Origin of the sequence: Paenibacillus sanguinis 2301083 = DSM 16941 (assembly GCF_000374825.1) — a bacterium.
GTDB classification, from domain to species: Bacteria; Bacillota; Bacilli; order Paenibacillales; family Paenibacillaceae; genus Fontibacillus; species Fontibacillus sanguinis.
In genome coordinates this window covers 115,344-173,014 of sequence record NZ_KB895377.1, presented here as the reverse complement: position 1 = coordinate 173,014, position 57,671 = coordinate 115,344, and the positions used below count along the sequence as shown (strand labels likewise).

At 47.6% G+C, this 57,671-nt stretch carries 46 protein-coding genes (2 of these 46 cut by a window edge); 8 read left to right on the top strand and 38 right to left on the bottom strand.

Features of this window, described 5'->3' with window-relative positions; translation table 11 throughout:
- The 4 genes from C557_RS0104245 to C557_RS0104230 form a co-directional block, all read right to left on the bottom strand.
- On the bottom strand, positions 1-5,005 hold the 5' portion of the coding sequence (locus C557_RS0104245; RefSeq protein ID WP_018750585.1) for a chitobiase/beta-hexosaminidase C-terminal domain-containing protein. The gene continues 764 nt to the left of window position 1, outside the view; 5,005 of the gene's 5,769 nt are visible here — the first part of the coding sequence; its start codon is at positions 5,003-5,005; the stop codon falls past the left edge of the window.
- Positions 5,006-5,273: 268 nt separating this feature from the next.
- Entirely contained in the window at positions 5,274-6,554 is a 1,281-nt protein-coding gene (locus C557_RS0104240; protein WP_018750584.1) for a glycoside hydrolase family 27 protein, read from the bottom strand.
- Positions 6,555-6,559: 5 nt separating this feature from the next.
- On the bottom strand, positions 6,560-6,853 hold the full coding sequence (locus C557_RS0104235) for a DUF6171 family protein (protein ID WP_018750583.1): 294 nt from the start codon (positions 6,851-6,853) through the stop codon (positions 6,560-6,562).
- 6 nt (positions 6,854-6,859) lie between these two features.
- The gene (locus C557_RS0104230) at positions 6,860-8,359 is read right to left on the bottom strand and encodes an alpha-N-arabinofuranosidase (protein ID WP_018750582.1); all 1,500 of its coding nucleotides are present in this window, start codon (positions 8,357-8,359) and stop codon (positions 6,860-6,862) included.
- A gap of 232 nt (positions 8,360-8,591) precedes the next feature.
- Here C557_RS0104230 and C557_RS0104225 point away from each other — a divergent pair, with 232 nt between their 5' ends.
- Positions 8,592-9,500: an ArsR/SmtB family transcription factor gene (locus tag C557_RS0104225; RefSeq protein WP_018750581.1), complete on the top strand. Its 909-nt coding sequence runs from the start codon at positions 8,592-8,594 to the stop codon at positions 9,498-9,500.
- A gap of 165 nt (positions 9,501-9,665) precedes the next feature.
- A complete protein-coding gene (locus C557_RS0104220) occupies positions 9,666-11,906 on the top strand; it encodes a helix-turn-helix domain-containing protein (protein ID WP_018750580.1) in 2,241 nt (746 codons plus the stop codon).
- Positions 11,907-11,981: 75 nt separating this feature from the next.
- Here C557_RS0104220 and C557_RS0104215 read toward each other — a convergent pair whose 3' ends face one another.
- The 16 genes from C557_RS0104215 to C557_RS0104140 all read right to left on the bottom strand — a co-directional run bounded on the left by C557_RS0104215 (position 11,982) and on the right by C557_RS0104140 (position 28,331).
- Entirely contained in the window at positions 11,982-13,559 is a 1,578-nt protein-coding gene (locus C557_RS0104215; RefSeq protein WP_018750579.1) for an extracellular solute-binding protein, read from the bottom strand.
- A gap of 93 nt (positions 13,560-13,652) precedes the next feature.
- Positions 13,653-14,546, bottom strand: a complete 894-nt coding sequence (locus C557_RS0104210) for a carbohydrate ABC transporter permease (protein WP_018750578.1) — start codon at positions 14,544-14,546, stop codon at positions 13,653-13,655.
- Positions 14,547-14,564: 18 nt separating this feature from the next.
- On the bottom strand, positions 14,565-15,524 hold the full coding sequence (locus tag C557_RS0104205; protein ID WP_026263289.1) for an ABC transporter permease: 960 nt from the start codon (positions 15,522-15,524) through the stop codon (positions 14,565-14,567).
- 349 nt (positions 15,525-15,873) lie between these two features.
- Positions 15,874-16,044: a hypothetical protein gene (locus tag C557_RS24820; protein ID WP_018750576.1), complete on the bottom strand. Its 171-nt coding sequence runs from the start codon at positions 16,042-16,044 to the stop codon at positions 15,874-15,876.
- Between the two features lie 5 nt (positions 16,045-16,049).
- Positions 16,050-16,382 (bottom strand): PadR family transcriptional regulator, encoded by a 333-nt coding sequence (locus tag C557_RS0104195; RefSeq protein WP_018750575.1) that lies wholly within the window; start codon positions 16,380-16,382, stop codon positions 16,050-16,052.
- A 156-nt stretch (positions 16,383-16,538) separates the two neighbouring features.
- A complete protein-coding gene (locus C557_RS0104190; protein WP_085979047.1) occupies positions 16,539-17,882 on the bottom strand; it encodes a NosD domain-containing protein in 1,344 nt (447 codons plus the stop codon).
- A gap of 17 nt (positions 17,883-17,899) precedes the next feature.
- Positions 17,900-18,868, bottom strand: a complete 969-nt coding sequence (locus tag C557_RS0104185) for a LacI family DNA-binding transcriptional regulator (protein WP_018750573.1) — start codon at positions 18,866-18,868, stop codon at positions 17,900-17,902.
- Positions 18,869-18,899: 31 nt separating this feature from the next.
- Positions 18,900-20,339 carry a glycoside hydrolase family 32 protein gene (locus tag C557_RS22900; RefSeq protein ID WP_018750572.1) on the bottom strand — a complete coding sequence of 480 codons (1,440 nt, stop codon included), beginning with the start codon at positions 20,337-20,339 and terminating at the stop codon, positions 18,900-18,902.
- Positions 20,340-20,363: 24 nt separating this feature from the next.
- The gene (locus C557_RS0104175) at positions 20,364-21,218 is read right to left on the bottom strand and encodes a carbohydrate ABC transporter permease (protein ID WP_018750571.1); all 855 of its coding nucleotides are present in this window, start codon (positions 21,216-21,218) and stop codon (positions 20,364-20,366) included.
- 13 nt (positions 21,219-21,231) lie between these two features.
- The gene (locus tag C557_RS0104170) at positions 21,232-22,152 is read right to left on the bottom strand and encodes a carbohydrate ABC transporter permease (RefSeq protein ID WP_018750570.1); all 921 of its coding nucleotides are present in this window, start codon (positions 22,150-22,152) and stop codon (positions 21,232-21,234) included.
- 55 nt (positions 22,153-22,207) lie between these two features.
- The gene (locus C557_RS0104165; protein WP_018750569.1) at positions 22,208-23,554 is read right to left on the bottom strand and encodes an ABC transporter substrate-binding protein; all 1,347 of its coding nucleotides are present in this window, start codon (positions 23,552-23,554) and stop codon (positions 22,208-22,210) included.
- A 314-nt stretch (positions 23,555-23,868) separates the two neighbouring features.
- Entirely contained in the window at positions 23,869-24,888 is a 1,020-nt protein-coding gene (locus C557_RS22895; RefSeq protein ID WP_018750568.1) for a tyrosine-protein phosphatase, read from the bottom strand.
- A gap of 41 nt (positions 24,889-24,929) precedes the next feature.
- Positions 24,930-25,763 (bottom strand): phosphonate ABC transporter, permease protein PhnE, encoded by an 834-nt coding sequence (gene phnE, locus C557_RS0104155; RefSeq protein ID WP_018750567.1) that lies wholly within the window; start codon positions 25,761-25,763, stop codon positions 24,930-24,932.
- The gene (gene phnE, locus C557_RS0104150) at positions 25,764-26,561 is read right to left on the bottom strand and encodes a phosphonate ABC transporter, permease protein PhnE (RefSeq protein ID WP_018750566.1); all 798 of its coding nucleotides are present in this window, start codon (positions 26,559-26,561) and stop codon (positions 25,764-25,766) included. It lies immediately after the preceding gene.
- Entirely contained in the window at positions 26,558-27,358 is an 801-nt protein-coding gene (gene phnC, locus C557_RS22890; protein WP_018750565.1) for a phosphonate ABC transporter ATP-binding protein, read from the bottom strand. The genes phnE (C557_RS0104150) and phnC overlap by 4 nt, the downstream gene beginning before the upstream one ends.
- 46 nt (positions 27,359-27,404) lie before the next feature.
- Entirely contained in the window at positions 27,405-28,331 is a 927-nt protein-coding gene (locus C557_RS0104140; RefSeq protein WP_154656136.1) for a phosphate/phosphite/phosphonate ABC transporter substrate-binding protein, read from the bottom strand.
- 183 nt (positions 28,332-28,514) lie between these two features.
- Here C557_RS0104140 and C557_RS0104135 point away from each other — a divergent pair, with 183 nt between their 5' ends.
- Positions 28,515-29,162 carry a GntR family transcriptional regulator gene (locus C557_RS0104135; RefSeq protein ID WP_018750563.1) on the top strand — a complete coding sequence of 216 codons (648 nt, stop codon included), beginning with the start codon at positions 28,515-28,517 and terminating at the stop codon, positions 29,160-29,162.
- Between the two features lie 513 nt (positions 29,163-29,675).
- Entirely contained in the window at positions 29,676-32,300 is a 2,625-nt protein-coding gene (gene ppsA, locus C557_RS0104125; protein ID WP_018750561.1) for a phosphoenolpyruvate synthase, read from the top strand.
- Positions 32,301-32,596: 296 nt separating this feature from the next.
- Here the strand turns inward: ppsA and C557_RS0104120 are convergent, their stop codons facing one another.
- Genes C557_RS0104120 through C557_RS0104105 form a run of 4 tightly spaced genes read right to left on the bottom strand, consistent with a single transcriptional unit; the run spans position 32,597 to position 35,338 of the window.
- A complete protein-coding gene (locus tag C557_RS0104120) occupies positions 32,597-33,019 on the bottom strand; it encodes a macro domain-containing protein (protein WP_018750560.1) in 423 nt (140 codons plus the stop codon).
- A gap of 24 nt (positions 33,020-33,043) precedes the next feature.
- Positions 33,044-33,880, bottom strand: coding sequence for a TIGR02452 family protein (locus C557_RS0104115; RefSeq protein ID WP_018750559.1), 837 nt, complete (start codon positions 33,878-33,880; stop codon positions 33,044-33,046).
- 13 nt (positions 33,881-33,893) lie between these two features.
- Positions 33,894-34,445 carry an NADAR family protein gene (locus C557_RS0104110; RefSeq protein ID WP_018750558.1) on the bottom strand — a complete coding sequence of 184 codons (552 nt, stop codon included), beginning with the start codon at positions 34,443-34,445 and terminating at the stop codon, positions 33,894-33,896.
- Positions 34,445-35,338 carry an NUDIX hydrolase gene (locus tag C557_RS0104105; protein WP_018750557.1) on the bottom strand — a complete coding sequence of 298 codons (894 nt, stop codon included), beginning with the start codon at positions 35,336-35,338 and terminating at the stop codon, positions 34,445-34,447. The genes C557_RS0104110 and C557_RS0104105 overlap by 1 nt, the downstream gene beginning before the upstream one ends.
- Positions 35,339-35,616: 278 nt before the next feature.
- Here C557_RS0104105 and C557_RS0104100 point away from each other — a divergent pair, with 278 nt between their 5' ends.
- Positions 35,617-36,399: a glycosyltransferase gene (locus C557_RS0104100; protein WP_018750556.1), complete on the top strand. Its 783-nt coding sequence runs from the start codon at positions 35,617-35,619 to the stop codon at positions 36,397-36,399.
- Positions 36,400-36,492: 93 nt separating this feature from the next.
- Here the strand turns inward: C557_RS0104100 and C557_RS0104095 are convergent, their stop codons facing one another.
- The 5 genes from C557_RS0104095 to C557_RS0104075 form a co-directional block, all read right to left on the bottom strand.
- Positions 36,493-37,920: a hypothetical protein gene (locus C557_RS0104095; RefSeq protein WP_018750555.1), complete on the bottom strand. Its 1,428-nt coding sequence runs from the start codon at positions 37,918-37,920 to the stop codon at positions 36,493-36,495.
- Positions 37,921-38,131: 211 nt separating this feature from the next.
- Complete coding sequence (locus C557_RS0104090) at positions 38,132-39,121, bottom strand: ABC transporter permease (protein WP_018750554.1); 990 nt, start codon at positions 39,119-39,121, stop codon at positions 38,132-38,134.
- 8 nt (positions 39,122-39,129) lie between these two features.
- Positions 39,130-40,620, bottom strand: coding sequence for a sugar ABC transporter ATP-binding protein (locus C557_RS0104085; RefSeq protein ID WP_018750553.1), 1,491 nt, complete (start codon positions 40,618-40,620; stop codon positions 39,130-39,132).
- A gap of 86 nt (positions 40,621-40,706) precedes the next feature.
- Complete coding sequence (locus tag C557_RS0104080) at positions 40,707-41,693, bottom strand: sugar ABC transporter substrate-binding protein (protein WP_018750552.1); 987 nt, start codon at positions 41,691-41,693, stop codon at positions 40,707-40,709.
- A gap of 178 nt (positions 41,694-41,871) precedes the next feature.
- Entirely contained in the window at positions 41,872-43,887 is a 2,016-nt protein-coding gene (locus C557_RS0104075; RefSeq protein WP_240472914.1) for a LacI family DNA-binding transcriptional regulator, read from the bottom strand.
- 593 nt (positions 43,888-44,480) lie between these two features.
- Here C557_RS0104075 and C557_RS0104070 point away from each other — a divergent pair.
- Both C557_RS0104070 and C557_RS0104065 read left to right on the top strand, forming a co-directional pair.
- Complete coding sequence (locus C557_RS0104070; protein WP_018750550.1) at positions 44,481-45,992, top strand: hypothetical protein; 1,512 nt, start codon at positions 44,481-44,483, stop codon at positions 45,990-45,992.
- Between the two features lie 53 nt (positions 45,993-46,045).
- Positions 46,046-46,513 carry a DUF6985 domain-containing protein gene (locus tag C557_RS0104065; RefSeq protein ID WP_018750549.1) on the top strand — a complete coding sequence of 156 codons (468 nt, stop codon included), beginning with the start codon at positions 46,046-46,048 and terminating at the stop codon, positions 46,511-46,513.
- Between the two features lie 15 nt (positions 46,514-46,528).
- Here C557_RS0104065 and C557_RS0104060 read toward each other — a convergent pair whose 3' ends face one another.
- A complete protein-coding gene (locus tag C557_RS0104060; RefSeq protein ID WP_018750548.1) occupies positions 46,529-47,212 on the bottom strand; it encodes a Crp/Fnr family transcriptional regulator in 684 nt (227 codons plus the stop codon).
- Between the two features lie 112 nt (positions 47,213-47,324).
- Here C557_RS0104060 and C557_RS0104055 point away from each other — a divergent pair, with 112 nt between their 5' ends.
- A complete protein-coding gene (locus tag C557_RS0104055; RefSeq protein WP_018750547.1) occupies positions 47,325-48,002 on the top strand; it encodes a lactate utilization protein in 678 nt (225 codons plus the stop codon).
- A 784-nt stretch (positions 48,003-48,786) separates the two neighbouring features.
- On the opposite strand, the gene C557_RS0104050 is transcribed toward C557_RS0104055, so the two are convergent.
- The 8 genes from C557_RS0104050 to C557_RS0104015 form a co-directional block, all read right to left on the bottom strand.
- Positions 48,787-51,036: a hypothetical protein gene (locus C557_RS0104050; protein ID WP_018750546.1), complete on the bottom strand. Its 2,250-nt coding sequence runs from the start codon at positions 51,034-51,036 to the stop codon at positions 48,787-48,789.
- 151 nt (positions 51,037-51,187) lie between these two features.
- On the bottom strand, positions 51,188-51,799 hold the full coding sequence (locus tag C557_RS0104045; protein WP_018750545.1) for a sugar O-acetyltransferase: 612 nt from the start codon (positions 51,797-51,799) through the stop codon (positions 51,188-51,190).
- 265 nt (positions 51,800-52,064) lie between these two features.
- A complete protein-coding gene (locus C557_RS0104040) occupies positions 52,065-53,102 on the bottom strand; it encodes a Gfo/Idh/MocA family protein (RefSeq protein ID WP_018750544.1) in 1,038 nt (345 codons plus the stop codon).
- Between the two features lie 13 nt (positions 53,103-53,115).
- Positions 53,116-54,084, bottom strand: coding sequence for a sugar phosphate isomerase/epimerase family protein (locus C557_RS0104035; protein WP_018750543.1), 969 nt, complete (start codon positions 54,082-54,084; stop codon positions 53,116-53,118).
- Positions 54,085-54,099: 15 nt separating this feature from the next.
- Positions 54,100-54,810 carry a ThuA domain-containing protein gene (locus tag C557_RS0104030; protein ID WP_018750542.1) on the bottom strand — a complete coding sequence of 237 codons (711 nt, stop codon included), beginning with the start codon at positions 54,808-54,810 and terminating at the stop codon, positions 54,100-54,102.
- The gene (locus tag C557_RS0104025) at positions 54,807-55,556 is read right to left on the bottom strand and encodes a sugar phosphate isomerase/epimerase family protein (RefSeq protein WP_018750541.1); all 750 of its coding nucleotides are present in this window, start codon (positions 55,554-55,556) and stop codon (positions 54,807-54,809) included. The genes C557_RS0104030 and C557_RS0104025 overlap by 4 nt, the downstream gene beginning before the upstream one ends.
- Positions 55,557-55,569: 13 nt before the next feature.
- Entirely contained in the window at positions 55,570-56,643 is a 1,074-nt protein-coding gene (locus C557_RS0104020) for a Gfo/Idh/MocA family protein (RefSeq protein WP_018750540.1), read from the bottom strand.
- 222 nt (positions 56,644-56,865) lie between these two features.
- Positions 56,866-57,671, bottom strand: partial view of an AraC family transcriptional regulator gene (locus C557_RS0104015; protein WP_018750539.1) — the 3' portion only. It continues 61 nt past the right edge of the window; only the last 806 of its 867 coding nucleotides appear in the window; its start codon lies off the right edge, out of view — the gene reads right to left on this strand; it ends in the stop codon at positions 56,866-56,868.

Here is a 57,671-nt window from a genome sequence, read left to right as displayed (position 1 = left end):
CGAGTGTATATTCGTACGGGGCAGTCAATCCGCCAAAGAAATGGCTTGAATCGCCGGAGGTTCTCAGGTTGTAAGCAATACCGTCATTGGCGTTCTCAATCCCCTGTACCGAGTCATTTCCCGTGATATACGCAGGCTTGCCTTGGGAAACCAGCTCAATCGGCGGAACCTCTAGACTGCCAGTCGCCGCATCCAGCTTCCAACCCGGCGTATAGACGATCGAGGCGGTATGCTCTTCCGTATCAAACGTCATCGGCAACCATACATAACGAGAATCGGCAAGCTGACTGGACCGCCAGCGGTCCCCCATATACACATATGTTTTTTCCCCGGCCTCATTGGTCAATTTCATAATATTAGTCGGCTGGCTGTAGTATGTGCTGTTGTTTCCAAAGGCGTATTTCTCTATAATGAGGCCATCTTCTTTGATGGGCGTCCAGCCGTCCGGATCTCTCAAGTCGGCATTATAGCTAAGGGTGCCCTGATTCGGCAGCCAGCCCGATTGCCCGGAGGAAGCCATGTAGTACCCGTCATCCGCACGCACAATCGCCGGCGCTTCACGTCCGATGTCATCATAGAAGTTATAGGATTCAAAATCAGCCGACTTGAAGGCGGGCTCGCTATAAGCATAGGTTGTGAAATCTACATCCGTGTAGGCCTCATTCAGCCGATGCACTCTCATGGAATGTCCTTCTGCCGATATTAGATAGGCTGTTCCGTCATCATCGGCGAACACGGTGAAATCCCGGGAAGCATAGCCCATTTGTGCAACATCGCTTTGCACGCTTGACGGAACCTCCACACGAATACCACTGGATTTGTAATATTCCGAATCGAGGAAAAGCCCGCCATCGCTGCGCCAGTTTCGCAGCGTACCTCCCGGACGCCAGTGACCCAGGAAAGTGTATGGCCCGGTCACCTGATCTGCGGTGGCTACCGCGATTTGACTGCTTGCATAGCTGTTCGCTGTTTCCCAATGACCAAAGAGTACGTATTTGCCAGTCTTTTCATTATACAGAAGCTTTGGACGCTCCCATTTGCTGTCCAGCAGTCCATATTCCGCTCCTTCCACGGTAACTGAGAATGGGTCAAGAATGTCTCCTTCATAAGCCCAGTTCACCAAATCGCGGGAAGAATACAATGTCACGGCATGAAAGCTGGCCCGGTTATGAATTTTGTTCTCTCCTACCCAGTAATAAACGGGGTTGCCATCTTCAGCCGTTTGCTGCAGAAATCCGCCGCCATGCGCCTGAATCGGATTCCCTTCTGTGTCATACCAGGTTTCACCAACCGGTACGCCGGCGGAAGCATAATCCACTACGTTCCCTGGCTGAACGGTTAATGCCCATTTGAAGGCTTCTTCGATTTGCAAGACCGCCCGGTCCACATCCCATTGCATCGCCTCATGATCGTCCAGAATTGTTTGCGCATGCTCCAGAGCCTGCGTGATCTTCTTCCAGGTAGCGTTCGTAAAGTCGCCCTTCCCCGTATTTTTCTTCTCATCATATTGTGCCTGAAGCTCCGATTTGTCGATCAACGGTGTGCCAAATACCGCCAGCTCGATCACCCCGTCGGCCCAGACTGCGCTTTGTCCGTTATGCACGTTGATGATCTGGTTCACGGTCAAGCGGACATAGCGATAACGGCTGGCATCCGAAAGCGCATGGGTGACAAAACCAACAACATTGTTCTCTGAACCATCCGCCAGAATGCTCCAGTTTTCCTGATCCAAGCTGCCTTCCAGGGTGTAACGATAGGCAACATCGGAGCCCCCCACCAGCCTGGTGGTCAGATTGATTTCCGACAATTGGGCAGGCTGCTCCAGATCAATGACCAGGTCGTAAGGAAGAGTGCTGTGCGACACTCGCGCAGCTGTGGCCAAATCTGCACCATCTGTCACCGCCGTTGCATCTACACCTCCAGAAGCAACGGCTTTCTTTCCCAAAGAAAGAAATTGTCCCGCCTGTACCGGTATCATGCCGTATTCAGGATGTTTATCCAATTGATGAAACCATTCAGAGGTTGCAATCCCGTTATGAAAAACTGTGGGAAACAGTCTGGCATACGTCCCCATCGGATCTTTGTAGTTGTCAGCATATTGCGCCCCCCAATGGTAGCCGTTGGCGAGAAAAGTCTCCCGTCCGTTCGCTCCTGTATGCCTTGCGATTCCATTGGCCTGGGTAGCATAAGAAGCAGCGTTGCCGATTGGACGAAGCGGCGTCCATTCCCCGGCAATAGAAGCGGCGGAAGCATATTCCCCCTGACTCGGATACCAGCCGTTGGCCGTGGAACCAAAGAAATAATAGCGTCCATCATGTTTAATCAATGACGGAGATTCCTTTTTCTTACCCTCAAATATGGTGTTTACCAATGCTGCGGGCCTCTCCCAATTGGAGTCCAGCCTGACAATGGCTATATCGCTGTTGTTGCGGGTAGCGAAAAAAAGATACGCCGTGTGATCATCATCCACAAAAAGCGTCATATCCCGTGATTCCTTCTCAAACGGACGGCCTCTAAAAGTGACTGAGAAATCATTGCTGCCGGGCGTGACCGAGCCCAAAAACACACCTGCTCGCCCGTAGCCGCTGCTAGCTTCCTCATGCGCGCTGAATACGACCTTTCCACTCTGCGGATTGAGCCTGTAGCCCTCCATTTCAACCCGCATATCCTCGAAGGAGCCCAGCAAGCGGTCGTCACCGTACGACCTTCCATCAGTGCTGGTCTGCTCGTAGATGCTGGTAGTTACCAGCCCGGTGGCCGCATCTCTGACCCCGCTATAGAAATAGTGATACCAGGTATCGCCCGCTTTGATCCCGTAGGGTTCGCCTGCGGCCAACTGATCCTCACCCGTATAGTTATTTTTCTTTCGCGTAATCTCCGCCGGATCATAGGCGAACGTATGCACACGGTTTGTTGGTGCAGCCGCAATTTCTGCTCCGTCCTTGATCGCCTTCACGGTATACGTATAGTCCTGCCCCACATCAAGCCCATATTCATCGACAGTATCCCCGTACGTCCGGTTAATCAACTGATCCTGGCGATAAACCGCATAGTAATCCGCTCCTTCAAGCAACGGCCAAGTAAGCTTCACATTGTTAACCGTATCCTGACCATCCAGTCTGAAAGCAAGCGCGGTGGCTGACCAGGCATTGGAATAGTATTGAACGGTTACAATTTCGCTACGGCTCCCATTGGGAGCGATGGCCGCTGCTTTAACCGTAACTCCGTTCTGCACCTCAAACGGCCCTGTATATGGCGTGCTATTCAGGGTAGGCTCGGTTCCATCGGTCGTATAATAAATATATTTATCCCCTGCCGGATGAGATATCGTCACCGGACCGTAGATTTGACCGGCAGCCGGTTCAACAACTGGCGGAATATTCATTACACGGTATTCAACCAGCTCTGCTTCAGTAAGCGCTTTATTGAAAACCTGGAAATTGTCGATCATGCCTTCGTAATATTCACCTGAGCCCCAATTGCCTTTCCCGAGCTGGAAAATGCCTCCCGAGCTGGTCAAAATATCTGTTAAAGTATGACTGCTGGCGATGCTGGATACAAGCTGACCATCTATATACAGCTTGGTATCCGTGGCAGAAACGACCACGTCAACATGCTTCCACTCCGCTCCTGCGGGTGCCTTCGCGCTTTCCGGGCGCGCGCCGCTATTGTTATATCGTTCCACTGTCAAGGAATCCTGCTTATCCAGAATGCCAAGATAGCGTTCACTCAGATAAGTCTGTGTTGAGGTATCCGGTGCGGCAAAGAAGACCCAGCCGCTGCCTCCGCTTGTTTGGCTATCATAAGAAATCGTGATTTCATCAAGTCCGGCAAGAAGCGGGGTTGTACCATCATCTTGGGTTACATTCAGCCAGAAGCCGTTGTGGATCTTTGCCGCTTTTCCCTGTCCTGGCAAGGAATCCCCATAGCTGGCCAAGCCTTGCACTACAGCCTTCGCTCCACCCCCCTCAAGACCGCTCGAAGGGTCGTCGAAATTGAAATCGGCAATAAGGTGATCCCCTGCATCCATCGGAGGAACCAAAACCGTGTAATTCTGACTGTAGTCAAACCAATGCAAAGTCAGGGTAACTTGCTTGGCACTCGCGCCTTGGCCGGGCCGTATGACGCTTCCTGTGGCAGGATTAATGACACTCGTATCGCTTGAGGTCCAGACCACATTCGGATCCTGGAACAGTGAAAGTCTCCTGATCTTCATTCCATCGTTTAACGGCTTTAGCGCTAACAAATCGTTCCAAGTGAACTCGCGGATTTCCTGGGCCAGAGCCGTTGCCTGTTCTTCCGTCAGCACTCCTTTATAGATACGAACATCTCGATAATGTGAATCCAGATTGGAATAGGTCGAAATGGTACGATTGAGCCGCAGCTGCCCATGGCCGATTGCATCTGCTCCAATTCCGCTTGCCGCTGCCTCTGCGACCTTAACCCCATCAACCCAAACGATCAGCTTGCCGATGTCAGCCGAGCCGTCCAGCGAAATCGCATAATTATGCCACATATCGGCGGCTGGTGCCGGAAACGAGGCCACAATCGCATCCGTCCCTTGCTGCCGGAGGACAACCGCAGCCAAGCCGCTGTCGTAGTATGGTCGCAGCGTTATATTGCGATTATTGTCAGCTCCATAGGAGAAAAGTGTATTTTCCGGGCTCGTAGAACGGGTTTGTGTGCTATTCAATTTAATATCAAGTGAAAAAGAAATCTTGTCTCCCGTTACCGGAGTCCCTGGATTTTGACCTGCAATATGTCCGTTATTTGAATTACCTGGATTGACCAGAGACACATAGTCTGCCGTCCAGACCGGGGAACTACCGGACAACTGCTGGGCAGGATTCAGTTTATTCTGATAGTGATAAGCACGGTTTAAAGGATAATGCGCCACGATGTCCGCTATCTCCACCCCTTCCGGACTAGCATGGGCATGAGCCAACGGTGCAAAGATACTTAAAAACACACTGGTAATTAATAAAATGTAAAATGGTCTTCTCAAAAATAATCCCCCTTTGCAAAATAGGTTAAAGCATTTAAGAAAACGCTTTCAAAAAAGGTTATATATTATCCTTGCGGCAATTTATAGTGAATTTTCCCTGCATTAGTGAAAAATTCATCTCTTTGGCAGCGAACATCTGTGCACATTATGAACTAAACAGCGTAGAACAGCATCGGAGAGCGCTCGCTAGGCGAACGCTCTCCGACAATCTTTCTTCTATAGCAGTTTAAAGTTTCGCAGCTTTCCCCAATTCCAGTCTGCGCTCTTTCTATTTCAACTGATATAGCCTTGTTCCGTGAGGAGGAACCAAAGCCGTTAACCGTCCTTGTTGCACCGTGGCCGATTGGCGGCTCCATAGCTCCAGTCCTGTCGTCTGCTCGTCTAGGCCAAGCTCAGCCAAATCCACGGATATTTCGCAATCAGCCTCACCAGTGTTGAACAGAGCGGCATAACGGATGCCATCTGCTCCTTCGGCAAGCCATACCACCTTATCATCTTGACGGCTGACTTGTCTGGCGCCAAAGCTGTGGCGGTGCATTTCGAGCACCTCCCGATTGGTCAGAAGCGACAGTGTCCACTCGTCATTGTCTCGCAGCTCTCCCCCGAACATGAGCGGTGAGCGGAAGATGGACCACAAGGTCAGCATCGTAAGCTGCTCGTCAGGCGTGAAGCGAGTGTAACGATCACCCCCTCCTCCATCCAGGGAACGGATGCCGATATGCCCGAGCGGAAGCATGTCGCAATCCGGCCAATTGCCCGGCTTCGGTACTCCCTGCCAATTGGCGCAACGATCAAACATATCTAGCAGCTGCGGCCATTGATCCCAGTAATCATCCGTCATTCGCCACATATTGGCGTTTTCCGCCAGAAGGTCGGCATACTCCAGCGGAGCTGGCCCCGGTGAAAGGCTTAAGACCATCGGCCGCCCACAGCGATCTATCGCCTTTCGGATCAGCCGGATCTCGTCCTGATGAGTATCGTAAAGCCGGGAAGCCGCAATGTCGTCTACCTTTACGAAATCGACGCCCCACTCGGCGTACAGCTCAAACAGCGAATCATAATAAGCCTGGGCCCCTTCCTTCCTGGCATCCACGCCGTACATGTCTGTGTTCCATGGGCAAATGGAGTTCGTGTGGGCGATATCCCGCGCTGTACTCAGGCTGCCTTTAATCGGTGTAGCCGCATGGGCAGCCTGCCGTGGAATACCGCGCATAATGTGAATACCGAATTTCAGACCAAGGCTATGGACGTATTCAGCAAGGGGCGCGAAGCCTTTGCCGCCTGCTGAGGAAGGAAATCGGTTAACCGAAGGAATCAGCCGGGAATATTCATCCATCTCCAGCGGTACAAAGGGGCGATACAGCGAAGAATAGGCTCCCGGCTCATACCACTGGATATCGACCACGATATATTCCCATCCATAAGGCTTAAGATGTTCCGACATGTAGGCGGCATTCCCCCGAATCTCTTCTTCGGTGACTGCTGCGCCGTAACAATCCCAACTGTTCCAACCGAGCGGTGGATGTGGCGCTGTCCTTAAGTGGCTCATCATTTTTACTCCTTATTGTAAATTTGAATTTGCATATCCTGTCCCCAAAGCCCGCCGCCCGGCAACGGACAAGAGCGCTCCTTCAACCAGGCGACGACGGGGACTATGCAGCCGCAGGCCGTGCAGGTTACGCCATTCATCAGTTTGGGACAGGCGCCGCAAATACGCAGCCTGTCATTATACTGTTCTTCGCTTACTCTGCGCTCTGGCGCAAACGCCGATGTCTGCAGAAGCCGCTGCATTTGCGCATCAGTCACCTTATAGTCATCCCGGCAAGCCTTGCAGGAATTATCCGCCATCCCTGCTTACGCCTTTGCCGCAAGCTCCAACGTCGTAACCGACATGGCCGGCAATGCGACCGTCAGCTTGCCATCCTCCAGCCCAAAGCCCTCATACGGCCGGGGTACAACAGAATCCGGCTGCTCGAACGTATTGTGCGCATCGATCTTGTTGCCGGCAAGCGTAGAGCCGGTAATCGCTGCCCCTTCAAGATTCAGGCCGCGAAGATCCAGAGCCACCCTTGCTTCAGCATGATGCTGCAGATTACAGAAGCTGATATGAATCAGCCCTTCGGCATCACGGGATGCCGTAGCTGTTACCGCAGGTATATCACTGTCGTCCAGCTTGTAGCTGCCTGCATCCAGGCTCAGCTCCAGCAACTCGGCATCCTGGTGGACCTTGTACATGTCAAAGACATGATACGTCGGAGTCAAGATCATCTTCTCTCCTTCGGTCAGAATCACCGCTTGCAGAACATTGACCGTCTGAGCGATGTTGGCCATACGGACACGGGCGCTGTGCTTATGGAAAATATTCAACGTCAAGCCGGCCACAAGCGCATCGCGAATCGTATTTTGCTGATACAGAAAGCCCGGTGTTGTCCCTGGCTCCACATCGTACCAGGTGCCCCATTCATCAACAATAAGTCCTACGCGCTGCTGTGGATCATATTTATCCATAATCGTGCTGTGACGTGTAATCAGTTCATCCATCCGCAACGCTTTTTTCAATGTAGCAAACCAGGCCTTCTCATCAAATCCGGTTGCCGGCCCTTTGTCTTGCCAGCCATCATTTGGCACTGTGTAATAATGCAGCGTAAGCGAATCCATATATGGACCGGCTTCGCGCATCAGCACCTCTGTCCAGTTGTAATCGTCAACATTGGGTCCGCAAGCAATCCGGTGAATTTTGTTGCCGTCGTAGTTGCGGACATAGGTTTGATAACGGCGGTACAAATCTGCATAATATTCAGGACGCATGTTGCCGCCGCAACCCCAGTTCTCGTTGCCAACCCCGAAATAGGTCACCGACCATGGCTCTTTGTGTCCGTTTTGCACACGCAGCTCAGCCATTGGCGAAACCCCGCCGAACGTCAAATACTCCACCCATTCGGACATTTCCTGAACTGTACCGCTGCCGACATTGCCATTGATATACGGCTCGCACCCGAGCTGCGCGCACAGCTCCATAAATTCATGAGTACCGAAATGGTTGTTCTCGACCACACCGCCCCAATGTGTATTAATCATCCGTTTGCGTCCTTCTTTAGGCCCGATCCCATCCTTCCAATGATACTCATCTGCAAAGCAGCCACCTGGCCAGCGGAGAACCGGAATCTTGATTTGTTTGAGCGCTTTCACAACATCGTTGCGAATGCCGTTCGTATTAGGAATGGAAGAGTCCTCGCCTACCCAAATCCCTTCATAGATACATCTGCCCAAATGCTCGGAGAAATGGCCATAAATAAACCGACTGATCGTTCCTTTTCCGGTATCAGCGTTCAGTACACCCTTGAATGTCACCATGAGTCACTCCTTAGTTAATATTATTATTAATTAGTTTATAATTACACAAACATTATAGTCACTACCGTTAGTTTCGTCAATTTCCTTTTTTGTATCTTTTGTAAGCGTAAACATATATTTTATTGCTTCTCTTTATCTCTACAGCCATCAAGCGCAAATGTTGTGAGCTTGTCAAAAAATTAATATTTGGTTAATATATTTATTAATCAAATTAATGACAAGGTGGTTAACTATGAAGCTTGACCTTACAGATAAATCGCTTCCCGTATACGAAGCGCTCTCCAGCCCCGTACGCTTGCACGTGCTGCGCCTGCTGGCCGAGCGTCCAATGAATATTAAGGAATTGGCCAAGGCAGTTGGCCTATCCAGTGCGATCATGACGATGCATGTCCGCAAGCTGTCCGAATCCGGGCTTGTAGACACCGAGATGATGCCAGGCAAGGGCGGTCTGCAAAAAATTTGCTCGCTTGCCGTCTCCGGTGCGGAAATTCAATTTCCTAGAGAAGCGGCATCCCAGCGTTTAAGCCACCGTATGGAAATCCCGGTCGGCCATTACTCCGATTTTTATATCGAGCCAACCTGCGGTCTGGCTACAACAGACAAGCTGATCGGCAACTTTGACGATCCCCGCTATTTCTGGGAGCCGGAGCGGATCAATGCCGCCATCCTTTGGTTTGGCAAGGGCTTTATTGAATACAAGGCCCCCAACTATTTGCTATCAAGCCAGGAACCGCAAGAGCTGGTGTTGATTATGGAAATTTCGTCCGAAGCCCCCGGAACCAACAACCACTATCCCTCTGATATCACCTTCTCCTTTAATGAAAAAGTAGTAGGAACGTGGACCAGTCCCGGCGATTACGGGGATACGCATGGCAAATACACCCCTGACTGGTGGCCCCGCGAGATTAATCAATATGGATTGCTGAAGCAATTGCGGATTACGGGCGAGGGCACTTTCATGGACGGGATAAAGCTGTCGGAGGTAACTTTAGAAGAAATCAACATCCGGCGTAAACAATGGACATTTCGGCTATCCGTTGAGGATGACGCCCTTCATCCTGGCGGGTTAACCTTGTTTGGCAAAGGGTTTGGCAACTATAACCATCATATGATTCTCGAGCTGTTCTACACCGAAAAATAGCAGGCAACCGCATGTGTGCACTTTTCTAGCCTTTGTGTACATACGGAAGGTACGATTTGTGCACTTAGTTTTAATTTATACACTCGCATTAGCTTGAATGGCTCCACTATAATGATTTTGCTTGCAGCTTCAAATGATTTACGAACGATTCAGGAGGCGATGACAATGGGAATTAACGATATGCGCAAACAGAGAAAATTATACAGTAAACTGCTATTGACCATTACTGCCTGCATATCGTTAACGTTATTGTTGACCACTTTAATGTACTACACCTACTACACCCGGGTAGAAAAAACAGAAGCCTTTCGTTCCGATTTGAACAACCTGTCGCAAACAAGTCAGGAGGTGATTCGTTTAACCGAAAGTGCGCAATCGCTTTCATTCCAGCTATATCGCAATTACACCATTTCCAAGCTGCTGTTGTACAGCAACCCTGATATCTATGAGGTTACGGCCGCAATGAATGAATTACGCAATTATTTAAGCTCGATCCCTTTTATAGATTCCATTTATGTCTATAATCCCGGCAGTCCCCACATTTATATCGCTACCTCAACGAACTCTCTGGTGTCGCAAAATGGCGTAGTCCATGAAAGTGAGCTTGTTGATAAGGAAATTCTGGATTTGTTGAACAGCACCCGAAGGGTGAAGCCCTTTACGCCCATCCCCCGTTCCTTTTCTACGGATGGACACCAGACAACTTCCGTCTACTCTTTTCTTTGCTTCGACACGGTGAACTGGAACGAGCAAACGAATTCAGCGATTGTCGTCAATATTTCAGCGGATTGGATTAATCGTGGAGTATCCAGCTCTGGCAGCAACAGCAGCATCTACCTGATCGACGATCAGGACCGGCTGCTTTCGGGGGTGAAGCTGATAGAAAACCCGTTGACGCCCGCCGAAAAGCAATGGCTTAAAGAGAATATCCTGGATCAAGACGCCGGTTATTTGGTGCAGGACTTCCGTGGAGAAAATGCGCTCATTTCATATACGGCCCCGGATAAATTGGGTTGGCAATACATGCGGATTACTCCTTATCGGGAAATTGCCCAGCAAACCAGCAAAATCCGCAACACAACCTTGATCATCGCCGCTAGCATTTTGTTAGCTGGCGCGGTAATCTCCAGCTATTTATCCAAGCGTCTCTACAAGCCCATCAGCCACATCATGCTTGAGATGAACAAATTGGCCAATGAAAGAAGAGACAATATGTACACGTTGAAGCAAAATGCGCTGCGCCATTTAGTGCTGGGTGATCATCCGGGAAAACGGCTGCAAAGCCTGCAATCGTTAGGCATTAACCTTAACCTGAAAAACGGCTATCATCTTATCCTGCTGCGCATTGACCATTATAAGGAATTGCTAGAAATGCAGGGCTCCTATATTCACCCGTATAAGTTCGCGATTATGAATATTGCGACAGAAGTTTGTGGAGCAAGCTACCGGCCAGAGGCCGTGGATATGAACGATGACAGCATTCTGCTGCTCCTTAATCTGACTGCATGGAGCCATTCATCACCAACGAATAACGATCACGATAACTTGGAAGATTTACTGCATCAAATCAGAACCGCCTGCTTGGAATATTTGAAGATCAGCATCACCTCGGTATATGGCGCACTTGAACATGATGCCGATTCTATCAACCGGCAATATCTGACCGTAAGAGAAGCTGCACCATATCGACTGTTCTATGGACATGGCAGTGTCATGAACGCAGCGGAATTGTCCACAGCCCAACATCCTGTTGATGACTACACCTATCCAGCCGAATGGGAGAAGAAAATGGTAGAGGCCTTAATCAGCGGAAAAGCCGAGGAGGCTGTGGAACATGTAGCGAACATTCTGAACGAAACCGCCCATTTCACATATGATGTTGTACAATTTGCTTATTCCCGGGTAAAGCTAGCCGTCCAATCTGTCATAGACAACATACGCAAGCGCGGGGTGCTCCCCTTGGAGGGACTCACAAAAATCCCTGACCTGGATGAGGTGGAGACGATCCCTGAGTTGCAGACGGCCTTTCTGCAATTATTTGAAGAAATTTGTGGCCAATTCGCTGAGAAGAAAAACACCAAGCAGCATGATCTGGTACGCCGGATTAACGAAAAGATACAACGGGATTTCGCTGATCCCAATCTCAATCTGAACCAAATTGCCAATGAATTGGGCATGTCTGCGGTTTATATCAGCCGCCTCTACAAGCAACATACTCTGTTCTCCATTATGGATGTTGTAATGGACACCCGTTTAAATGAGGTGTGCCGGCTGCTTAAAGAAACGGACTTGCCCATCGCTGCCATCGCTGAACAAACCGGCTTTACCAGCAGCTCTTATCTGCATCGAACCTTTAAGCGAAACTATAATGTAACACCTAATGAATACCGTCATTCGACACGATAAACCGTACATAAACAGCGCGTGCCCATTGGAATATGGGCACGCGCTCGTTTGCCATGCATGAAGAACTATTTACTTTTATTTGGCGATTCCGCTTTCTTCTACATAAGCCAGCCATTGCTTGGTATACTCCGTTTGAATTTTCTCCAGGCCTGCTTGCTTGGCCTTTTCCATAAATAAGGCTACCCCTTGTTCAACATCATCAACAAGACCGGCATATAACGGATACAGGTACTGCTTTTCAACTTGCTCCAAAGCCGCTTTTTCCGCCTGATAGGCTGTAAAGTCTTCAGCAAAGCCCAGGAATTTATCCGGGGTCTGATATTGGTCAAGCTCGTCAAATATTTCCTGGATGTTGTCGTATGATTTGTCAAACAGCATATATTCGGGATTTCTCCACGCCCAGCCGTTCATCGCTTCACGAGGGAAGCCATTCGTGTTGCTTGTTCCCACCATCTTGTAATAGCCACTTTCAACGTTATAATGTGTGCCTTCCATCCCATACTGGGTTAATTGATTATAACGCTTGTCAAGCACCAGCTTCTCATAAAACGCCAATGCGCGCTCCGGATTTTTGCTATTCTTCGGAACCGCAAATCCGTTATGAATCGGATGAACCGGTGGAGCAATTTTCGTTGTCGTCGCATAAGGCACGTAAGCAAGGTCCCATTCCGGATGAACCGCTTCCATTTTCATTTTTGCATCGTTATATTTCGTTGGATTAAGACCAAATACACTCGCTGCTTTACCCGAAGGGAAAACATCCGTACCATCATCCTTGGAGTTCAGAACGTTTTTCGGGATCAGACCTAGATCCTGCCATTTTTTATAAAGCTTCAGCTCTTCGATCATTTCCGGAGATCCCCAGTATTGAATCACATTGGCTGGATCTTCATATTTAATATTCAGGCCATACGGAACATCGGAACTAATACTCTTGTTAAGATCCATATAAGTCCAGTGAAGGGCTTTCATATCACTGTTCATAAACACGGGCAGGATATTGGGTTCACTTTTTTGAATACCTAACAAAAATTGTTCATAGGAAGCCAAATCAGTAGGAACAGGCAGATTGTGTTTTTCCTGCAAATCCTTGCGATAGGTAAACCCGCCGGTGACAAACTCTTTATACGTGGCTGGCATGGTGTATATTTTTCCGTCCACCTTTACGGCATCCCAGAAATCCGCGGGAACAAATTTCTGCAACTCTGGCGCCGTCTTTGGCAGCAAATCGTCCAGGGCCATAAACGCCCCCTTCTTGGCATAGGAGGAATATTGGGTCCAATCCGCAGTATAGATCAAATCAATGGATTGGCCGGTAGAGAGCAGCAGCTTATACTTCTGATCCCAATCCGTCCAGGTCGTATAATTGAATTTTACGGTGGTATTCAGCTCTTCCTCAGCCATCTTGTTAATTTCACTTTCAATCATGGACAGGTCCTTTGGTGCATTTCCCAACATATAAAGCTGAAGCTCTACCTTTTTCGACGTATCGATGGCAGCGGAATCGGCCGGCTTCGGCGATTCTCCAGCTCCGTTTGCTTCTTGAGCCTGATTGCCGCCTCCATTATTTCCGCCGCCGCATGCGGCGAGAAGGGCCAATATCAGCAGAGACGCGAGCAATAACACACCACTTCTTCTTTTTTTCTTCCCCATTGTGAAACCTCCCTTAAAATGATCTTACTCTATGTTAGCCGGACGCTCCGATCTCTCCCAGATGCTACAGGATAATCCGGTTCTAACCGCTCGTTAGCCTTTTACGGCCCCAATCGTCAATCCCTTGACGAAGAATCGCTGAATAAAGGGGTACAGCAACAAAATCGGGCCGGTAACGACAATGGCCATCGCCATTTTCATGGATTCTGTTGGCATATCTCCGGCAAGCGTAACTCCTGTGCTTATTCCCATCTGAGCCATGAAGTTGGACGAGTTAATGACATTGTATAGATAGAACTGAAGTTGGTATTTATGTGTATCATTGATGAACATCGATGATGAGAACCAGTCGTTCCAGTAATGCAAAGCCAGGAATAGACCGACCGTGGCAATGCCCGGCATGGCAAGCTTTAATACAATTTGCCAATAAATTCGGAAATCGCCCGCTCCGTCAATTTTGGCGGATTCATACAATTCCTCCGGCACCGCGGACTTGATAAAGTTCTTCATCAGGATGATCAAAAACGGCGTCATGAGCGAGGGAACAATTAAGGCATAATAAGAATCCATCCAGCCCAAATATTTTGTGATCAGCATATACCACGGCACCAGCCCTCCCCCGAACAGGGTCGTAAAGTAAATGTAGAAGGAGAAGCCATTGCGGGCCTTAAAATCTTTTCTGGATAGCACATAGCCTGCCATGGTCATGCAAAATAGTCCTAAACAAGTCCCTATAATCGTTACGGTGGTTGTTACTCCATAGGCTCTAAGCACTTCTTCCGGGAAACGGAAGACCGCCTGATAGCCTTCAAGCGAAAATTCACTAGGGATCAAATGATACCCCTCTCTGATAATGGCATGGTTGCTCGTCAAAGAGGCGGAGATAATCAGTACGAAAGGGAGCAAGCACACCAGGGAAAATAAAATAACTACTGTATAGGCAATCGCTTTAAACAGCTTCGTATAGCCATCAGCTTTAATGGTCATTCGTGTATCCCTCCTATACTAGAATAAAGCGTATTCATCGTTAATTTTGCGAATAATGTAATTGACTGTCATGATTAGCACAAAGCCGAACAAGGATTGATACAAGCCGGCAGCCGTTGCCATCCCCATATCGAAGGTTACTTTTAAGGAACGGAAAACATAGGTATCAATAATATCTGTTGTATTGTAGAGAAGCCCGTTATTGCCGACAAGTTGATAGAACAGATCAAATTGTCCCTTCATAATGCTTCCTAATGCGAACAACAGCAGCACGACAAAGGTTGATTTCAGCATCGGCAACGTAATGTACCATATTCTTTGGAAAATATTTGCCCCGTCAATCTGAGCCGCTTCATAGTATTCACTACTGATGCCTGTAATCGTCGCCAAATAAATGACCATATTGTACCCTATATTTTTCCACAGGAAGAAGAAAATGATCAGGAAAATCCATAATACCGGCTTACTGTAAACATCTACCTTCTCCATCCCGAAAGACGTGAGCATCGAGTTAAAGAAACCGTTATCATAATTAAAGATGTTGTATACAATGACACTTAAAATAACGAAGGATACGAAGTAAGGCAGAAACATAACGGATTGCGTAATTTTCTTGAACCATTTGCCGCTCAGCTCGCTCAGCAAAATGGCAACGAATATAGCTAGTCCGTGACCCAAGAAAATAAAGGCGATATTGTAGCCGATCGTATTTAACGTTAATTTGGTCAAAGTTCCTGATTTCCATAAAAATTCAAAATTTTCCAGACCTATAAACGGGGCATTAAACATCGTCGTATTGAAATCAAACCGGGTAAAAGCATAGTAAATCCCGATCATCGGAAAGTAGCTGAATATTAGAAAAAAGATAATGGTCGGGAGCAGCATTAAATAGAGCACCCGGTTTTTTACAAGCTCTTGCAGTATGCCTTTTTTCTTCTTCAGGTATAGCCTATTTTCCTTTTGTGGTTTCATACGCATGGGTGCAGCGGCGGGCGAGATTCGGTTCAAAGCACTTCACTCCTTTTCTGTCTTTCTGATTGCCTGCCCCTCGGCATTTTACTTAAGAGGCCTGCATCTTATTCCTGGTATTCAATATAAAGCGGAGGAAATTCATTGGATAGTGAAACCTTAGAGCAAAATTGCAAATTCCCGAGAAATGGCATTGAACAAATCCGACTTTTGTAGTGATAAGTGACTTTTTTCGGAAACCTATGAATTATAGGCACAAGCAACACTCCGTTTCTCCAGAATCCCTACGACCCTCCGCTCTATAGATCCCTGTTGGCAAGCACTGATTTTAGTTTGAGCCGAATTATAAGCAAAAAGCTTATCCCATGAGATTGCGGATAAGCCTTTCGCGTTTTTTCTCCAGAATCAGAAGCTCTTTATTGAACGTGCCTGGTGAAGTGGCAATCTGCCCCCACCCTTTTCCATAGGGTCTCCACCGCAGCTTGCCGTCCATAAAATCAAAAAAATAGCGAAATACCGTTTTGCCCATTGCTTCTATCCCTCCTTCATTACGGTCGAAGCTAATTGCATAACCTCTCTTAGACGCTGTAGTTCCTTCTCCACCTTCTGTTTCCCAAGCTCGGTGATCAGGTATTCCTTTTTCTTCCCGTCCGCGTCATGTCCGAAAGGGGCAATCCATGCTTTTTTCACAAGGGTATTGAGAGCACCGTATAAGGTCCCTGCCCCTAAGATCACCCGTCCCTTGGTGGCCTCTTCAATAAATTGCATGATGCCATAGCCATGCTTCGGCTTATACACCGCTAACAGGACAAGGAAGGTGGTCTCCGTCAGTGCCCCTCCTTTAATATTGTCTCTGATAAATACCAACTCCCACGTATTACGTTTACTGTAATAAAAAAAATATATCACTAAACGTAATAACGAATCAATCCCGTTTGGAGTACGCCAAAAAAGTCATAAAAAACACCCTGCCATTACGGCAAGGCGCTTTCCATTTTGAACCCTTATTCAGCTGATGCTTGTTTATACTCCTGGAGCGGGCGTAGCTCTAAAAGCATTTACTGTTCTGTCTATCACAACCTGTGCATCACTTCCTGAATCGAGAATCGTATTTTGCTCCGCAGCCTTTTCTACCCACACTGTCGTGATCGCAAGTGGCTTGGAGGCTTCCGTATTCAGCAAGGCATCAACCTGCGCCGAGAAGCACGAATCACTTGCTTGGGCCTGAACCTCCGTAGCCACCACATGGTTATTGGCAATATAATTTCCACGGCCTGAAGCGATACGTATAATCACAGGTGTTGCCCCTGCCGGCTTGATGTGCTGCGTATTGATAACCTCGGAAAAGTGGTTGGCCATGACCGAATTATGGTTGCCGTTGATATTTACAAGACCATATAAGTCCTCCAAACCGTTGTCAATGCCCAGAAAAGGAGTCCATGGCTCATGATCGCGCAAAAAATGATTGGAAGCAATCAGGTTTTCGGAGCAATTCCCCGCAAATACCACCATGCCCGGATAAAAGGAGTGAAGTCTGTTATTGGTGATGCTGGAACGGGTTACACCCTCAAAATAAACACTGCTGGCGCCCCGTGGAAAGATATTATTAGCTGTAATCAAAAGTCCACCAAAATTCTGCGCATAAATGGAATAGCCCTTAAACCCGGCGCCAATCAGGTTGTCGGTGATTTTGGAAGCCTGTCCCCAACCTCGCAGCTCGATGCAATTGCCGCATTCAGCTATGAAATTATCATGGATGCTCAGTGCATCTGCATGATAAATCGTAAGGCCATGCTCTAAATACACCAACCCCATGCCTGAAATCCGAAATGAATCACACGCGCTTGCCACATAAATTCCCGTCTTTCCGTTCGTGTACGTATTTTCCGGGTTGTCTATTCCTGAACCATCGGCAACAAAGTGCAGACCATCAATACAAAAGTCAGCGAACTCGACGGAGCTTATTCGCGGATTGCCGCTTCGTTCAACATAAAAGGCAGCGCCTTTAGATTCCTCGTCATTCACTGCCGGAGGAAGGTCTACCAGGATGCGGCTTCCGCCCGGCCATAATTCGTGTAAATCCGCATATTCCGCCTCAGGAGTATTGAAGCGAATGCTTGAGGAAGTAAAACCGTGTCCAGCCCCCATAATTTTAAGATAACTGATGTCGATTACGACCTGCGTGCGAAGATGGTAATCGCCTGGCGGAATATAGATAACCGCCCCCGGCTTCCCGCCCTGATTCACATCGGCAGCCGTCTGTCTGCTTTTAATGTCTGCGATGATGCTGTTGATGACTTCGCCAACATCCTCATATGGATTACCAACAGACCACTCTGTAATGTCATAATAATTTTTACCCAGCAGCATTGCTCTTCCTCCTGTCATGGTTCTTCCGTTAGCTGAACATCCAATTCATAAATCAATTGCTCAACTTCCTTTTTGTCTATCAGCTCGACCAGAAGCTCGACGGCTTTCTTGGCCAATTCCTCGTAAGGCTGAACGACGCTGGCAAAGGAAGGATACGTCATCTGCGACATATAGGTTCCATCGTATCCAACCAATCTCAAGGCTTGTGGAACCTCAATGCCCCGCTTCAAGGCTTGTCTAAGTATTGCAATGATCACCATATCTACCGAGAAGATCCCGTCGATGTCCGGGTACTTTGTCAGTATTTCATCCGCCACCTCAATATAGCTGGATAAATCAAATTGATTCCAGGCGAGTTCGTAGGTTGCGCACGGAATTTGATGGCGCTTCATTTCAGCTTCAAAGGAGCGGTAACGCTTATTGGATGGCGTGTCTACCTGTGAATACCCGGCAATTTGCAGAACATTGTTGCAGCCCGCCTTGATCAGGGCATGAGCAGCAAGCCGCCCCCCTTTATCGTGATCCGCTGATACAGTCGGAATTTCCGGGTCCAGATAACGGTCCAGAGATACGATTGGTGCTTTGATATTTGAATAATCAATATCGATGGAGTGACTGCCGATAATAATGCCGTCCACTTTATTCTCTTGCAGCATCTTAATGTAGCCTTTTTCTTTTTCACTTGAATTTACCGTATTGCACAAAATCATTTTCAAGTTTCTGGCATCCAGTTCATTCTCAAGAAATGCCGTGATCGTCGAGAAAAAGGGATGCTTTACATCCGGAATCACGAGGCCGATCAAATCAGTTTTGTTCTTGAATAGATTACGTGCGACTTGATTAGGTATATAATTCAACTCATCAATAGCCTGTTGGATCGTAGCTCTTGTCTTTGCGGAAATATATCCTTTATTGTTCAAATACCGGGATACCGTATTGATGGAAACCCCCGCTTTTTTTGCCACGTCACCAATATTTGCCACGATTGAGCACCCTTTCTCATCTTGCAGCCAATTAATTACGTATTTCACGAATATCTAAGTTTTTGATTGTGTTTGGAGCATCGCTCATCACCGTAATTATTCGCTTGCCTTTTTTCATGAAGCTATTTACAGAGAATATTTTACCTGATTCCACTCCAAAAATCTCCAGGCTGCAAGTATCGGCGTACAAAATTAACGGTTCATTGTCAGCAACCGTCATAAATCTGCCTGATTTTCCAAACGGGTTATTATCACTGAAGTAGTCTACGCGCGTTGGAGAGCAGACAATCCGGTCGGCAGCCCCCTGCTCATTCTGGATGGTCAACGTTAAAGTTCCCTGAAGCTCCGTTCGATCAAGTCTTAGCATAAAGCTCTCCGTTATTTCCGCAGTCAACAAGCGCGCTTCCTTCCAGACAAAGATGTCCTGAAACCGATATTGATTTTTCATATATTGCGTGATTTCCTCCACCGGTCTGAAGCTTAATTCAGAGCCTGTCAAAGTCACTTCCCTGGGCAAGCTCATCGCCCCGCACCACTGGTCTATCTCTGATGTCGGGCCAAAATCTTTCCACCATGACATCCAGCTCCATCCATTTTGCCAAGCGATCATAATTCGCCGACCTTGTGGGTCTGTGGTGGTTTGCGGGGCGTAAAAGTCAAACCCGTGATCAATCACTTCCTCGGATTCCACCCTGAACTTCCCGGTTCCAGCGTCAAAGGTTCCAATCATGTACAGCGTGGTCTTGTCGCCGAGCCCCATTGGCGAAATCAGAAGAACCGCTTGACCATCGATCTGAAAGAAATCGGGACATTCCCACATCGTGCCATAATCGCCTTGATAATCAACAAATGGACCCGAAAGCTCCCAATCGAGCAGATTATCCGAGGTATAGTGCAAGGCGTTTCCTTTCCCCGAAATACTCGTACCGACAATCATATGATACCGGCCATTCTGCTCCCATACCTTCGGATCGCGGAAGTTCTCAGGCGTCACCCCCGGATAATCCGCTTCGATAATCGGATTGCCCGCATACTTCGTAAACTTCACCCCGTCCTCACTGGTCGCCAGACATTGAGTCTGAATGACCTGCCCTTCCCGTTCGACCGTGCCGGTATAGAAGAGATACAGTCGGCCGTCCTTCTCGATCGCGGTCCCTGAGAAGCAACCGCCCTGTTCATGATCGTCATAAGGCTCGCTTGGCGCCAGAGCTACCGGGAGGTGCTCCCAGCGGATCAGGTCTTTACTTTTGACATGGCCCCAATGCATGGCGCCCCAATAAGGGGTGTACGGATTAAATTGATAAAATAAATGATACTCCCCGCGATAGTGAATGAAGCCATTTGGATCATTCAACCAACCCACAGGTGTACAAAAATGATAATTTTGGCGATACGTGCCTTGACTGATTTTATCCCGGTGCTGATTTAGATAAATTGTAGCTTCGGCAATTCTTTGCTCATGCAATTCCAAGCTGATCCCTCCGACATTGTTGTATTATTCTTTCACGGACCCGGCCAGCATGCCAGAGACCAGATATTTCTGCAAAAAGAACGAGATGATGATGACCGGGAAGCTGAATAAAGTAGCTGCCGCCGTCATCGGTCCCAGATCCAGATTATAGGCCGTCAAAAATTCCGATAGCGCGACGGGGACGGTCTTGGCTGAGCTGCTTGTCAGCAAAAGCGCCAGCAGAAAATCGTTCCACGCCAACAAAAAGGTGAAGATCCCTGTCGAGATGATCCCCGGGATGGTGATCGGCAAAATGACCTTGCGGAAGCTCACCAGCGGCGAAGCCCCGTCAATGGAAGCTGCTTCATCCATATCGATGGGAATTGCTTTGAAAAAGCTGATCATCATCCACAATACAAAGGGCATATTGACGGCTGCATACACCACGACCAGAGCAGGCAGATAATCATAGAAACCGAATTTTTGAATCAGGGCATAAATGGGAACCGCAATACTGGACATCGGAATCATCTTCAGGCACAGGACAAGCACCAGAAAGAACCCGCTTAATTTCGATGCCGCAGTTCGGGAAATCGCATACGAAGCCATGGACCCCAGGATCAGGCAGATCAACGTTCCCGCTGTCGCTGCCACTATACTGTTAAGAAAGAATTGCCCCATTCCCGTATATTGCGACAACTGAATATAATTCTCGATCGATAATACCTTGGGAAAGAAGGTCGGCGACGTGGAAATGACTTCGTTGGACGGTTTGAAAGAGGACAGCAGCATATATAAGTATGGAAAGATAAAGAGCATCAAAAACAAGGCTGCTGCCCCGTACATGATCAAGATCCAGATATTGTCTCTTCCATTTCGCCCGAGTCGTTCTGCAAACAATGGAATCGCCTCCCTATTCTTTAACTTTTCGCATGGATAGCAAGGTAATGCCTACCAGCAGCACAATGAAGATCACGGCCATCGCGCTCGCATACCCTACGTCACCGTAACGTTGCAGCATCTTGTAAATATGCACGCTCAAGAGCTCCGATGAATTAACAGGCCCCCCCTGCGTCATGACCCAGATGATATCGAAGGAACGCGCAGCATCGATAATACGCACGATCAGCGCACTCATAAGAATCGGTTTAATATTCGGAATGATAATCTTGAAAATCATTTGCGAACGGCTCGCTCCTTCGATTTGCGCCGCTTCATACAGGCTGTCCGGCACACCTTGAATCCCTGCCAGAAACATCAACATCATAAATGGGGTGGTCAGCCAGACATCCGCAATGATACATGACAGGAGTGAAAGGTTAGGATCAGCCAGCCACAGTATGCTGCTAGTGGATTCAATCAACCCCAGCTTGGCAAATAACGTATTAATAATCCCGAACTGATTGCTCAGCATGAACTTCCAGATCAAGCCGGCCACCAGCGGCGCAATCATTAATGGCGACAAAATCAAGGTGCGCAAGAACCGGAACCCGCGATATTTGTGCGTAAAGACAATCGCCAGGGTCAAGCCAAGCACCGTTTCAAGACCTACGGCCAGCAGCACATAAATGGCTGTATTCTTGAACGAGTTCCAGAACGAAGCTGATTCTATGGCACGAAGGTAATTATCGCCCCCTGCAAAAGTACGTGCCCCAACATCGTCCGTCATAAAGAAACTGTCGAACACGAGCATAAATAACGGATACAACAAGAACAGGAACATAAAAATAGCTGCTGGCAAAAAAAACAACAGCAATGTTTTCCGATCAATGGTCGAAGATACTCGTTGCCGAGGCTTTTTTTTAGGGGGAGAGGCTTTAGTTATCGTAAACATGTGCCCTGTCAGGCTCCTTTCTTAGGTGGCACGTTAGCACGCACCACCCTGGTTTCTATCTGCCTAAAATTTCTTCGATTTGCTTTTTGGCCAAATCTAATTCAGTAGCCGGGTCGCTGCCGGACAGCACCTTTTGCAGCATCGGAGAGAGAACTTCATTCTCAATTTGGCTCCACTGGGCAATCTGTGGTCTGTTCTGCGTTTGCGCTCCGTTAAGTGTCGCTTCAATGGCCTTCACATGCGCGTATTGCGGATTATCCTTATATTTGTCAAAGACGGACTTCCGGGCTGCAACTCCTAACGATTCCATATACAGCTCGTTCTGTTCATACATAAACTTGATATATTGCGCGGCAATGTCCTTCTTCGGCGAATCCTTCAAGACGACTTGGTACCAAGGCCCTGGCACCGCGCCAACACCATCTGCTCCGGCAATCATCGGCGCAGCCCCAACCTGTCCGGGCAGCGCTTGATCCGAGGAAAGATAAAAGTGTCCCCATGCAAGCTGCATCGCCAGTTTGCCGTTATTAAACAGCTCGGCAGTTTCGCTGCTCGCAATGGACAGATAGTCCTCAGGAACAACCTGTTCTTGGACTAGATTCTGCAAAAAGGCGAGCGCTTGTACATACGGCTCCCCGGTGATATTCACCTCGCCATTTTCATCCAGGATCAAGGAATCAACGCCCGCTTGAGTCACATGATCGAGCCAGCTGCTGACCGCATCGCCGCCTGTCTGTCCGAACACAGACACGCCGTACATCCCATCCTTGGTGAAGAATTTGGCAACGTCGGCATATTCATGCCAATTCGCTGGTGCTTTCAAGTCATAGCCGAATTCTTGTTTAAAATCCGCCTGATTCTTCGGATCCTCAAACAAATCCTTTCGATAGAGCAAAATTTTAGAATTGGTCCAGGTCGGAATTCCCAATAGCTCTTCGTTTATCGTAGCGCTTTCATTCAATTGAGGTAAAAAGTCATTCATCTGCTCTGCCGTCAGCACATCGCCTAATGGCTCCAGTCCCTTCGCCAATGAAGGAAACCATAAGACATCAATAATGGCTACATCGTGCGTTGATTTTTTTGCGTCAATTTCAGCCTTTAGCTTATCGTATACCCCGCTATAAGGAACGGAATCGATCTTGATTTTATAGCCTGTCTGTTCCTCAAACTGGGCTGCGGTTTTGCTCGCCACTTCAAATGCAGGTCCGCCGCCTTCGACTAATAACGTTAACGTCTTGTCATTAGAGCTGTCAGCAGAGCGACTTCCGCACCCGACTAACAGAATCGATAAACAAAAAAACAGTAAGATGCCCTTCATGACCCGCGTTGCTTTCATCCGTTTCTTCCCCCGGCTTGTATAAGAGATGCCGTCTTCCCGACGACTCTGTTGCCAGAATTCCATGCTGCATTCCTCCCGTTTTCTTAAAATGTAAGTGTTTTCATCAAACTTGATAAGCTTATTATAAGCGACGATAAAAAACATTTCAACCGGTTGAAATGTTTTTTATATTTATCCATTTGGAAGAGGCCATAGAAAGAAAATATGACCGCATGCTAAAAATCTGTAAATATAAAAAGAGCCTTTCCGATTTGGAAGACTCCTTCAGGCTTAATTTGTACTTTTTACGTATTCACAGATCATTCCCTAACCATTTTCCTTCCCATGGACTCCACAGATACCGGAATAAGCAGAGGAATACAATTCTTCAATCCTTGCTATTGCAGATAATCATCGCGAAGCTGACGAAGCTCTTCCAGGCTCAGGCCCAGGCCGCGCGTCCAATACGTTTCAAAATCTCCGTACTTACGGTCGATCTCGTCAAATGCGGCTTGTAGATAGGCAGGCCTGGCTTCCATCAGGGCGAACCGCACATCCTCCGGTAATTCCTTCATCTTTGTCGCCCACGCCGGGTCGCCTCCATTGCTGGTTTCGACGTTCAGACGCTCCGAGAACCGGTTCGTCAGCGCATAATCGTTCAAGATATCCTCGCGGCAGGCGCCAAGCGCCTGCAAGATAAGCGAGCCGATAAAGCCGGTGCGGTCCTTGCCCGCCGCGCAGTGGAAGAGAATCGGCGCTCCTTGCTGATCGAGCAGCCGGCGCAGGAAATGGGCCGCCAGCTCCGTATTGCCAACCATCTGCCGATTTGCATCAGCGAGCATATCCCCCGTCACGCTGGCGGCAAACATCTCTTCGGGATCGGTCGAGGCCATGAAGGAGAGATTCTCGGTCAGCTCTCCGCCGATGCGTGGACTGGGATACCGTTGGACTTCCCTCGGCGTGCGCAGGTCGCAAATCCAGACGATGCCCAGACTGCGAGCATATTGAATGTCCCGCTCCGTCATGCGGGCAAGCTCCGCAGAACGGTACAGCTTTCCCCACTGCACGCGGCGGCCGTCGGCCCCCGCATAACCGCCCATGTCCCGGAAATTCGGAACACTTCCTAGCGGAACGATCCGCTCCGCCACCGGCGGCAGCATTTCATCACCCAGTTGGATATGAAAGTAACCTCGTCCTTCCGGCTGCGGATCGGAAAAGCTGTGCGCAAACGGGCCTGCGGCTTCCGCGATCAGCCTGGCTTCCGACTCCGCGAATATCGGCAACGGGCTCCAATAAATGTGCACCGGCCGGTTCACTTCTTCCCCCAGCCAGGACAAGTGCAATTCCCCTGATATCATCCGCTCCAGTCTGACCCGCTCATCCCGCAAGGCGGCGGCTGGTTCCATTTTTCTAATCATAAAATAGCTCCTTCCCATTACAAAGGTAGTTCAAGTTATTGCTACGATTTTTTACGGAGACTAAGCTTCAAACGATTGGAAATGAGCTCGACGCTGAACACCATGGCAAAAATGACAAAACCGACGAATAACGCCTGATCAAACTTATAGCTCCGCATTGCGTGGGCCAGCTCGAAGCCGATACCGCCGGCGCCCACCGCGCCCAGGATGGTCGATTCCGCCAGATCCCCCTCAAACCTCATAACGCACCATGCCAGCAGCGCCGACAACGCGCAGGGCAGCACTCCTTGCAAAACGACTGCAAACCAGCCCGCGCCTGTGGCCTGTAGCGCATCGATCACGCCCTCATCCACTTCCTCCAGCGACTGGGCGAACACTTTGATCAGGCTGCCGATCGCCCCCATCATAATCGCCAGCACCCCAGGCAACGGCCCCATGCCGACCGCCACAATAAAGACAAGCGCCCACACCAGCGTAGGAATCGCGCGCAGCAAGGAGGCAACGAAGCGTACAAGCCAGGCCACCGCAGGATGAGGTGAAATGTTGTCGGCAGCCAGAAAGGCGAGAAAAAAAGCGACGACAATCGCCAATACCGTGCCTAGTAAGGCCACCTGAACGGATTCTATCGCTGCGGACAGCACGTAGTTCCATTGTGAAACGTCCGGAGGGAACATTTTGCTTGCCGTGTTGGCGAATTTCACCGCCCCTTCCAGCAGCCGACCGTAATCGAGATCAAGCTGGATCAGGCAAAATACGAAAAAGGCGGCCGCAATCGCTCCATAACCGGCGAACACCAGCTTTCGCCCGGTCGCCTGCCGTTTGGCCTGCCGCAATCGCTCGCTTACAGCCTTAACGTTTGCCACATGCTCGTTCAATCAGATCAACCTCCTTCTGACCCGGCTCGTCAGAAATTCCGTGCCTAGAACAATAATCAGCACAAGAATAATCGCCATGCTGACTTCCTTGTATTGAAACAGCTTGATGCCAGATTGAATCGCAAAACCTAATCCGCCTCCGCCGACCATGCCGACGATGGTTGAAGCCCGTACGTTAATCTCCAGATTGAACAGCGACCAGCCGATAAAGCTGGGCAGAAATTGCGGCAGCACAGCTTGCGTCAAGACGGCCCAATAGCCGGCGCCGGTGGCCCGCAGCGCCTCGACCTGGCCCATGTCGATCTCCTCTAGCGAATCGGCATAACAGCGTACGAGCATGCCGACCGAGACGAGCAGCAGGGACAGCAGGCCCACCAGATTGCCCAGCCCGAAAGAAGCGACGAACAGAATCGTCCAGATAATCACCGGGATATTGCGCAGCAAAGCGGAAAAACCGCGAATCAGCACGCGCAGCGCGGAATTCGGTGAGGTTGTGGCCGCCGCGAACAGCGCCAGAACACCGGCGATGAGTGAACCGAGGATCATAGCGACGAAGCTCATATAGATCGTATCAAGCGCCGGGTCAATCAGTCCGGGAAACTTGGAGGTATTCGGCGGCAGCAAATCGACAAACAGAAACCTCGTTACATTGCCAATACCGCCCCACAGCGCCACGGGATTGAAGCTCGTACCAATCGCCGACCATACGGTGAGCCCGATCAGCAAGATGACAAACAAAATCGTCTGATTGCGCTTGGCTTCCCGGATATGGCGCAAGCCACGATGATCACGCCTCATACGACCGCCTCCGCCGCCTTCCGGGGTTCCGGCTGGCTAAATGCGGCTTCCTTGGGTTCCCGGGCATAAATTTTGGCAATCATGTCATCCGTCAACTCCTCCGGCGTCCCATCAAAAATTTTCGTTCCCTTATGAATACCAATGATGCGGGTAGCGTACTTGCGGGCCATATCGACCTGATGCAGATTGCACAGGCAAGCGATTCCGTCCTCCTTGCAGAACCGGTGCAAGCTGCCCATCACCGTCTCGGAGGAAGCCGGATCCAGGCTGGCGATCGGTTCGTCGGCCAAAATCAGCTTCGGCCGCTGGGCTAGCGCCCGGGCGATGCCGACCCGCTGCTGCTGGCCACCGCTAAGCTCATCGGCTCGCTTATAGATTTGCTCCCCCAGACCAACACGCTCGAGCAGGCGCTCAGCCTCCTGAACATCCCGCTTGGAGAACAATCCCAACGCCCCCTGCCAACTGCTCATATACCCGAGCCGGCCGTGGAGGACATTGGTCAAGACGGACACGCGATTTACCAGATTGAAACCCTGGAAAATCATGCTGATTTCCCGGCGTAGCCGTCTCAACTTCCGACCGCCGGACCCTACGGTTTGTTCACCCTGAAACAGGATACTCCCCGACGTCGGCTCCACAATCCGGTTCAGGCAGCGGAGGAGCGTGCTTTTGCCCGCTCCGCTCGGCCCGATGACCACGACAAATTCGCCCGACTCGACCTGGATATCGATCCCGCTCAGCCCCACTGTTCCGTCCGCGTAAACTTTCTGCAAACCTTCCACCTGCAGCAATGGCATTTTTTCCAATTCCTCCGTCTCTTTAAGGTTCGTTATTTTTATTGCATTATTGGCTCAGCATTTCCGTCGGAGACATCTCCAGCATTTCCGCTACTTCGCGCACGCCGTCAAAATCGGAATCCTCCGCGGAGAAGAAGCCTTTAGCCCCCAGCGCCTCGAAATATTCCGGATGCTTCTCCGAGTAACCCAAAGCGAACTCGCGCATCTTGTCCACCAAATCCTGCGGCAAATCACCGCGATATGCGAGTGCTCCTCCGCCTTTAATCGGATCGGACTCGGCGATCACGCGGATATCCTCAGCATTAAACAGCCCGGAATCTGCGAACATCTGGATGCACTGGCTGCAGGTGGCCGCCGCATCAGCGTCCCCGTTAGCGATCGCCAGCAATGACTTGTCATGCCCGCCGGAAAAAGAGACGTTCCCGAAAAACTCCGGAACTTCATCGTTTTTAAGCCCAAGCAGCTTCATCAAAGTGGCCCGCGGGTACAAATGCCCGGTCGTCGAAGCCGGATCGGCAAACAGGAAGTCCTTCCCTTTCAAGTCCTGCACGGTCTGAACCGGGGAATCCTTCGGCACGATGATCACGCTAGTCCCTTCCGAACCGGGGCCGTTGCCCATCGAGGCCAGCAACTTGGCATCGCTGCGCTCTACCGCGATAATGTAACCGAAAGGACCATAGGTCGTCAGGTCGATCTTTTTCGACCGCATCGCCTCGATCATCATGTTGTAATCCTCGCCTTGAAACGTCTCTACCTTAATGCCCAGATACTCTCCTAAATCTTTGGAAAATTGATCCGCCGTACGGCTCATTTCTCCGTCCTCCATCGGCATGCTGCCGACGCGCAGCACGGATGGCCAACCTTCCGGCCCATCGCCGCCGCTTGCCCCTTCTTCTTTACCTCCGCAACCCGCCAACGCCAACAGCATGGCCGAAATGAACAGCGCCATAACCCACTTTCCTTTTACCAACACACCACAACCCCTTTCAAACTTGTATGCAACTAGAATACAACTTGAATGTAAAGTTCATATTTTCGTAAATAATAAGTTTTGTTAAACTGTTTATAGGGTTGCGAACAGAAAAGTTTGATTGATAAGATGAGGATGCACTTGTTCAAATCCGATTTTCATTCTCTTTGGAAAGGAATTTTCGCTATGAAGTCCCAATCGCTTGTCCATACAGCCTACAAAGTTCTCAAGGAGCGGATTGTGGAGGGCCACCTGATGCCAGGAACTATGCTGTCCGAGAATGAGCTGGCCGAAGAGCTGCAGATGAGCCGTACACCGGTCCGTAACGCCATTACCCTCCTGGAAGCGGAAGGTTTTGTTCTATCGCTTAAAAACCGGGGCGTTCTGGTGAAAGAAATATCCAGCAAGGAAATGATGGATATGTTTGAAACGACGTTGGCAATGCTGGCCTACGCCTTGGACATGACCAAGGAGCTGAGCATCCAGATGAACTTCGAGAAGCTGGATGAGTTTGTGCAGAAGCAAATGGAGGCAGAAAAAGCGGATGATTATCTGTCTTATATGAAAAACTCCATGTTGTTTTTTAAAGCGGTCATTTCGTCGATCAACAATCGAGCCATGCTTGATGTGATGGAGGGTTACTGCGACAAGCTGGCGATGGCCGCCTATATCAATTATTTAAAAACACCCTATGTAAAGCACTATTCGGCCAATCATCTGAACCTTTCCATTCTGGAAGCGCTGAAAGCAGGTAATGATGAGGAAGCCAGGCGAATCATTAAAGGCTTTAGTATGGCAACCCGCAGCCGGATTATGAGCGGTATCCCCCTTTAGGTTGCGGGGGGAACCTCCATTTACAATGACTAATTCAACACGATTCGTCCCCGCACCTATGACGGAAATCATCTGGTTTTTCAGGGCATGAATCAGGAAATGAGCCTACGCAAGCATCAACGGGATGTATATGCTGCAAAAGCTGGGACTGAACTTTTTTGATAATTGGGCGGCAACGTTGAAGTCCCGATTGGTTCTTCGCGGTATCGCGGACCAGACACACAAAGGAATGGAACAATAGCTCACAACAAAAAGAAAACCGCTCCAAAGGAACGGAATTTACTTCTTTAAGGACAGCAATCGTTATCAGAAGTAATAAAGACCAAAAAAGAACCTGAATCGTAATGATCAGGTTCTTTCGTATTGCATATAAACGAACATAATGATATGATCAATTCACGCATTTCATATATCAGAAAGCATAGTTAACGTATTTTATATATTTAATTTACCATGCCATTGGATTCTTGTCAAATGTTTTTTTCACACACTAAGGGTTAGGAGAGATTGAGAATGGATGCTATGGTTCTTGGTTTCAAGGAAATGGACACAACGCAGCTCTTGCTCGTCGGCGGGAAGGGGCTGAACCTGGGTGAATTGTCAAAAATTCAAGGAATACAAGTGCCAGAGGGCTTTTGCGTGACAACGACAGGCTACCAAATGGCCATTGAGCGCAACACAACACTTCAGGCATTGCTGGAACAATTAGCGCTGCTAACTGTAGCGGATCAAGATCACATTAACGACATCAGCCGCAAGATTCGGCATACCATTATGGAAGCAGAAATTCCTTTCGCTGTGGTAGACGCTGTTGCCCATCATCTCTCCTTACTCGGTGATGAACACGCTTATGCTGTACGATCTAGCGCGACGGCTGAAGACTTACCACATGCTTCCTTTGCCGGACAGCACGACACATACTTGAATGTTATTGGGCAAAAGTCCATCTTAGAGCATATCAGCAAATGCTGGGCTTCTCTATTCACGGATCGCGCTATTATCTACCGTATGCAAAATGGCTTTGACCATAGCCAAGTGTATTTATCCGTCATTGTGCAGAGAATAGTGTTCCCGCAGGCTTCAGGTATTATGTTCACCGCTGATCCAATAACGTCGAACCGCAAGCTGCTATCCATCGATGCGAGCTTTGGACTTGGGGAAGCCTTGGTCTCTGGATTGGTATCTGCCGATGGCTATAAGGTACAGGATGAGAAGGTTGTCGATAAGCGAGTCGCAAGCAAGAAGCTCGCCATCTATGGACGAAAGGAAGGCGGGACGGAGACCCGCCAGCTCGATCCTGCACAGCAGCATGCGCAGACACTTACGGAGGAAGAGATTGTGCGGCTGGCACGCATAGGCAGACAGATCGAAGCTTATTTTGGCAGCCCACAGGACATCGAATGGTGCTTGGCGGATCATGAGTTTTACATTGTGCAGAGTCGGCCAATTACTACGCTATTCCCGATCCCTGTGGTGGATGATCAAGACAATCATGTATACGTATCTGTGGGACATCAGCAAATGATGACCGATCCCATCAAGCCATTGGGATTGTCTTTTTATCTGTTAATTACTCCTGCACCTATGCGGACAGCTGGTGGGAGGTTATTTGTTGATGTTGCGTCCAGTCTGGCTACTCCTGTCGGACGGGAAGCCTTATTAAATGCTCTGGGGTCCGATCCGCTCATAAAAGGCGCACTCATGACCATCATAGAGCGAGACTTTATACCCTTGTTACCAAGTGACCCAACAGCACCGACAAATCAGGCAGTTGTTCAGACAAAATCCATTCCGAACGAAAATAATACAGATGTGCAGGCTCCCTTCGAGAACAATCCATCAATTGTTACGGAGCTGATTCAGCGTAGTCAAGCATCAATTGAAGAGCTGCAGCAACGCATCCAGGGAAAATCGGGAGTGGACGTGTGTGATTTTATTCTGGAGGATGTCCAGGAATTAAAGAAGATCCTGTTTGATCCACAAAGTACGGCTGTGTTTATGGCTGCCATCCATGCCTCAGCATGGATCAACGAGAATATGAACGAATGGTTAGGTGAAAAAAACGCTGCAGATACGCTTTCTCAATCTGTACCTCACAATATTACTTCAGAAATGGGTCTGGCGCTGTTGGATGTCGCGGATGTCATTCGCCCTTATCCAGAAGTGATTGAATATTTACAGCATACGAAAGATGATAACTTTCTGGATGAACTGCTTAAGTTCAACGGCGGGCAGGAGACCCAGAGCGCGATCTATGATTATCTCCGCAAATATGGAATGCGATGTACCGGGGAAATCGATATCACGAGAGCTCGCTGGAGCGAGAAACCCATTACACTGGTTCCTATGATTGTTGGCAACATCAAGAACTTCGAGCCTAATGAGGGTACACGGAAGTTTGAGCAAGGCCGCCAGGAAGCTTTGGACAAAGAACAAGAGTTAATCGATCGATTAAAGCAATTACCAAATGGTGACCAGAAGGCCAAAGAAACCAAACGAATGATCAACCTCATCCGGAATTTCATTGGCTACCGGGAATATCCAAAATACGGCATAGTAACTCGCTACTTCGTGTATAAGCAGGCTTTACTGAAGGAAGCCGAACGACTCGTTCAAGCTGGCGTGATCCATGAAGCAGCGGATATTTACTATCTCAGCTTCAAGGAGCTTCATGAAGTCGTGCGCACCCATGAACTCGACTACCAGATCATCAGCCAACGCAAAGACGACTACAAATTATACGATAAGCTGACACCACCTCGTGTGCTCACATCCGATGGTGAGATCATTGTAGGGAAGTATCAGCGAGAGCATCTCCCTGTCGAAGCTATAGCAGGACTAGCCGTATCCTCCGGAGTGGTCGAGGGCCGCGCACGCGTAATTCTGCACATGGAGGATGCTGAACTGGAGGATGGGGATATATTAGTCACCTCCTTTACGGACCCAGGCTGGACACCATTATTTGTATCCATAAAAGGCCTGGTTACCGAGGTGGGGGGACTGATGACGCATGGAGCAGTGATCGCACGAGAATATGGCTTGCCAGCCGTCGTGGGAGTGGAGAATGCTACCAGGCTGATCAAGGATGGGCAACGAATTCGCGTGCATGGCACTGAAGGGTACATCGAGATTATCTAAGTATATTCATAAGCAAAGCGAGCGCGGCCTCGCCCTTCTGTCTTTGACGTAGGCAAGAAGGGAGGCCTGCTCGCTTTCAGTGCTACTTTATAAACATTTTCCTTTACAAAGCAGAATGCTTATTTATGCTTTTGTAATGGACATGCTCCCTTCGACCCCCGCAGACAATAAGGTCAAGCGGCTCAAGAAATCGGGAGCTATTATACGAGTGATGAACTAAACGCTTTGTTCGAAGTCGTGAAAGGGAATCCGGTTGAGTTGGCTGTCATACTGGCTGCTGCATTTCAGCTTCCTCCTTACAACGAGCAAACGACAATTTCAATACCCGTTCCCTCGAATACTTCTTGAATCATTGGCTTCACTTTATTCCACTTCAGCCGGTCCAGCCCGCAACCGATTTGCGGCATTGCTAGCTTGGTTATCCCCTCCGCTTCACATACCGATTTCATGGAAGCCAAGGAAGCATTTAAAGTCCCATAAGTGGGTTTATGCCAGTATTTATCCTTGGTCACCAAATTCAGTGTCCGACCCACCGCATAGCAGATACCAATCTCCAAGGGCTGGCTCCGAGCCTGCTCCTGCAATGCGTTCAGATCAAATCTCTGTCTGAACTGTACAGCAATTCCCGCCCCCATCTTGGCATCAGCGGAAATACAATGCGCCAGATGGTATGCCTCCTCCATTTCAAATAGGTCAGCCTGAATCTCTCTAAGCATCATGCGGTCCCCTCCTCTTTCCTTTCCTCAATCCGCCGGGAACGTCTCTTCAAACGCCGAGATACAAGCAGCTTGCTTCGATCGATCCAGCACAGCATAGACAATTTCATCAAAATAGCTCCCGTATCCCTCCGTCTCAAGCAACTCCTTCCACCACCTCGCTACTTGATGCGGGTCGTTGCGGAATACACCGCAGCCATAAGCGCCAAGCACCAGAGTACGATGTCCCTGTTCAGCGAATAATGTCAAGGCCAGACGCATCCGCTCCTGCATGACTGTGGCAGCTTGCTCAGGGGACTCGCCCTTTAGCAGCACCTGCCCATAGTTCACCGCTGGCAGAGTAAGCACCGATGCGGTTACCGGCTCGGCCAGCAAGTCAAACCGCTCATTGCGAAAGAATACAACCTCTGGCGAGTAAATGGCATGATGTGTATACATCATCGACCGGTTGGCCCGGTTGGCCTCATAGTAACCGGGATGCCGCAGCAAGCTGCCATATAATCCACTGGAAGCAGCCAGACTTTCCTCCTGGGCCATAGCTCCGTTCAGAAATCCCCCGCCTGGGTTCTTCGCACTGGCGAAATTCAATACGCCCACCCGCTGCGCTCCGGCTTCATGCAACTCCAGAATCGCCTGCACGGTAGCGATATTAGCCACTCGCTGCCGCAGCAAGGAGCTGTTGGCAAGCGTTGTCCGCCGCCGATATTTCTCCAGCAATGCTTCCGCTTCCTGAGGGCGTATCAAAATGCTGTCCTGCTCCGAATGGCGTTGAGCTTCCTGGATATCCACCCTTTTCCCTTCATAGTCATAGAACCCTTGCTCCATAATCTGTACTGTTTGCTTTGCTATTTCTTTACGTTCCATTAATAACTCTCCCTTAGATCTCCAGCAAGTGGTCCCGAACCTCTGTCAAGGCAAATCCCAACTGGTTTTTCCCTCGCCATTTCAGCGGATTCTCCGCATCCGGATTGGACTTCCCCATACCAATGCCCCAGACGCGGTCACGTGGACTTGCTTCTACTAAAATCCGATTTTTTGTCGTTTTCATAAAATCCCAAAGTGCAGCATTCTGCGAGAACTTGGCCAGATTCCCGCGCTTCACAATGTCATAACATTGCTCCGCCCACACCTGCTGATCGAAGTGCCGCACAGCTCGGCCAAACGCCTTCATTTCCTTGGGATGGCCTGACTTCATAATCGCCTCCAACATCTCCGTGTCGCCAAACAACCGCGCTTTCTCGGCCATCATATACTGTTCTGTACAAGAATAGGCGATGCCGTCAACCTCGAAGGAGCACATCCACCATTGGCTGAAGCAGCTCTGATTAATCCCTCCATCGGCGGGCGGCGTATGCCCCCAAAAGAACAAAAATTTAAATTTCTCCCCGGCCTGATAAGCCTGACGCAAGGCATCCAAGCTGTAAATCATCACAGCATCCCCTCCCAATTTCTACGGTACAAACGTGACGGACGATGACCGGCATGCTCGGTATAATGATCCGTCTCTTCAACAAGATGAGCCACCTTGCGGCGGAAGGCCGCCTTCAGCAATTCCTTGCCAAGAATAACCTCATAGACCTGCTGCAGCGCTGTCAGTGTGAACAGCTTTGGCATCAGATGCAGAGCAATGCCCGTATACTCTACCTTGCCCCGCAGCCGTTCCACTGCCGTGCTAATAATTTTGGCATGATCGAAGGCCAACCCCTCGTTGGACAAAATCACATATTCCATCCGGGTCGCCGATGCCGTTAACGTCACTCTTCGCTCAACCACTGCGGTCAGGCATTCCTGCTCCGTGCTCAGCTTCAATTCGTATTGCCAGGAGTGGACAACCGCCTCCTGCTGAAGCTCCTTCTGCTCCTTCAGCAACTGGTAGCTCAGCGTGAACCATGCGGCGCGATCCGCATCATCCCCCGCTTGCAGCGCCACCTGACTGCTATCGATCAGCGCCATATAGGCGCAGCTCATCACCCAGGTTCGCGGGTCGCGCTCCGGCTCGCTGAAGGTATATAGCTGCTCCAGATACACATCATCCACGCCGCTCTCTTCCCGGAGCTCGCGGGCCGCCGCTTGCTCCGTAGTCTCGTGAGGGCGAACGAACCCTCCCGGCAAGGCCCATTTGCCCAGGAACGGGTGACCCCCACGCTGAATCAACAGTACCCGAAGCGTCTTCTCAGGAAGCTTGCGATAATTGGCCCGTTCATCATCCATCACCGTAAAGATCACCATATCAGTAGCTACGGAGGGCCGTTCATAGTCCCCTGCATTATACTGCTGCAAGAACTCTTCTTCGGTCAGGCCGTCCCGATCGCGCAAAGTCATAAGGTCACCGCTTTCTATCTTAGTAAATTATTGATATTATCTATTTATTAATAACAAAATAAACCTTTTTCTCGACTTTGTCAACCCGTATGGTAGAGCGATGCAAAGCCGAGGGTCCTGCTGTCAACGGTTCACGGTTGGGCGCTTTACTTGAACGCCACCTTAAGAGTGACCTGATTTGGCAAGGTCTATGAATCTGTCTATTTCATGAAGTGAGGTTGATTCATATGATGCTACATCAGCATTCTGATGCCAATTCGTAATTAGGAGGCTATCCCATGGTGGAGAACAATCGTCCAGCCATCAAACCCATTATAGAAATCCAATTTAATAATTGGGGCGGCACGCCAGACCGCCTGACCAAGAAATGGATTGACGGCCGCATGGCTTTATTTATGAACTATGCCTTGAAGAGCTTGCGACTTCAGACGGTTCAAGCCTTTCAATGCTACATTCTGTACGATCCCCAGACGGAGCCAATCATTCACGCCGCATTGAATCGCTACCCGGCCTTACCCGCCAATATCCACTTCGTAACGCCTATTGGTTATAAGACTTCGCTGGCGCAAGTTCTGCAAGGACATCGTTTCTTTTACCGCATTTATCTATCCAGCGATGATCTCTATCATAGAAATTTTATTAGATCTCTTCTTGCCTTGAAACCGAAGAAGGATACTTTGGCATTGGTTCCGCAATACGGTTACATCTATGACTCCGTTCAGGACCGATTAGGCAAATTCTTCTTCTGGCTGCCTAGCTACGGGGCTACCATCCACAGTGTCGATGAGTTCCTGTCGATCAAGCAATTCAGGTATAGCTGGCGGGATGCCCTGAAGATCCCGCGTGAATTCATTAACATTAAAGAACCGATCTGGATTAATCACATCCATGCCTTTAACACGGGCATGTCCTTTGACAAAGCCCTGACCTGGCAAATCAAGGGCGTAATGGATGCCTCTACGCTGGAGCCTTGGAGCGACAGCAGCAGATCCTGTGCTTGCTTCGGTCCGGAGATTACCCGTCCAGCAGAAAAGAAGCAAATCCTAGCGCAATTTTATTGAGAAATACAGCAAAGCCTCCATCCGGAAGCAGGATGGAGGCTAATTTGTTAGAGCTTAAAACGTATAATTCAATATCATGGCTTCAAAGCACCGCTATTCACCCGCTAAAATTTGAACCAAGCCCTGCTTGGAGTCAATATTTTTCTCCATGGTGTCCGCCTGGTTCTCCCAGTTCTCAAACTGCCCGTAGGCGGTGTAGATTGTTGAGCCTGTCGGCAGCTCAGGATGCTCATTCTCACCGTTGGTTCCCCAGTTAACCCATCCGGAATCATTTCTTTGTACAATCTGATAACGCGCTACCACTTCACTTGTATACCAAACCATAGCATAGCCTGTTTCCTCGTTAAGCTCTGCTGTTTTATTAGCACTCATCGGGAAAATGGTCTGCTCTGGCGCACTGTTCACATCTACAAACTTGTTAAACAACACTTGATTATTTCGTTCACTCTGATGAACCCGCATATGGGATTCAGGAATGATCTCATTCACATGTTCTCTGATTTCATCTGAGGGCAGTATGCCTTCTTGTACACAGAAGATTCTCCAGAAATAATCCCAGGAGACCGCATTAATATCATCTCCGATGCTATCCTTGTACTTCTTGAGATTTGGACTTGCCTGTTCATCCGCTTCTTCAAGCAACCGATGCACACCATCAGATAAAATATTTGCGTACAAATCGCCTTCCCGATAGTAGGTTCCCCCATATGAAGCAAAGGACGTAAATACTCTTTCTCCTTGCCCGCTCTCGAATTCATCACCCACGGTAATTTTATTTACAACAGGGATGCCATCAACAACGGTTGAAAAATCATCCACGTCATATTTTCTTCTAAACCAAGGCGTATTATAGAAGAACTCCCAAACAATCGAAAATGCTTTGCCCTTTAGATTATCATCCAATCCATCCGGAATCGTTCCATTCATCCGATATCGGCAATAAATAGGCCCCTCAACCTCAACTACACAATCTACTTTTGTATGCTCTGGCGGGTTAATCAACCCGTTTTTAGGAGTGAAAAAGGGACCATAAAATCCGCCAATCGCATTAGAATAATCCTTGATCAGATTTTTCTTCTCTGCTTTGGCTTCAAAATAGCGAATTCCCCATTTCCCATACGAGGTGCCATCTGCTGTCCCTGAGCATAGCTCCAGAATGTAATAACCTGTATCCAGTCTTCGGAAGCCATCGGCTTGTACAACTTCCAATTTCTCAATACCACTAAACTTCTCTTGGCGATCTATTGGCTTACTATCTGCATAGAGCCAATACGATGTAACGAGCTGATCCATATTGCTTACTATATAGACGATGGAAGCTTCCTGGATGTATTCCCCCTCCAAAATTTCATCTATAATTTGAAAGGGAATTTTGTGCCCGGAATGATCATGTAGCTCAAGGCTATCCTTATGAACGCGAACGTCCGAGAAATTGAGCTTTGTGATAACCGGTTCGTTCCTTCTAGGCAAATGATCGGGATTATTTAGCATAATCTGAAATTTATATTTAAAGTTGTTCAAGATGTTAACCTCTCTTCATGTTTGATTATTTGGCTAAATAAGTTGAACTTATGATTAAGACAAAGAAGCAGACGAGAAAATGTTCTTACGATCGCTGTTGCTCACAGATTTCTTTGATTCAATAAATTCTTATAAGGTAGAAATCCCATCCCAAAGGCGAACGCTCCGCTTCTTCAGAATCATTTTCTCGCTTACTTGTTTTGCCTTTTCTTTAGTTCAACTTATATAGCTTGAAAGAAAACGGAAGCTTCTTCCCTTTTTGAGCATCAATCAGAACGGCAATCAAGATGATCAAGCCTTTAACCAGCAACTGCCAAAATGAGCTTACTCCCATCAGGTTGAGTCCGTTACTCACAATCCCAATAATCAATACACCAAAGATCGTGCCGCTAATTCTACCTCTGCCACCTGCCATAGATACGCCGCCGAGTACACAAGCCGCAATAGCATCCATTTCGTACCCTGAACCAACCGAAGGTTGACCGGAGTACATTCTTGCCGAGAGTACAATACCCGCCAAGGCTGCCAGTAAACCGGCAATGGTATAAACAGCAATTTCTACTTTTTTACTTGGAACCCCTGATAGGCGAGCAGCTTCTCTATTACCACCGATAGCAAATATATTCGTTCCGAATCTAGTTTTATTTAAAATGATGATGAAGATAATTGTTAGTATGACCATATACACAACCGGCAAGGGCAGAAAGCCAAAGAGCTTGCCTGTGCCAATCAGGGTATATGCATCGTTCGTAATACGTGCTGAGCGTCCTCCACTATAGATGTAGGCAATACCCTGAGCGATATTCATTGTGGCCAAGGTTACGATAAAAGCAGGCAATTTAAAATGAGCAATGATGACCCCGTTAAAGAATCCCAGGATTACCCCGATGAGAATCCCTAGCAATATAGCAACTGGAATAGGCATTCCGTTATTAACAATGAAGCCTACGGTCAAAGTACCTGAAGCCGCAACTATCGCCCCCACGGACAGGTCAATCCCCCCAAGAATCATGATGAGCGTCATCCCGAGAGCTAAAAACACGTTATTGGATACTTGCCGCAATACAGAAATCAAATTATCTGTCGTTAAGAATACGGGTGAGACAATAGATAGAATAATACATAGGATTAACAATACGAAAATAATCCCCATATTAGTTTTTAGCATGGACGTAAAACCACTCGCCGCTTTAGTTTTCATAGGTTTCCTTAACCTCCTGTTGCATAGCGCATAATATTTTCTTGACTCAAATCGTTTTGATCTAATTGCGCCACTAGCTGACCATTCCTCATTACACAAACAGAGTCACACATGTTAATGATTTCAGGAAGATCTGAAGAAACCATAATGATAGCCAGGCCCTCATTAGCAAGCTGGTTGATGATAGCATAAATTTCAGCCCTTGCACCAACGTCTACCCCTCTTGTAGGCTCGTCCAAAATAAGCAATTTAGGCTTGATTGCCAACCACTTGGCTATAACAACCTTTTGTTGATTACCTCCGGATAAGCTAGAAACTTCTATATCAGGCGAGGCAGCCTTAATATTCAAATCCTTAGAATACTTACTGATTTGATCAGCTCTCTTGCTCTCACTCACAATGATGGGATTCTGCATCAAATCCTTCAGATTCGATAGAGTAATATTGAACCCGACAGAATTGCCTAATACTAAACCTTGCCCCTTGCGATCTTCCGGAACCATCCCGATACCTTGTTCAATGGCTTGGCTGCAATTTTTAAAATGAACCTCTTGACCATTTAAGAAAATGCTGCCTCGATCATGCCGATAAGCGCCAAAGATAGTCTGCATCAGCTCGCTGCGTCCTGCACCTACCAGCCCGGAGAAACCAAGAATTTCACCTTTGTGTACCTTAAACGAGACACCCTCAAACACTTTATTCCTGGATAAATTCTTAACTTGAAGCACCACATCATCTTGAACCGAATATGTTCTGGTATAGAAGCTCTCCAGTTCCCTACCTACCATCATGGCTACTAATTTATCAGCATTCGTATCACTGGTTTTCGTAGTTCCAACATAAGCGCCATCTCTGATCACCGTAATGCGATCCGACATTTTAAACAATTCTTCAAGTCTATGCGAAATATAAATGATGCCTACATTTTGTTGCCGCAGTTTTTCCATTGTCATAAAGAGATGATTGACTTCTTCATCAGATAACGAGGAAGTAGGCTCGTCCATAACTAGAATTTTTACGTTAAAGGAAATGGCCTTCACAATTTCAACAAGCTGTTGTTGAGCTACTGTCAAATCTCCGACAAGCGTGTCTACATCAATCCTTAAGCCGAGCTGCTCAAGCATTCTCTTTGCTTCGGATTGAATCAGCTTGCTATCTTTAAACCCCCATTTTGTAACAGGCTCTCTTCCTAAAAATATATTTTCAGCTACGCTGAGATACGGAACGAGAACAATCTCTTGATGAATAATACCGATTCCGTAAGAACGAGCGCTTTGAACACTATCAATGTCGGCTGGTTCCCCATCGATCAGAATTTCACCTTTATCCGGTTTATGGATGCCGCCCAGCACCTTTATTAGCGTTGATTTACCTGCACCATTCTCACCGAGCAAAGCATGAATCTCTCCGGCCTTAAGCTCAAAATCAATTCCTTTCAGAGCATGGGTTGCGCCAAAGCTCTTGGCTATGCCGCGCATCTCCAATACTGTATCTGCCACGTCTGGTTCACCTCCGAAGTGAAAGGAAAAGGTGTAGACACAAGGAACGGGGTATCCATATCCCTATGCTTACACCCTTCCTTAATTTATTGCCACTGACCAGCTGTTTCTTCAGCCATTTCCTTAGTTACAACGTGAGAAGGCAATAACACTTCTTTGTCAACTTCCTTACCTTCTAAATATTCAATGGCCATGTTAAAGGATGTTTCAGCAATTTGAATAGGAACCTGAGCGGCAACTGCGGTGAAGGAGCCGTCTATCATCGCCTCTTTGCCATCTGGAGAAGCATCGATAGAATATACACCAATATCATTTCTTCCGCTTGCAGAAATAGCAGCGGAGACACCTAGAGCAGAGGGATCATTGATGGCAAAGAAAGCATCAATATCAGCATTAGCCTGAATAATATCTTCAGCAATCGGCAGCGATGCATCCAGTGAAGCTTTGCCATCTTGCTGTGCAACAATTTCAAACTTGGAAGCGCTGTCTCCAAGGCCCGCTAAGAAACCGTTTACACGAAGAACACAGCTTTCATTGGAAGGGAAATCAAGAATGGCAATTTTTGCGCCGTCAGGATAATCCTTAACCATTTGTTCACCCATAAGTTGACCCGCCATAAATGCATCCGTAGCGATAATGCTGTTCACTAAGTCTCTGTCCTCTTCTATTACAGCAGTATCTACATTAAAAATGGGGATATTCTTGTCATGAATCGACTCCAGCCCTTGGCGAATTCCCGCGGAATCAACTGGGATGATAAATACAGCATCAAAGCCTTGGTTCGCTGCATCCGACATCTGATTAATCTGTTTGTTAAGATCATAGTCAGGGTCCAGCATGGTGTATTTATAACCTTTCTCTTTAGCTAATCTCTCGTACGTTTCATTCATGGCTGTCTGGAAAGTATTGTTCTGAGTGTTAGTTAAAAAGGCCAAACTGTACGTTTTATCACCGGTAGTTTTATCACCAGTATTCGTATTGGCAACTTCACCATTGCTTTGTCCGTTACTACAGGCCGAGAGTGCAACAATAGAAAGCGTTAACAAAGCTGTTTTCAAAAAACCTTTTTTCACAATGACTACCCCCCAAGTAAATTTATAGCTAAAAAGTTGCGGTTTATTTTAGTTATTGTGCGCACTCACTAACTCCATAAACCGCTTTCATTAACTTTACGTAAAATATAGCATACGATAATCTTCAAGTCAAACTTTTTTTAATTATTTTATAAAAACTAATATTAATTTATATAATTTACGTAAATTTATTCAAAATGATATCTTCTATCTCTGGAGGAGCAGGCTCCAAAATGATATCCTTCCAGGCTTTCAGTAAATTTTTCGGCTCTACGACATATGGCTGTACTCCGATGTATTTATGCGAATCATGCCCCAACAGCGCTTTTGCAGTAGCTAATCCTACGGCGATTCCCTGTTGATATGGTCTTTGAGATGAAAGCCCCTTAACCATTTGTTCTTTGGCCAAATAAGTAGCAATTTCATTATCCAGGTCAAAAGTGAAAATGGCTACATCCTCACGGCTTAGCTCTTTAAGCGCCCTGATTGCCTCCAGAGCAGGTCTATCCCATGAAATATACAAGCCCTGAATCTCCGGATGTTCGGTTATCATTTTTTTGCAAACGTCATAGGTTTGTTCGATCTCATAAAAATATTGCTCATCAACAATTTCAATATTACGGAAATTGCTGCGAATAATATCATTAGCTACCGCATCTCTTAAATGCGTGCCATAAAAAGGGGCGCCATGCCCGATAAACCCCACCTTTACATCCTTATCATTTTTAAAATACTTGCCGAGCAGCAAAGCCGCGTTCTGTCCGTTCTCCCTTTCATTTACGGACACGCAAGAGGAATATTCATCCTTGCTCATTCCTTCTGGTACACTACTCATAAATATTAATTTTGTCTCCTTAGAAATAGCTTGAAATTTCTTTGCAGTCAGTTCATCATCCACTGGGATTGCAATGATAGCATCCGGCTTTTGCATGCTCAGCCCTTCTAATTGAGTCACTTGCAGCGCAGGATTAAAATTAGCATTTGTAATCGATACAATCGATATACCATACTTTTCTAAAATATTTCGTATTCCATTCTCATAAAGCCTGGCCCAGGCCGTACCGCCATAATGAAATGAAATACCCACTTTATAATTGCCTATGACCAAAGCTTGAGCCTCATCCTGAGTAAGCGTTAATTCTTCAGGAGAAACAGGCCTTTCTCCAAAAGGTCCCTTTCCAATAACCTGGGTAGACTTTTGAATGGAAAGCTCCATCGGAACTTTAATTTCCTTCCCCGCAGCTGAGGCATTATTCATTTTTCTAAACAACAAATTAACCGTCTGCACGGCCATTTCCTCGGTGTCATGTTTAAGAATAGTCAAAGGCGGATTGATAATTTCAGACCATTCCTCGTCGCCAAAGCCAATCACCGACACATCCGTCGGGCACTCCAGACCTAGCTTATTCATCATCTTTAACAGATTTAACGTAATTCTGTTTCCCGTGGCTAAAAAAGCGGGCTTGTCATAGTTGACCCAAGCTTCTTTAATTTTCTTCTCAAAGGTATCAAGATGATTGAGGTCAATTTTAAGTAATAAATCATCCCTAAAAGGGATTTTGTAAGATTCCAGTGCTTCACGATAACCCTTGATTTTATTCTCTACTGTGGAAAAATGGCCACTACCAATAATTAAAGCAATTTCCTCATGTCCTGATTTCAGCAAGTGAGAGCAGCCCTTAAAGATCGCCTCTCTACTATCTGAAAGCACCGCATCAACCCCCTTGATTTTGACGGTTCGATCCAAAAAAACAAAAGGAATATTTTGCTGAATCAGCTTGCTGAATTGCTTGTCTTCCGTACTTGCCGGGACAATGATGGCTCCTGCAATCCTTCTATTATTTAATATATTTGTAATTATATTTTTCTCTTGATCGATATCATTATTGTGAAAATAAGCCGTTAAATGATATCCTTTTTCTGCCAGATGTAAAGAGATGCTAGTTGCTAATTTGGAGAACAACGTACCTACCAAGCTGGGCAGAATTAAAGCAATCTCTGAATTTTTACCGATTTTAAATCTGTTATCCAGTTCCTTGGTTTTCTTATCATATCCTAACCTTTTAATGACCTCTTCTACTTTCTCTGCAAGCTCGGGACTTACATATCTTGTTTTATTAATCACATGAGAAACTGTAGCAATTGAAACGTCGGCTTCTTTTGCTATCTCCTTAATCGTCGCCAACCTTATCACCTCGCGCCTTAATTTACGTAAATTTTATAAAAATTGTAGCATTTATAACGATTTTGGTCAAATGCACACAAGGACTACCTAGTCGATTTTAAAAAATACTTTATTTTTTACGTATAAACATTTCTTTACTGAGGATGATTGCATGTATAGGGGGATGGGCCAGGCTCCTGCAGGTCCCCTTGCTAAATCGAAGAGGCATCCTCCAATTTTATGGATGATGCCTCTTCGAGCGCATAGAACGATCCCAAACAGACAACTAATAGCCCATGAATGTAGCTGATTCAGTGGGCAAGTTGTATATTAATTCAAGATACGACCCAAAACATTCCGTCCACACTAACCATGAATCTATTTTTGAGTTTAGAAGTATAATACTTCACCCTAATTATTAGTCTTTGAGTACTAAATAATCGAGACTTTCCTAGCCGATTTTTTTATATATTTCGCTTGTAATTAGATATAATTGAGTTAAGCTGGGAAAGGTCAGCCTCTCAAGGTCATGTAATGATCTTCCATATGAATCGTCTATTTTGCCGCTTGCTTAAAAAGCGATTGCTGAGTAGTCAGAAAATGAATGGAAAGTTGAGGACATAATGAAAACAATCTATAAAAAATATTTGAAGCTGGATATAGATGGATCTCATATCGGCTTGGAACAAAGACAAGATGATTCTCCCTATTTCTGTACGCCCAAGGGGGCAAGAATAATCGGGTGGGCAGGTGTTGACGGCATTCATCTTTGCTTTGTGCGTGGCTTTGGCGAGATGGTGTTTGCTGTCAGTCCGATGAATACAGCAGGGAATTATGTCCATCCGTTAGCAAATAACTTTCAGGATTTCCTTCGACTCTTGCTGGCTTGCAGTCATACCACAGTGCTGGAACAAGCATGGTGCCGGGAACAGATTGAGTTCGACAAGTTGTTGAGGGAAAATACACCCATGTTCGAGCAGGCTGCAACGCTTGCGATCATTCGGGAAGAGCTGTCCCTTACGTCTATGGAGGAGCCATTTACTTACCTCAAAGCCTTACGAGACGAATTTGATTATAGCCAAATTAAATACTCGGATGATTACTATGACTTTGTTCCTGCCGAGCCTCAAATTCCGGAATGGAAGGTTACCTTTAACGGGAACTTCTGGGGGCATTCCAGCCGCGAAAGGGCAGGACAGGAAATTTTAGTGAACAAGCCATTTGTTTGGGACGATGAAGCCTGGACGATTCCGGCGATTTACATCTGCAGCAAGGGACTCGTTGTGGATTTTTGCTTGCAGGTTCCACAAGAGCGCATTCGTTCTTTTATGAATAAATGGAATCTCGCCGCCGACAGTGATATTACAGAATTTACAGATGATCAGCAAATGCAAATCGACGTGGAGAATCCGCTGAATGTCAACATGAATCCAAAGGTTACCTTGAATGGAGCCGAGCTTACAGCTTCGCACGGTTGTGGCCTCTGCTGGAACCCCTGTTCCCCAGAGGAGAGCAACGGCCTTGACGCACAGAGCGCTTTGCAGCACTATAAGCTTGATCCCGAGCAAGGCTATGCCATTTGGCGCAGTGCTTTCCCTTGGAAAACGAAGCGTAAGCCGCAGTTAAGAACACTCTCCGTAAGATTGGAGCAAGAGCCTGTCACCATACCAGGCTCACACTTTAAAGTCGCAGCAGCGGGCGATCAGGCCGAGTTGATGCATCCGTCCACAGGCAAGAAATACACTCTGACCATACAGGAATACGAACGACAGGAGTTGTCTGTCGAGGATTTTCATGACCCGAATCTGGAATTCCCAACGCATTTCGTCACGATGAGCTATACGCTTTCCCCCGACCTTCCTGATCAATCTTTTATGATCACGGATTGCGCACGGGGCGACCGCCCGCGGCAAAAACGCACCGACCCATTGGCGCCGCAGGCAAACGGTGATGTTTTCTGCATGGGTATCAGCGCTGGAGTGAGTGGCCCAACCGTTGTCGCGTTCGGGGGCAGTAACCAAGGTAAACTCAGGGTGGCCTGCTCCGCGCTGCATTTTGAGCCGGTGGAACATGTGGAGTGGCGTATAGAATTTCGCGAGAAGACGCGCTCTGATATTGACGTAGACTTGATTTGAGACTTCAGTTTGGGAAAGAATAATTTGAATCAAAACATCGGAGGGAAATATAAATGGGAAACAAGACACTATTAAATCCAAGCAAATTTGAGATTCAAGATGATGGTTGCGAAGACGTGGAGATGGGCATCGCCGCTTGCAAAAGACTAATAGAGAAATGGACACCTGCACTGGAAGCTGAGATGCTAGAAGCCTTTATCACTCTCTATTATGACGATATGTACGAGCAATGGGGCCCTGATGACGAGGAGCAAAGTATAGAGTATTGGCCGGAAATGAAGTCGCCCGCAGACCTTGTAAAACAGACAGGCACAAATGTTACGCTCTATGCTCTGGAAGACGGGATCTACGCCAAAAGTCAAACCGAGCCAGACGAGTATGAGTCGCAGCAGGTCGATGTGTGTGTGATACTGGTGCTTGATTGTCCGTGGGATGAAGAGCACGGTTGGGCAGCTGTATTTGTAGACGAAAAATTTGTTAAGGTTGACAGGGACATTGTGGATTGCGTTTGGTTAGATTAATTAGTTTCTTGCGAGTTAGTGAAAATCTTTTTCTACTGCTTTTGGAAGTAGCTTAAATTCGTTTCTATAAAAATCAATCAAGCCGTCCCGCTTCATCCATGCAAGCTCTCTGGATAAAGCACTTCGATCTACATCCAAATACTTGGCCATCGCTTCTCTATCAAAAGGAATAGTAAACGTTTCTGTTCCAGTTTCACGCATAACTCTTGTTAAATAAGTTAAGACCTTATCCCGAATAGTAGGCATAATCAGACAATCATTTCGGTCATGCAGTTCTAACGCTCGTTCTGCAATACTATCAAAAAGATTGCCAAGCAACTGTTCGTGTGCCATACAAAACTTGTTACAACGGCTTAAAATGCTTTTGATAGGAATAAACAGAACCTCAAGCGGTTCTATTGCCTGTACCGACATAGGGCATCTTCTTCCACGGCTAGCCGCTGTTAAGACAGCGGTATATCCACCCGGATAATGGAGGGATACAATAATTTGTTTTCCCGTGACGCTCAATTTTGTACTTTGGGCACTGCCCTGCAATATGATGCCAACATCATCAACTAAATCGCCCTCACGGACAACCATCTCATCTTTTGCATATGCTTTCCGCGTGGCTGACAGGTAATTAAGCATTTGGGGAATATCATTTTGGGAAATCCCCGAAAATAAACGTGATTGATATAGGGAATCTAGGTTGTTCATGAGAGACACCTCGTTGCATGTGCAACATACTTTTTTCTTTTTACTATACTATATTAATCTTAATACACAAGAAGTCAGTCGGCTTTTCTAACGTCAAAATGGAGGAAAAACAATGCAAGAGAAAGAAGATGCAATAAAAGCGAGAAATCGACTTTTAGCCTCAAAGATTATTAAAAATCTGCAAAGCAGAAAGTTTGAGGCTTATTACTGTGATAACGCCATAGACGCTGCAGAAAAGGCACTATCATTAATTCCGGAACGTTCTTTGATATCATGGGGTGGGTCTGTCACGCTTGAGGAAATCGGGCTTCTTAATCGAGTACGTCAAGGCAGCTATACAATCATTGATCGTGATACAGCGCAAACAATGGAGGAACGTTATGACCTCATGCGCCAATCTCTTTTGTGCGACACCTATTTAACGAGCTTTAACGCCGTTAGTGAAGATGGCATATTGGTCAATATAGACAGTGTGGGCAATCGAACAGCGGCGATTACCTTTGGACCGAAAAGTGTTGTTGCTGTCGTCGGGATGAATAAGGTTTGCAAGACCGCTGAAGACGCAGTTATAAGAGCCAGAACATATGCGGCCCCCATTAATGCATACCGCTGTTCGTGCTCGTCCAGCCCATTCTTACATTCACCGCAAAAAACGCCCTGCCTGATCCATGGTGCTTGCGGATATTGTAAAACAGATGATTGTATCTGTTCTTACATCGTCCAAACAAGAATGTGTAAAACAGCAGGGAGAATAAAGGTTATCCTCGTTGGTGAATCTTTGGGATTTTAATGATTTGTGACCAAATTGAGAGATTTACCAAGCGGCTGCTTTGAATTTTTCAAAGCAGCCGCTTGGTTTTAGCAAATAAAGGTGCAAAATTTCAGAATCAAAACAACAACCAGAGGTTGACATGATCCATTCGGGAGCAAATCAAAAACGAATATACCTCTAACGGGAAATCCTGATGTTAATTTACCTATATTTCACCAAATATAACATATAACAGGAAATTATCATGTTAATTATGGGCTTTTTCCTAAAAATCGGCCATTTCATAATGATTAGCAGGAGGAAATCCATATAAATCCCCGATTTCTGGCGATTTGAGCCATTTAACGGGAGTTTTTCCCTATAAGTGCGTGTTCAAAAAGTCGAATTTTCAGGACCGAGAAGGTTGGATGAAGCCAGGGACTGAGTAGCGGAGCTACACGTTTTCGCAGAAAACGACTTCGGAAGCATGGGTACGTGAGCAACTCAAATGTTTCTGAAAGAAACATACTACGGAAGCATCTGCTAGGCCGGCTGAATTCAAGATTCGATGTCGAACTCACTCCTTGAACAACTTCGTTCTGGGAAGACGACTTTTTGAACAACCTCTATAATAAGAAGAGGAATCCCCGAATAGAACCTGGGAACCAGCGGTATCCGGCGGTATTCAGCGGTATTCAGCGAATTCTTGGGATACGTGCAATTTGTCTCACAAGTCTTGCTAACCATCTTTAGATTGAGCCTTAATAGAAGAAAAGGAAAAGCCTCCATCACCGAAATAGAATGGAGGCTAATTTGCTAAAGCTTAAGACGTATAATTCAATATCAAGGCTTCTCGGGTGGATTCATCATAAGCAATCCACAGCTCGTCGCCCTCCTGTACGCCATACAGCGGCTCAATGGATTGCTCGATGTTATAGTGTGTTCCTGCCCGCTCGACTGTAATTCGAGCCACCGGACGTTCGCCCACCGTTCCCAGATAAGACGCCGATACGATTCTGGCACTTCCTTGCTTCCCTCTTAACAAACGACGCTCTTTGTCGAGGTCGTCCTTCCGTATCGATATCGGCAGGGTGACGCCTTCCTGAATAGGCATATTTTCAGGCACGAACAAGCTGTTGCTTTTTCTTAGCTGCTCAGCGCCCTCGGTAACAACAACATCGATGACCATCAGCCTGCGATTTTGAATCGTGACCGACTCCTTCTTAATATGCACGATTTTGCCTTGCAGAGTAAGCATGTTCTCATCAATTGAGCGCATGGATGGCCCATAGCCAAGAATGCGTGTTACACCACCCACCACCATCAGGTTGGCGCGTTCACCGATTTGATACTCGAATCCGGCCGCTTGCACGACGGGAACACTGTAACGATCCGTTCCGGCCTTGAAGTGAAGCAGAAGCGCCTGACCTCTCCCTACAGCCCCATAAGGGTCAATCCGCTCCAGCACTGCGCGTTCAATCCGCTGCTGCCCGTCTGGCGGGGCATGATTCACCGCTTGGTCGCCGGTCAGGAAGATGGCCTTGTTACGCTTGCGATGATAGGAGATCATGACCGTATCGCCTTCCCTGATTCCCTCAAGGAAAGAAATGACCTTCTTAATCGCTACCTCTCTCATCTGCCCCCCATCCTCGAAGCGGACCATGAATTCAACCTGAGGACGTTCATTAACGTACAAGCCGGTCTCCCTCATCCCCACAATCGTACCTTGCCGAATTTCGCCATTGGCTATGGCAGATTTGTTCACCCTGTTGGCAATTTTAGGAGCAAATATAAGCGAAATAAACGTAAACAAGCTAATGACTACCCAGACCAGCCAGTTAATGACCAGTGCTCCTCCTTCACGCAGATAAACCCAGAAGCTTTGCAAGGAGATTTTACTTTGATCGGCAAATCTCCATTGCTGCACTTGCTCCTCCGTGAGGTGCTGCACGGCTTGATTAGCCACATCCATCATTCCGGCAGACTTCCCTTGAGCCGAATAATACAGCTTTGAGCTGCCGCTTTCCTTGTAGAATGCCGTCTCGGCTTGCATCAGTTCCTCATAGCCAAGCTGCCCTACAAGCGAAGACACATCTGTGAATTGTCCAGTCTCCTCATGCAGCAGATAACCGATCACTTGCCCATCCCGCTCATCCTCTGTGGACGAACCGGCAATCAAGACTTCCTCGCTGTTTAGTGTATATACTCTGGCTTGATATACCGGCTGAGGCGTGGGAACAACGCTTCCCCAATCGCCCGTGGAGGCATTATAGTAATGAGCTTGCTCCGGGAAGCTGCTATTGACCCTGACCAGCTTGGTATCGTCCAGAGCAAAGTGCTTGGCAAATTGTGCAGCCGCCTGTTCCTCTGCCTCAAAGGAAGAACCCTCTTCCGGCTGCATCACCACCACAGGCTGCTTGTTCTGATCCAGAATACCACTGATATATGCTGTTCTGTCATTCACCAGATCCACCTTGTACATAGGAACAGCCATTCCTTGTTCAAAGCTGCTGGACACCGCAGCCATGCGTTCTGGTCGAGCAGGGAACAACCCCTCAGTATTCAGGTTCACCTTCTCCAGAGTGCCATCCCGAATCTGCGCCACATATAACGTATCTCCCGTGGTCTCCCCGGCCACAATCAGGCGGCCTCGCCACGGCTTCATATCCGAGCTCAGGAATGTAGGAATATCAAGGGTGCTTTGAACCAACTCCTGCAAATTTCCGGAGGCATTCAGCACGTTCACTTGCAAACCTCTGCTTTGATCATGGGAACTGATGACGAGCGAATTCTTCTGATACGAAGCTACCAATTGCCCATGAATATCGGAGATGATCTCGGCTTCCTTCAATATTTGTCCACTACCCGTATCAAACATTTGCAGCAGCATATTTTGTCTGAATTCCTTGTAGCTTACCGATACTGCCTTTTGTCCGTCATCAAAATAATAAATTTCTTCCAGTTCCGGTGGATTGTCGTTAAGTTCATTAATTTCCCCTGTATAATCTCTCCACAAAAAAATACTCAACAAAATCACAGGAAGCAAAAAGACTAACCCACCCAATTTTCTCATGATGTCCCTCCCCTTGAATTCTTCCCTGAAGAATTCCCTGTACGTTTGGCGGTACTTCAACCAACGACACGTAAAGATTTTACCAGAAACAAACGGGAATTCAAATTTACTTGAGAGAATTAGTTCGCTGGCAGGATATATCATGAATATGTCAGATATAGTCCTCTACATCAAATACTTGATCTCGAAAATAGTACTTTCGGTCCTCCTCCGTAATTTCGCGAATAACCCGGCACGGATTCCCGACGGCAATGACATTGTCAGGCAGATCCTTCGTCACTACACTGCCTGAGCCGATCACGACGTTGTTGCCAATCGTCACACCGGGATTCACGACCACGTTGCCTCCAACCCACACATTGTCACCGATCGTAATGCCAATCCCGTATTCATAGCCGGAATTTCTGGACTCGGGATGAATCGGATGCCCAGCCGTATAAATTGCTACATTAGGAGCAAACAAGACGTTATCGCCGATGACCACCTTGCCAACATCAAGGATAATACAATTGAAATTGGCGTAGAAATTTTTCCCTATCGTGATGTTCTTGCCATAATCACAGTGGAAGGGCGCTTCAATATGCACCTGCTCACCAACCTCGCCAAGGATGCTGCGTATCAGCCCATCCTTCTTCTCTCGCTCATCCGGACGCATGGAATTGTACTCCCACAGCTTCAGTTTGTTCTCCATGCGTGCTTCGCTTAATCCATCCAGCCAGGCTTTATAAGGCAATCCGGCAAGCATTCTTTCCTTCTGGTTCATCTCATTCTTCCTTTCTTGTTTTGAACTATTTTGAACTATATAGTTATATAAGTCGAACTTATGATAAGGCAAAGAAGCAGACGAGAAAATGTTCTTACGATCGCTGTTGCTCATCGATTTCTTTGATTCCATAAATTCTTATCACCTGTCACAGAAACAGATTGCCCCTGATTTTCACTGCAAAATAAAACCGATGCAGGAGTCATACCCGCACCGGCTAAAGAAAAGCTTATCGTCGACAACAAGGCAACGATAAGCAGATCGCCTATCCCTTTTGAGTGATACTGAAGATCTGTTCGATAAGCTGCATGACCTTACGAACTTCCTGATTCTTCACAATCGGCTCTGCACCTTCACGAACGACCTCATAGAAATTCTGGTAAAAAGGGGAGTAATCCGCTTTGGGTGCCGGGAAGCTGAGCTTCTCGGTAGCCTCCTCGGATGGCGGCGCCATCGTCTTGGTCAAGCCTACGCCAGCTTGAATTGGCGCCGGGGCTTGAACATCCTTGCGACCCGTAGCGGCAATGATTTCGCCTGACAGATCCCAATCATCGATCTTGGCCGTTCCTTCCAGGCCTTTCACATACCAGCGAGGCAGCTTGGTGTAGTTCGTCGTTCCAACTTCCACCAAGGCCCTAACGCCATTTTCAAAGGTAATATAGCTCATAAAGCCATCATCCACCTCATCGCCCAGGATGAAGCTTAAGTCTGCCTGCACGCTCTTGATTGGGCTATCTACCAGCCATAACAATTGATCCAGCAGATGGACGCCCCAGTCCAGCAGCATGCCGCCGCCATGCTGCTGCAAATGGCGCCAGTCGCCTGGAATTCCGTTGGCTCCCTGCACACGGGATTCAATTTGGAACACACTGCCGATGATTTTCTTTTGATACAACTCGCGAATTATGAGGAAATCAGGGTCCCAGCGACGATTTTGATGTACCATGAAGACTTTTCCTGTCTCCTCGGCAACCGCCAGAATGTCATCAAGCTCCTGAGTGCTCATAGCCACCGGCTTCTCACACACCACATGCTTGCCGGCGCGCAAAGCTTGAATCGCTATTTCCTTGTGGGAATCATTGGGCGTAGCTATGAGAATTGCCTCAATGTTATCGTCTTTTAACACATCTTCAAGGCTTTCATAAGCCTGCAGGCCTTTATCCTTGGAAATTTGCCGTCTTTCTCCGGAGATATCATAGGTTCCTACAACCCGAACACGGTCCTGCTCTATAGGCATTAAATGGTGGGTATGATAAGAACCCATCCCGCCATACCCAATTACGGCAAAGTTGATGATTGACATACTTATTGCTCCTTTATGCCCACCACATCGCTGATGGTTGCTCATGAATCATGATGGATTTCAAATTGGTAACAGCACGGGTCAAACCTTCATCAATAGACATAATCGGGTCCTCATGCTCAATGCTCAGGACGTAATCATAATTATAGACACGCAATGCGGAAATGATGTCCGACCATACCTTGAGGTCATGGCCGCAGCCCACCGAACGGAATGTCCAGGCCCGAGTCTTTACATTGCTGTAAGGCTGCATATCAGTTAGTCCATGCATGTTAATGTTGTCTTGATCCAGATAGGTATCTTTGGCATGGAAATGGTGGATTGCACCCGCTTCGCCAAGAATCTTGACCGCAGCAACCGGATCGATGCCTTGCCACCACAGATGACTTGGGTCCAGGTTACAGCCGATCGCCTTGCCCGTTGCTTCCCGGAGCTTCAGCATAGTATATGGAGTATGGGCCAGGAACCCGCCATGAAGCTCTATGCCAATCTTCACGCCTGCCGCTTCCGCTTCCGTGTTGATCCCCTTCCAGTAAGGAATCAACTTGTGCTCCCACTGGTAAGTATAGCTATCCTCATATTCGGTTGGCCACGGCAAGACAGGCCAGTTCACCTGGCTATCCGTCGCATTCCCGCCCGACACGCCAGAAAACCCGTTAACGACAGGAACATTCAGCAGACTTGCCAGCTTGATCGTCTTGCGCAGCAGTTCATCCGCCTCGGCCGCCACTTCCTTCACGGGTGAGATCGGATTATTGTGACAGCTAAGCGCAGAGATTTCCAATCCCTTATCTGCAAGCTTGGCCAAATATTCTTGTCTCGTCTCACTGCTAGCGAGCAAATGGTCGATATCGAGATGAGCGTTGCCGGGATAACCTCCCGTGCCGATCTCAACGGTTTGCAAGCCTTTGCGGGCAACCTCCTCAATCATCTCTTCAAAGCTCAGATTGTTGAACAACGGAGTAAATACACCCAGCTTCATTAACAATCACTCCTTCTATTTTTGACGTGGTTCATAGTGGCCGTAAGCCGGATATACATTTTGAGTCGGGGCACACCATCGAATCCCGTTTTTGATCACCTTTTGTACCTTTTCATTGTAATAGCTCGGATAGGTTTCATGTCCCGGCTGGAAGTAGAAGATCTTCCCGTTGCCCCGGCGGTAAGTACAGCCGCTGCGGAACACCTCTCCACCCGGGAACCAACTGACGAAGATCAGTTCGTCCGGTGCCGGAATATCAAAGTGTTCACCATACATCTCTTCTTTCTCCAGCTCGATGAATTCGCCAATGCCCTCCACAATAGGATGACTTGGATTGACGTTCCAGATACGGCAATTGCCCCCGTCCTCCCGCCATTTCAAATCACAGGATGTGCCCATCAGCTTTTTGAAGATTTTGGAGAAATGGGCTGAATGCAGCACGATCAGCCCCATTCCTTCCAGGATGCGCTTATGCACGCGGTCCACAATTTCATCCTGAACCTCGCCGTGGGCCATATGTCCCCACCAGATCAGGACATCCGTTTCCTCCAGAACCTCTTCCGTCAAGCCATGCTCCGGCTCATCCAAAATGGCCGTTCTGACCGTAAATTGATCTTCGGCCAAGAACTTGGCCAGTTGTCCATGAATGCCCTCCGGGTACATCTCCTGAACAGCCTTGTCCGTCTTCTCATGACGGTATTCATTCCATACCGTGACCTGAATCATGCATATACCTCATCAACCAGGGCTTTCAATTGCCGATAACCAATTGAGGTTGCTTCCAAGGGCTGATATTTCTGAAAGGCTTCCTGCTCCACAATCAGCCAAGGCAAGGCCAGCTGCTTAGCCAGTTCAACGTACTCTTTCATCGGCAAAATGCCTGAACCGATCTCGGTGCTCTCCTTGGGAGACTCTTGCATGTCCTTCATATGGAAAAGCCCGATCCGATCCTTATGCGCCTCCAGCCAAGCGAATACATCTGTTCCGGAATAAGCCAGCCAGTACAGGTCCATCTCCAAATGGATATGCTTCGCATCCTTGTAGATGCAATCAATGATATCCTGACCCGGAATTTCCGCAAACTCATGGGCATGGTTATGATAGTAGAATTCCATTCCTTCCTCGGCCACCTTCACGGCCATCTCCTCCATCTCCGCGATGAAGGCTTGCCATTCCTCAAAGGTGCTGAAGGTAGCATGAGGCACTACGATGCGTTTATTTCCGATGGCCTTCTCGAAGGCCACGACCTCTTCCAGATTTGCTCTTAACTTCTCATAGGAGATATGAGAAGCAGCGACTTCCAATCCGCATTCGTCCAGATAACCCTTGACTTCGGCAGGGCTCTTGCCATAATAGCCAGCAAATTCAACACCATCAAAGCCACTTTGCTTAACCTCTTTCAAGGCCTCATGAAAATTTGCTTCACAAGCTTCCTTAATGCTCCATAACTGCAAAGCAATTTTTGGTTTCATATCAATTGCCTCCTTATAGATAGACGGGTTCGCCGGTTTTCGATGATTTGTAGAGTGCCTCCAGAATCTCGGTTACGACCAGAGCTTGCTCAGGCTTGACCACAGGCTCCGTATCGTTAAGAATAGCATTCACCCATGACTTGGCTTCAAGCACTTCCGGCTTATCGCCCGCGCCATCGTAGAACGCAACGCCGCCTGTTTCCAGTTCGATCTTCTTCTCATAAAGCAAGCTGTGATCTTCACCGTTGATGGTCAAACCGTTGTTCATGTCAGCGCCCGCTTTGGTTCCGCAGAGCGTTGTCTTCGCTTCCTTCACATCCAGGCTATTCAATGCCCAACTGGATTCCAGGAAGATGGTCGCCCCGTTCTCCATGACAATGAATCCGAAGGCGGAATCTTCGACGGTGAATTTCTCAGGGTCCCAAGGTCCCCAAGCGTTGGCCGCATTTTTCGTCTGGGACAAGGCATGATAGGTTTTGCCCACCACATATTTAGGCTTGTAATTGTTCATCATCCAGAGCGTCAGATCAAGAGCATGGGTGCCGATATCGATCAACGGACCTCCGCCTTGAGCCTCTTCATCAAGGAACACGCCCCAGGTTGGTACAGCACGACGGCGAATCGCATGGGCCTTGCCGAAATAAATATCTCCCAGTCCGCCTTCCTCGCAGAACTGTTGCAGGTATCTGGAGTCGGTGCGAAAGCGGTTCTGATAACCAATGGTCAGCTTCTTGCCAGTGCGCTTGGCCGCTTCAATCATGCTTCTCGCTTCTTCGCCCGTCTTCGCCATCGGCTTCTCGCACATCACGTGGCAATCTGCTTCCAGAGCTGCAATAGACAACTCTGCGTGGGAAGAGTTAGGCGTGCACACATGGACAACATCCAATTCTGTATTAGCCAGCATTTTCTTGTAATCATCAAAGACCTGAGCATTTTCCGTACCAAATTTTTCCTTAGCTTCTTCGGCACGTTCTACGATAATATCGCAGAAAGCTACCAGTTCTACTTCTTCCACCTGAGACAACGCTGGCATATGCTTACCGTTAGCAATTCCGCCGCATCCAATGATTCCAACCTTTAATGTCATAATCATCCTCCTGAAAACGTTTTTAATGAATGACTTTATTATAGCCAAACCCTAAGACTCTTTCTTCCCACTTTCCTCTCAAAAATTCCCGGATATTGCGCCTTCATGCTCCAATAAGACAAAAAGACCCGAACAAGCTCGCCTTGTCCAGGTCCTTTACCATTAGTGGGTATTCAAATAGTGGGTATTCAAAAAGTCGGGTTTACAGGTGAGCAACCTCTATTAATGACTGTTCAAACTCTTCTGGTATTGCAGGGGAGATTGGCCCACCGCTTCCTTGAATACATGATGAAACGTCTTTACACTGGCGAACCCCGCCTTTTCAGCCACCTCGACCATCGGAATTTTCTCGTTAGCCAAAATAAATTTGGCTTGATTGATACGGTATTCCGTCAAGAATTGCATGAATGTCTGACCGGTGTTCGTTTTGAAGAAACGCGTAAAATAGTAGGGGCTAAAGCCAATGAATTTAGCGATATCCTCGACCGTAATCACTTCCTGATAGCGGTTCTCTACGTATTCAAACACCTGATTTAGCAAATCCAGTGTTTCCTTATGCTGAATGGTGGAGCGTTTAGTCTTGTTCTTTTTCTCCTTGCGACGGGGCAAATTCAAGTAAAATTCACCAATGAGCTGGTAGAGGTATCCCAAAGTTAAGTAATTCATGCCGGCAGGCTTGCTTTCTTCTAATTTATACAAGTCAATCAATAGCTCTGTGGCTCTCCGGACAAGCGTCTCCGGCCAATTGCGACTAAGTGGCTCCCCGTATTCAAACAAGCTCAGCAGGGAATCCTCCGAGGTCCGCAAAACTTTTTCATCAAACAGCTTCAAATTGAATTGAAAAACATAACGCTCACTGTCAGGAGAAGCCAGAAAATAATGAGCTTCACCGCTGGGGAAGATATAGATCTCCCCTTCTTCAAGCTGAACGATGTCCTCATCAACCCCGATATTGACCTTCCCTTTGCGCGAATAGATAATTTCGACTTCCTTATGCCAATGGGGGTACACAATCGTCATCCCGTCAT

Excerpts from the sequence above, each read along its gene's own strand:
- C557_RS0104240 (WP_018750584.1), bottom strand. The coding sequence starts at position 6,554 with ATGAGCCACTTAAGGACAGCGCCACATCCACCGCTCGGTTGGAACAGT.
- C557_RS0104235 (WP_018750583.1), bottom strand. The coding sequence starts at position 6,853 with ATGGCGGATAATTCCTGCAAGGCTTGCCGGGATGACTATAAGGTGACT.
- C557_RS0104230 (WP_018750582.1), bottom strand. The coding sequence starts at position 8,359 with ATGGTGACATTCAAGGGTGTACTGAACGCTGATACCGGAAAAGGAACG.
- C557_RS0104225 (WP_018750581.1), top strand. The coding sequence starts at position 8,592 with ATGAAGCTTGACCTTACAGATAAATCGCTTCCCGTATACGAAGCGCTC.
- C557_RS0104220 (WP_018750580.1), top strand. The coding sequence starts at position 9,666 with ATGGGAATTAACGATATGCGCAAACAGAGAAAATTATACAGTAAACTG.
- C557_RS0104215 (WP_018750579.1), bottom strand. The coding sequence starts at position 13,559 with ATGGGGAAGAAAAAAAGAAGAAGTGGTGTGTTATTGCTCGCGTCTCTG.
- C557_RS0104210 (WP_018750578.1), bottom strand. The coding sequence starts at position 14,546 with ATGACCATTAAAGCTGATGGCTATACGAAGCTGTTTAAAGCGATTGCC.
- C557_RS0104205 (WP_026263289.1), bottom strand. The coding sequence starts at position 15,524 with ATGCGTATGAAACCACAAAAGGAAAATAGGCTATACCTGAAGAAGAAA.
- C557_RS24820 (WP_018750576.1), bottom strand. The coding sequence starts at position 16,044 with ATGGGCAAAACGGTATTTCGCTATTTTTTTGATTTTATGGACGGCAAG.
- C557_RS0104170 (WP_018750570.1), bottom strand. The coding sequence starts at position 22,152 with ATGTTTACGATAACTAAAGCCTCTCCCCCTAAAAAAAAGCCTCGGCAA.
- C557_RS0104165 (WP_018750569.1), bottom strand. The coding sequence starts at position 23,554 with ATGGAATTCTGGCAACAGAGTCGTCGGGAAGACGGCATCTCTTATACA.
- C557_RS22895 (WP_018750568.1), bottom strand. The coding sequence starts at position 24,888 with ATGATTAGAAAAATGGAACCAGCCGCCGCCTTGCGGGATGAGCGGGTC.
- phnE (WP_018750566.1), bottom strand. The coding sequence starts at position 26,561 with ATGAGGCGTGATCATCGTGGCTTGCGCCATATCCGGGAAGCCAAGCGC.
- phnC (WP_018750565.1), bottom strand. The coding sequence starts at position 27,358 with ATGCCATTGCTGCAGGTGGAAGGTTTGCAGAAAGTTTACGCGGACGGA.
- C557_RS0104135 (WP_018750563.1), top strand. The coding sequence starts at position 28,515 with ATGAAGTCCCAATCGCTTGTCCATACAGCCTACAAAGTTCTCAAGGAG.
- ppsA (WP_018750561.1), top strand. The coding sequence starts at position 29,676 with ATGGATGCTATGGTTCTTGGTTTCAAGGAAATGGACACAACGCAGCTC.
- C557_RS0104120 (WP_018750560.1), bottom strand. The coding sequence starts at position 33,019 with ATGATGCTTAGAGAGATTCAGGCTGACCTATTTGAAATGGAGGAGGCA.
- C557_RS0104115 (WP_018750559.1), bottom strand. The coding sequence starts at position 33,880 with ATGGAACGTAAAGAAATAGCAAAGCAAACAGTACAGATTATGGAGCAA.
- C557_RS0104110 (WP_018750558.1), bottom strand. The coding sequence starts at position 34,445 with ATGATTTACAGCTTGGATGCCTTGCGTCAGGCTTATCAGGCCGGGGAG.
- C557_RS0104105 (WP_018750557.1), bottom strand. The coding sequence starts at position 35,338 with ATGACTTTGCGCGATCGGGACGGCCTGACCGAAGAAGAGTTCTTGCAG.
- C557_RS0104100 (WP_018750556.1), top strand. The coding sequence starts at position 35,617 with ATGGTGGAGAACAATCGTCCAGCCATCAAACCCATTATAGAAATCCAA.
- C557_RS0104090 (WP_018750554.1), bottom strand. The coding sequence starts at position 39,121 with ATGAAAACTAAAGCGGCGAGTGGTTTTACGTCCATGCTAAAAACTAAT.
- C557_RS0104070 (WP_018750550.1), top strand. The coding sequence starts at position 44,481 with ATGAAAACAATCTATAAAAAATATTTGAAGCTGGATATAGATGGATCT.
- C557_RS0104065 (WP_018750549.1), top strand. The coding sequence starts at position 46,046 with ATGGGAAACAAGACACTATTAAATCCAAGCAAATTTGAGATTCAAGAT.
- C557_RS0104060 (WP_018750548.1), bottom strand. The coding sequence starts at position 47,212 with ATGAACAACCTAGATTCCCTATATCAATCACGTTTATTTTCGGGGATT.
- C557_RS0104055 (WP_018750547.1), top strand. The coding sequence starts at position 47,325 with ATGCAAGAGAAAGAAGATGCAATAAAAGCGAGAAATCGACTTTTAGCC.
- C557_RS0104050 (WP_018750546.1), bottom strand. The coding sequence starts at position 51,036 with ATGAGAAAATTGGGTGGGTTAGTCTTTTTGCTTCCTGTGATTTTGTTG.
- C557_RS0104045 (WP_018750545.1), bottom strand. The coding sequence starts at position 51,799 with ATGAACCAGAAGGAAAGAATGCTTGCCGGATTGCCTTATAAAGCCTGG.
- C557_RS0104040 (WP_018750544.1), bottom strand. The coding sequence starts at position 53,102 with ATGTCAATCATCAACTTTGCCGTAATTGGGTATGGCGGGATGGGTTCT.
- C557_RS0104035 (WP_018750543.1), bottom strand. The coding sequence starts at position 54,084 with ATGAAGCTGGGTGTATTTACTCCGTTGTTCAACAATCTGAGCTTTGAA.
- C557_RS0104030 (WP_018750542.1), bottom strand. The coding sequence starts at position 54,810 with ATGATTCAGGTCACGGTATGGAATGAATACCGTCATGAGAAGACGGAC.
- C557_RS0104025 (WP_018750541.1), bottom strand. The coding sequence starts at position 55,556 with ATGAAACCAAAAATTGCTTTGCAGTTATGGAGCATTAAGGAAGCTTGT.
- C557_RS0104020 (WP_018750540.1), bottom strand. The coding sequence starts at position 56,643 with ATGACATTAAAGGTTGGAATCATTGGATGCGGCGGAATTGCTAACGGT.